This window comes from Propioniciclava sp. LT432 (assembly GCF_059515965.1).
The window spans coordinates 171,205-217,137 of the sequence record NZ_JCAKNE010000001.1 but is presented as its reverse complement, the minus strand read 5'-3'; the positions used below and the strand labels follow the sequence as shown (position 1 = coordinate 217,137).

General features: G+C 67.7%; 49 protein-coding genes, 1 pseudogene and 2 other annotated features (1 of these 52 only partly in view). Of the genes and pseudogenes, 30 read left to right on the top strand and 20 right to left on the bottom strand.

What is annotated here, in order from left to right; genetic code table 11:
- The first annotated feature begins 91 nt into the window (after nt 1–91).
- Nucleotides 92–221: a sequence feature (AL1L pseudoknot), on the top strand.
- The 8 genes from AC5YDV_RS01050 to AC5YDV_RS01015 all read left to right on the top strand — a co-directional run bounded on the left by AC5YDV_RS01050 (nt 129) and on the right by AC5YDV_RS01015 (nt 7,151).
- Nucleotides 129–578 (top strand): IS3 family transposase, encoded by a 450-nt coding sequence (locus tag AC5YDV_RS01050; RefSeq protein WP_496192319.1) that lies wholly within the window; start codon nt 129–131, stop codon nt 576–578. It overlaps the preceding feature by 93 nt.
- A 253-nt stretch (nt 579–831) precedes the next feature.
- Nucleotides 832–1,149, top strand: a complete 318-nt coding sequence (locus AC5YDV_RS01045; protein WP_496181743.1) for an MFS transporter — start codon at nt 832–834, stop codon at nt 1,147–1,149.
- A 29-nt stretch (nt 1,150–1,178) separates the two neighbouring features.
- Nucleotides 1,179–1,895, top strand: coding sequence for an SDR family NAD(P)-dependent oxidoreductase (locus AC5YDV_RS01040; protein ID WP_496181742.1), 717 nt, complete (start codon nt 1,179–1,181; stop codon nt 1,893–1,895).
- A gap of 297 nt (nt 1,896–2,192) precedes the next feature.
- On the top strand, nt 2,193–2,594 hold the full coding sequence (locus AC5YDV_RS01035; RefSeq protein ID WP_496181741.1) for a universal stress protein: 402 nt from the start codon (nt 2,193–2,195) through the stop codon (nt 2,592–2,594).
- Complete coding sequence (locus AC5YDV_RS01030) at nt 2,591–3,343, top strand: SDR family NAD(P)-dependent oxidoreductase (protein WP_496181740.1); 753 nt, start codon at nt 2,591–2,593, stop codon at nt 3,341–3,343. The genes AC5YDV_RS01035 and AC5YDV_RS01030 overlap by 4 nt, the downstream gene beginning before the upstream one ends.
- 26 nt (nt 3,344–3,369) lie before the next feature.
- Nucleotides 3,370–4,305: an IclR family transcriptional regulator gene (locus AC5YDV_RS01025; protein WP_496192318.1), complete on the top strand. Its 936-nt coding sequence runs from the start codon at nt 3,370–3,372 to the stop codon at nt 4,303–4,305.
- Nucleotides 4,306–4,593: 288 nt separating this feature from the next.
- Nucleotides 4,594–6,231 carry a flavin-containing monooxygenase gene (locus AC5YDV_RS01020; RefSeq protein ID WP_496181738.1) on the top strand — a complete coding sequence of 546 codons (1,638 nt, stop codon included), beginning with the start codon at nt 4,594–4,596 and terminating at the stop codon, nt 6,229–6,231.
- Nucleotides 6,232–6,431: 200 nt separating this feature from the next.
- Nucleotides 6,432–7,151, top strand: coding sequence for an alpha/beta hydrolase (locus AC5YDV_RS01015; protein ID WP_496181737.1), 720 nt, complete (start codon nt 6,432–6,434; stop codon nt 7,149–7,151).
- A gap of 4 nt (nt 7,152–7,155) precedes the next feature.
- Here AC5YDV_RS01015 and AC5YDV_RS01010 read toward each other — a convergent pair whose 3' ends face one another.
- The gene (locus AC5YDV_RS01010; protein WP_496181736.1) at nt 7,156–7,959 is read right to left on the bottom strand and encodes an IclR family transcriptional regulator; all 804 of its coding nucleotides are present in this window, start codon (nt 7,957–7,959) and stop codon (nt 7,156–7,158) included.
- 360 nt (nt 7,960–8,319) lie between these two features.
- Between AC5YDV_RS01010 and AC5YDV_RS01005 the strand changes: the two genes are divergently transcribed.
- A complete protein-coding gene (locus AC5YDV_RS01005; protein WP_496181735.1) occupies nt 8,320–9,162 on the top strand; it encodes an ABC transporter substrate-binding protein in 843 nt (280 codons plus the stop codon).
- A gap of 332 nt (nt 9,163–9,494) precedes the next feature.
- On the opposite strand, the gene AC5YDV_RS01000 is transcribed toward AC5YDV_RS01005, so the two are convergent.
- A complete protein-coding gene (locus AC5YDV_RS01000; protein ID WP_496181734.1) occupies nt 9,495–10,883 on the bottom strand; it encodes an IS1380 family transposase in 1,389 nt (462 codons plus the stop codon).
- Nucleotides 10,884–11,020: 137 nt separating this feature from the next.
- Between AC5YDV_RS01000 and AC5YDV_RS00995 the strand changes: the two genes are divergently transcribed.
- Nucleotides 11,021–11,194: an SDR family oxidoreductase gene (locus AC5YDV_RS00995; RefSeq protein WP_496181751.1), complete on the top strand. Its 174-nt coding sequence runs from the start codon at nt 11,021–11,023 to the stop codon at nt 11,192–11,194.
- Nucleotides 11,195–11,315: 121 nt separating this feature from the next.
- Here the strand turns inward: AC5YDV_RS00995 and AC5YDV_RS00990 are convergent, their stop codons facing one another.
- A complete protein-coding gene (locus AC5YDV_RS00990; RefSeq protein ID WP_496181733.1) occupies nt 11,316–12,482 on the bottom strand; it encodes a tyrosine-type recombinase/integrase in 1,167 nt (388 codons plus the stop codon).
- Nucleotides 12,483–12,915: 433 nt separating this feature from the next.
- Here AC5YDV_RS00990 and AC5YDV_RS00985 point away from each other — a divergent pair, with 433 nt between their 5' ends.
- Both AC5YDV_RS00985 and AC5YDV_RS00980 read left to right on the top strand, forming a co-directional pair.
- Nucleotides 12,916–13,716 (top strand): hypothetical protein, encoded by an 801-nt coding sequence (locus AC5YDV_RS00985; protein ID WP_496181732.1) that lies wholly within the window; start codon nt 12,916–12,918, stop codon nt 13,714–13,716.
- Nucleotides 13,717–13,898: 182 nt separating this feature from the next.
- Nucleotides 13,899–15,092 carry a PIN-like domain-containing protein gene (locus AC5YDV_RS00980; RefSeq protein WP_496181731.1) on the top strand — a complete coding sequence of 398 codons (1,194 nt, stop codon included), beginning with the start codon at nt 13,899–13,901 and terminating at the stop codon, nt 15,090–15,092.
- Nucleotides 15,093–15,264: 172 nt separating this feature from the next.
- Here AC5YDV_RS00980 and AC5YDV_RS00975 read toward each other — a convergent pair whose 3' ends face one another.
- From AC5YDV_RS00975 to AC5YDV_RS00955, 5 genes and pseudogenes are all read right to left on the bottom strand, one after another.
- Nucleotides 15,265–16,011 carry a hypothetical protein gene (locus tag AC5YDV_RS00975; protein ID WP_496192317.1) on the bottom strand — a complete coding sequence of 249 codons (747 nt, stop codon included), beginning with the start codon at nt 16,009–16,011 and terminating at the stop codon, nt 15,265–15,267.
- Nucleotides 15,986–16,804 carry a type IV toxin-antitoxin system AbiEi family antitoxin gene (locus AC5YDV_RS00970; RefSeq protein ID WP_496192316.1) on the bottom strand — a complete coding sequence of 273 codons (819 nt, stop codon included), beginning with the start codon at nt 16,802–16,804 and terminating at the stop codon, nt 15,986–15,988. The genes AC5YDV_RS00975 and AC5YDV_RS00970 overlap by 26 nt, the downstream gene beginning before the upstream one ends.
- Before the next feature lie 537 nt (nt 16,805–17,341).
- Nucleotides 17,342–18,664, bottom strand: coding sequence for an IS3 family transposase (locus AC5YDV_RS00965; protein WP_496181728.1), 1,323 nt, complete (start codon nt 18,662–18,664; stop codon nt 17,342–17,344).
- Nucleotides 18,648–18,797, bottom strand: a sequence feature (AL1L pseudoknot). It overlaps the preceding gene by 17 nt.
- 31 nt (nt 18,798–18,828) lie before the next feature.
- Nucleotides 18,829–19,074: pseudogene (locus AC5YDV_RS00960) on the bottom strand (transposase); the annotation flags it as partial.
- 312 nt (nt 19,075–19,386) lie between these two features.
- The gene (locus AC5YDV_RS00955) at nt 19,387–20,004 is read right to left on the bottom strand and encodes an aldehyde dehydrogenase family protein (RefSeq protein WP_496181727.1); all 618 of its coding nucleotides are present in this window, start codon (nt 20,002–20,004) and stop codon (nt 19,387–19,389) included.
- Between AC5YDV_RS00955 and AC5YDV_RS00950 the strand changes: the two genes are divergently transcribed.
- A complete protein-coding gene (locus AC5YDV_RS00950) occupies nt 20,003–22,024 on the top strand; it encodes an FAD-dependent oxidoreductase (protein ID WP_496181726.1) in 2,022 nt (673 codons plus the stop codon). The genes AC5YDV_RS00955 and AC5YDV_RS00950 overlap by 2 nt on opposite strands.
- On the top strand, nt 22,021–22,317 hold the full coding sequence (locus tag AC5YDV_RS00945) for a ferredoxin family protein (RefSeq protein ID WP_496181725.1): 297 nt from the start codon (nt 22,021–22,023) through the stop codon (nt 22,315–22,317). The genes AC5YDV_RS00950 and AC5YDV_RS00945 overlap by 4 nt, the downstream gene beginning before the upstream one ends.
- Here the strand turns inward: AC5YDV_RS00945 and AC5YDV_RS00940 are convergent.
- From AC5YDV_RS00940 to AC5YDV_RS00930, 3 genes are read right to left on the bottom strand one after another with little or no spacing between them, the layout of a single operon-like run.
- Complete coding sequence (locus AC5YDV_RS00940) at nt 22,308–22,514, bottom strand: hypothetical protein (RefSeq protein WP_496181724.1); 207 nt, start codon at nt 22,512–22,514, stop codon at nt 22,308–22,310. The genes AC5YDV_RS00945 and AC5YDV_RS00940 overlap by 10 nt on opposite strands.
- A gap of 38 nt (nt 22,515–22,552) precedes the next feature.
- Nucleotides 22,553–23,827, bottom strand: a complete 1,275-nt coding sequence (locus tag AC5YDV_RS00935) for a GTP pyrophosphokinase (RefSeq protein WP_496181723.1) — start codon at nt 23,825–23,827, stop codon at nt 22,553–22,555.
- A gap of 40 nt (nt 23,828–23,867) precedes the next feature.
- Nucleotides 23,868–24,200 carry a MerR family transcriptional regulator gene (locus AC5YDV_RS00930; RefSeq protein ID WP_496181722.1) on the bottom strand — a complete coding sequence of 111 codons (333 nt, stop codon included), beginning with the start codon at nt 24,198–24,200 and terminating at the stop codon, nt 23,868–23,870.
- Between the two features lie 109 nt (nt 24,201–24,309).
- On the opposite strand from AC5YDV_RS00930, the gene AC5YDV_RS00925 reads away from it, so the two are divergent.
- The 5 genes from AC5YDV_RS00925 (at nt 24,310) to AC5YDV_RS00905 (ending at nt 28,344) form a co-directional block, all read left to right on the top strand.
- Nucleotides 24,310–24,732, top strand: a complete 423-nt coding sequence (locus AC5YDV_RS00925) for a hypothetical protein (protein ID WP_496181721.1) — start codon at nt 24,310–24,312, stop codon at nt 24,730–24,732.
- A gap of 151 nt (nt 24,733–24,883) precedes the next feature.
- Nucleotides 24,884–25,696 carry an AmmeMemoRadiSam system protein B gene (gene amrB, locus AC5YDV_RS00920; protein WP_496181720.1) on the top strand — a complete coding sequence of 271 codons (813 nt, stop codon included), beginning with the start codon at nt 24,884–24,886 and terminating at the stop codon, nt 25,694–25,696.
- Nucleotides 25,693–26,310, top strand: coding sequence for an AmmeMemoRadiSam system protein A (gene amrA, locus AC5YDV_RS00915; RefSeq protein WP_496181719.1), 618 nt, complete (start codon nt 25,693–25,695; stop codon nt 26,308–26,310). Before amrB ends, amrA begins: the two co-directional genes overlap by 4 nt.
- Nucleotides 26,264–27,340 carry an AmmeMemoRadiSam system radical SAM enzyme gene (amrS, locus tag AC5YDV_RS00910; protein WP_496181718.1) on the top strand — a complete coding sequence of 359 codons (1,077 nt, stop codon included), beginning with the start codon at nt 26,264–26,266 and terminating at the stop codon, nt 27,338–27,340. Before amrA ends, amrS begins: the two co-directional genes overlap by 47 nt.
- Nucleotides 27,341–27,477: 137 nt before the next feature.
- Nucleotides 27,478–28,344 carry a glycerophosphodiester phosphodiesterase family protein gene (locus tag AC5YDV_RS00905; RefSeq protein ID WP_496181717.1) on the top strand — a complete coding sequence of 289 codons (867 nt, stop codon included), beginning with the start codon at nt 27,478–27,480 and terminating at the stop codon, nt 28,342–28,344.
- Between the two features lie 1,367 nt (nt 28,345–29,711).
- On the opposite strand, the gene AC5YDV_RS00900 is transcribed toward AC5YDV_RS00905, so the two are convergent.
- Both AC5YDV_RS00900 and AC5YDV_RS00895 read right to left on the bottom strand, forming a co-directional pair.
- Entirely contained in the window at nt 29,712–30,266 is a 555-nt protein-coding gene (locus AC5YDV_RS00900) for a dihydrofolate reductase family protein (protein WP_496181716.1), read from the bottom strand.
- A gap of 21 nt (nt 30,267–30,287) precedes the next feature.
- The gene (locus tag AC5YDV_RS00895) at nt 30,288–31,127 is read right to left on the bottom strand and encodes a 2-oxo acid dehydrogenase subunit E2 (protein WP_496192315.1); all 840 of its coding nucleotides are present in this window, start codon (nt 31,125–31,127) and stop codon (nt 30,288–30,290) included.
- Between the two features lie 126 nt (nt 31,128–31,253).
- On the opposite strand from AC5YDV_RS00895, the gene AC5YDV_RS00890 reads away from it, so the two are divergent.
- On the top strand, nt 31,254–32,171 hold the full coding sequence (locus AC5YDV_RS00890) for a Gfo/Idh/MocA family protein (RefSeq protein ID WP_496181714.1): 918 nt from the start codon (nt 31,254–31,256) through the stop codon (nt 32,169–32,171).
- Between the two features lie 34 nt (nt 32,172–32,205).
- A complete protein-coding gene (locus tag AC5YDV_RS00885; RefSeq protein ID WP_496181713.1) occupies nt 32,206–32,355 on the top strand; it encodes a hypothetical protein in 150 nt (49 codons plus the stop codon).
- A gap of 5 nt (nt 32,356–32,360) precedes the next feature.
- Here the strand turns inward: AC5YDV_RS00885 and AC5YDV_RS00880 are convergent, their stop codons facing one another.
- Nucleotides 32,361–33,188, bottom strand: coding sequence for an aldo/keto reductase (locus AC5YDV_RS00880; RefSeq protein ID WP_496181712.1), 828 nt, complete (start codon nt 33,186–33,188; stop codon nt 32,361–32,363).
- Between the two features lie 214 nt (nt 33,189–33,402).
- Here AC5YDV_RS00880 and AC5YDV_RS00875 point away from each other — a divergent pair, with 214 nt between their 5' ends.
- Complete coding sequence (locus AC5YDV_RS00875) at nt 33,403–33,543, top strand: hypothetical protein (protein WP_496181711.1); 141 nt, start codon at nt 33,403–33,405, stop codon at nt 33,541–33,543.
- A 61-nt stretch (nt 33,544–33,604) separates the two neighbouring features.
- Here the strand turns inward: AC5YDV_RS00875 and AC5YDV_RS00870 are convergent, their stop codons facing one another.
- Both AC5YDV_RS00870 and AC5YDV_RS00865 read right to left on the bottom strand, forming a co-directional pair.
- Nucleotides 33,605–34,069: a GatB/YqeY domain-containing protein gene (locus tag AC5YDV_RS00870; protein WP_496181710.1), complete on the bottom strand. Its 465-nt coding sequence runs from the start codon at nt 34,067–34,069 to the stop codon at nt 33,605–33,607.
- Between the two features lie 60 nt (nt 34,070–34,129).
- Nucleotides 34,130–35,449, bottom strand: coding sequence for an ABC transporter substrate-binding protein (locus AC5YDV_RS00865; protein WP_496181709.1), 1,320 nt, complete (start codon nt 35,447–35,449; stop codon nt 34,130–34,132).
- 114 nt (nt 35,450–35,563) lie between these two features.
- Between AC5YDV_RS00865 and thpR the strand changes: the two genes are divergently transcribed.
- The 4 genes from thpR to metW all read left to right on the top strand — a co-directional run bounded on the left by thpR (nt 35,564) and on the right by metW (nt 39,289).
- Nucleotides 35,564–36,133, top strand: coding sequence for an RNA 2',3'-cyclic phosphodiesterase (thpR, locus tag AC5YDV_RS00860; protein ID WP_496181708.1), 570 nt, complete (start codon nt 35,564–35,566; stop codon nt 36,131–36,133).
- 119 nt (nt 36,134–36,252) lie between these two features.
- A complete protein-coding gene (locus AC5YDV_RS00855; protein ID WP_496181707.1) occupies nt 36,253–37,536 on the top strand; it encodes an O-acetylhomoserine aminocarboxypropyltransferase/cysteine synthase family protein in 1,284 nt (427 codons plus the stop codon).
- Nucleotides 37,533–38,681, top strand: coding sequence for a homoserine O-acetyltransferase MetX (gene metX, locus AC5YDV_RS00850; protein ID WP_496181706.1), 1,149 nt, complete (start codon nt 37,533–37,535; stop codon nt 38,679–38,681). Before AC5YDV_RS00855 ends, metX begins: the two co-directional genes overlap by 4 nt.
- Nucleotides 38,678–39,289, top strand: a complete 612-nt coding sequence (gene metW, locus AC5YDV_RS00845) for a methionine biosynthesis protein MetW (RefSeq protein ID WP_496181705.1) — start codon at nt 38,678–38,680, stop codon at nt 39,287–39,289. The genes metX and metW overlap by 4 nt, the downstream gene beginning before the upstream one ends.
- Here the strand turns inward: metW and AC5YDV_RS00840 are convergent.
- Nucleotides 39,265–40,194 carry a 5'-3' exonuclease gene (locus AC5YDV_RS00840; protein ID WP_496181704.1) on the bottom strand — a complete coding sequence of 310 codons (930 nt, stop codon included), beginning with the start codon at nt 40,192–40,194 and terminating at the stop codon, nt 39,265–39,267. The genes metW and AC5YDV_RS00840 overlap by 25 nt on opposite strands.
- A 19-nt stretch (nt 40,195–40,213) precedes the next feature.
- Between AC5YDV_RS00840 and AC5YDV_RS00835 the strand changes: the two genes are divergently transcribed.
- Nucleotides 40,214–40,660 (top strand): Lrp/AsnC family transcriptional regulator, encoded by a 447-nt coding sequence (locus AC5YDV_RS00835; protein ID WP_496181703.1) that lies wholly within the window; start codon nt 40,214–40,216, stop codon nt 40,658–40,660.
- Nucleotides 40,661–40,782: 122 nt separating this feature from the next.
- Here AC5YDV_RS00835 and AC5YDV_RS00830 read toward each other — a convergent pair whose 3' ends face one another.
- Nucleotides 40,783–42,117 (bottom strand): dipeptidase, encoded by a 1,335-nt coding sequence (locus tag AC5YDV_RS00830; protein ID WP_496181702.1) that lies wholly within the window; start codon nt 42,115–42,117, stop codon nt 40,783–40,785.
- 33 nt (nt 42,118–42,150) lie between these two features.
- On the opposite strand from AC5YDV_RS00830, the gene lnt reads away from it, so the two are divergent.
- The 3 genes from lnt to AC5YDV_RS00815 are packed head-to-tail and all read left to right on the top strand — an operon-like array spanning nt 42,151 to nt 45,160.
- Nucleotides 42,151–43,761: an apolipoprotein N-acyltransferase gene (gene lnt, locus AC5YDV_RS00825; protein WP_496181701.1), complete on the top strand. Its 1,611-nt coding sequence runs from the start codon at nt 42,151–42,153 to the stop codon at nt 43,759–43,761.
- Nucleotides 43,762–43,775: 14 nt separating this feature from the next.
- Nucleotides 43,776–44,642 carry a polyprenol monophosphomannose synthase gene (locus tag AC5YDV_RS00820; RefSeq protein ID WP_496181700.1) on the top strand — a complete coding sequence of 289 codons (867 nt, stop codon included), beginning with the start codon at nt 43,776–43,778 and terminating at the stop codon, nt 44,640–44,642.
- On the top strand, nt 44,639–45,160 hold the full coding sequence (locus AC5YDV_RS00815; protein ID WP_496181699.1) for an FxsA family protein: 522 nt from the start codon (nt 44,639–44,641) through the stop codon (nt 45,158–45,160). Before AC5YDV_RS00820 ends, AC5YDV_RS00815 begins: the two co-directional genes overlap by 4 nt.
- 14 nt (nt 45,161–45,174) lie before the next feature.
- Here AC5YDV_RS00815 and AC5YDV_RS00810 read toward each other — a convergent pair whose 3' ends face one another.
- Both AC5YDV_RS00810 and AC5YDV_RS00805 read right to left on the bottom strand, forming a co-directional pair.
- The gene (locus tag AC5YDV_RS00810) at nt 45,175–45,507 is read right to left on the bottom strand and encodes an RNA polymerase-binding protein RbpA (RefSeq protein ID WP_496181698.1); all 333 of its coding nucleotides are present in this window, start codon (nt 45,505–45,507) and stop codon (nt 45,175–45,177) included.
- A 73-nt stretch (nt 45,508–45,580) separates the two neighbouring features.
- On the bottom strand, nt 45,581–45,933 hold the 3' end of the coding sequence (locus tag AC5YDV_RS00805; RefSeq protein WP_496181697.1) for an MFS transporter. The gene runs 994 nt beyond the window's last position; 353 of the gene's 1,347 nt are visible here — the last part of the coding sequence; its start codon lies beyond the right edge, outside the window; its stop codon occupies nt 45,581–45,583.

Sequence of the window (45,933 nt, the reverse complement as noted above, 5' to 3'; positions counted from 1 at the left end):
CATCAACAGCTCCAGCCACGAGAACGACGACCACATCGTCGACCCCGTCACGAACCGCCATCCACCCGGAGTCGAGATCACCTACATATCAAGCCTTTCTTCGCGCGGGAGCTCGACCCGCGTTTGCCGTGGTAGTCGGGTTCATCGACGACCACCGGGCCCGGTTCGGGGTCGAGCCGATCTATCGCGTGCTGCGTGGGCACGGTGTGCAGGTCGCCCCGTCGGGCTACTACGCGTCCAAGGCCCGCAGACCGTCGAAGCGGGCCTTGTCGGACGCCTACGTGTGGGAACGGATCGAGGCGCTCCAGGACGACAAGACCAAGGGCAACGGGGTCGCCGGCTATCGCAAGATGTGGCACCTGCTCAAGCGGGACGGTGTCGAGGCACCGCGGTGCCAGGTGGCCCGTCTGATGCGGGCCCACGGGAACCGGCCAGTGACTCCGCACGACGGGCATCGTCTTCCTGGACGGGAGAACCCTCGTCCCCGTCCTCAGACAGTGACGCGCAGACACTCCCGCTCATCGCCACCCAGCGACCGCAACCAACGCCACAGTCGGCGAACCCACGCTTGTGCGTGATCCGGTGCCACCCAAGACGAGTCACCCGCGTGGCAGGTCCACGCCTCGGCCACCAATTCCCTGAACCGGGCCAGCCTCGACCGGGAGAGTCGACCCCAGAGCCCACCGATCTCTTTCACGAGCCATCACGCTCAGCCGGATAGCGGCGAGACCCGGAGCCTCCTCCCACGGCCACCGTAGCGACCACCACCCGTCACCAGGAGGCACTCCAAGTCATACAAGCCTCTTTGCCATTGCAAGCAACGCAATTGTCATGGTCGCGATCGTGGGCTTCTTGATGAACTCGATCTTCTACGCCTTGGCGAACGGGACCACGCCGGCATACTTCTCCGAGCTGTTCGGCACCAAGGTGCGCTATAGCGGAACTGCCATCGGGATCCAGGTGGGCATGATCGTCTCTGGATTCTCCCCGAGCATCACCACCAGTTGGGTCGGTAAGGATCCTGGGATGTGGCCGGTCGTCGCCTTGGTTGTGGCGGCACTTGGCGTTGTGGCGTTGGTTACTGCCGCTTCCACCCGTGAAACGGCAAAGACCAGTGTTCGTGACTTGGGCGCCAAGGTGTCGAACTGACGAGCACAACGCTGGATAGCGAACACAGCATGACGACAACACCTTCGCGCACCGCCTTGGTAACGGGGGCGGGCAGCGGTATCGGAGAGGCGACCGCCCGGAAGCTCCTCGCGTCGGGCCACCGGGTGATCATGATCGATCGGGACTGGCGCGCATCCACCACCAGCCACGAACATGCCGTTCAGATCACGGCCGACGTGAGGGAGCCCGGCGACTTGCGGTCCCGTATCCGTGAAGCCGTCTCAGAGCCCCTTCACGTCGTCGTGTGTGCTGCGGGTGTCATGGGGAGGCCGGATGGGCTGGCCACCAGTCCCGACAACTGGAGGGATGTCTACGACGTCAACGTGATCGGCTGCCACAACACCATTGTTGCCCTCGAGGGGCTGATGGCGAATGGAGGTTCGATAGTTCTCACATCGTCCATTGCAGCCGCGCGGGGCCTTGCGGAGCGGCCTCACTACGCCGCTTCCAAGGCCGGCGTGGGCGCCCTGGTAAAGAGCTACGCATCCCTCTTCGCCCCGACGATCCGGGTGAACGGTGTAGCCCCGGGACTGATCGACACCCCCATGACACGGGAGTTCATCCATACGGAGACGGCTCATGCGACCTTGGCCAACACGCCGCTGGGAAGGGTCGGCCGAGCGGACGAGATCGCTGAGGTCATCCACTTCCTTGGTAGCCCTCTGGCGTCGTTCGTAACCGGTCAGGTCATGCATGTCAACGGCGGGGCACTGATGGTGGGCTGATCGCAGCCCTGTGAGTAGTTCTCCCGCGCAAGCGAATCGTTGCGGGGAGATTCGGAACAGTCAGTGGATTTAAATGCGGCAAGGAGCAACAGAAGTGAACTCGGTCACGGCCGTTATCGTCGGAGCAGGTTTTTCCGAGGGCGCATCTACGAGCCTCTCGACGACCGGGGGGCACCATCGTCTGCCTGCAAGATGGGCGAGCTCTGATCGTGGTTGACGTCCGGGCGAGGGCTGCGGCCCTCGTCCGGACCCGCCGGGGATCGCATCTCCGATTCCTATTGTCTGAGAGGAAAGCCAGTGTCCATCGTCGTTGGTTATGTCCCTACTCCTGAGGGGCGGGCGGCCCTGCGCCGCGCCGCGGCTGAGGCCAATCTCCGGAACAGCGACGTGATCGTGGTGAATTCCCACCGAGGCGGCCAGTCCTTCTCCGGGCAGGACGCCATGGCGTTCGAGAAGGAGTTGGCCGCGGTGTCCGAGACCCTGACAAGCAGCGGCGTGGACAGCAGGGTGCGGCTCCTGGTGCGCCGCAATGCCCCGGCCGAGGATTTGGCGTCGGTTGCTCAGGAGTACCAAGCCGACATGGTCGTGGTGGGACTGCGCCGTCAACACCCGGTGTTGAAGGCGCTCAGCGGCTCGGACCTGTTGGAGCTCCTCGCCATCGCACCCTGCCCAGTCCTGGCGGTCGGGACCGAAGGATGACCGGGGGGCAAGTATCCCGTGGCACCGCCCTCGTGACGGGGGCCGGCTCGGGGATCGGTGCCGCGATCGCCAAGCGCCTCGGCCGCGCGGGGTGGGCAGTCGCTGTGGCTGACCTGGACATCGTCCCCGCCGCCAAGGTCGCCGACGAGATCATTCAGGCGGGGTCACATGCCCTGCCGGTTGCCGTCGACGTGGTCGATTCCGCTGGGCTGGAGAAGGCGGTGGCGCACGTCGTGGGTGAGTTCGGCGGGCTGGATGGCCTCGTGCCCAGCGCGGGCATCCCCGAGCGCAAGGGTCCCCTGCATCAGGTCTTGGAAGCGGACTGGCAGAGGGTCATCGACATCGACCTGAGCGGGGTTGCTATGACCATCCGCGCCGCTCTGCCGCACCTGGTGGAGAGCCGGGGAGCCATCGTGAACATTGCATCCATCCTCGGCGAGGTGGGGGCGGCGAACTCACACGCCTACTCCGCCGCGAAGCACGGCGTCGTCGGCCTGACGAAGTCGCTGGCGGTGACCTATGCGCCAGTCGGCGTCCGAGTGAACGCTGTTGCGCCCGCCTACGTGAACACCCCGCTCCTGGCCCAACTGCCGCCGGAGACCCGCACCAGCATGATCTCGCGGACCCCGATCGGCCGGCTGGCCGAGGCGGATGAGGTCGCGAGCGTCATCGAATTTCTGCTGTCGCCCGGGGCCTCGTACGTGACGGGCGCGTGCATCCCGGTCGACGGCGGCTACCTCGCGGTCTGAGGACGAGGAACCTGAGGAGATGAGGCATGGCCAACTCGCCGAGCGGTGACTCCATGGTCGACAGGATCGTGCGCATCCTCGATGCCTTGCAGAGCGCCACGACCTCGCTGACTGTCGCCGAGATCGCCCAAAGAGCCGACCTGCCCTCCGCGACGGCGTATCGCTTGGTGGGCGACTTGGCTGGAGCCCGGCTGTTGGAGCGCACCGACGGGGAGGTCCATATCGGTGTTCGGCTGTGGGAGTTGGCCGAGCGGAGCTCGAAGATGATGCTGATGAGGCAGACGGCCCGCCCGTTCCTTGACGACCTCCGCAAGTTGTCCGGGCAGGACGCAGCACTCGCGGTGCTTGACGGCATGGACGCCTTGTACGTCGACATCGTGCGCGCCCAAAGGACGAGAAACATCGCCATGATCGCGCGCCGCATGCCTGCCTACGCCTGCTCCGCCGGGCTGGCGTTGATCTCCAAGTCGCCCGAAGACGTCCAAGCTGAGTTCCTGGCTGCCGAGAAGCGCAAGTTCACCGCGGAGACGGTGACCGACCAGCTACAACTTCGACGGATGCTCGACCAGATTCGCAGGGAGGGGTACGTCAAGGCCAAGGAGCTGATCATTCAGGGATCCAGCGGATTGGCGGTGCCTGTTGAACAAACGAATGGTCGCATTCTGGCAGCGGGTCACATTGGTGGTTCCCACGAGCGAACTGGAAGATCGCGCGCTCGTTCTGGCAGCGGGTCACATTGGTGGTTCCCACGAGCGAACTGGAAGATCGCGCGCTCGTCCCCTTGTTGCGGTCTGCTGCCGCAGGCCGGGGCGGCGCTCTGGACCACCTCTTCGACGGGCGTCCCGAGCTTCCCGGGGGGCGCTGACCGGGGGTGCGATGACAAGTGCACCCAGGGCTGGTGGTCGACAACACGGAACACAGGGCAGGTCAGGGGCGCGGAGTGTCGGTCCTCAGTCAGGTGAGCGCCGCGCCCCCGACTGCGCGCAGGGTCGCGTGGCGAGGCTGCGCCAACGGCCTCAAGGATCGGTGGGGTAGGTGGTACGCCCCCGCTTGATCGGAGGAAAATGCAGCGAATGGCTCTCCGAAGAGCTGGCTGTGCGCCCGACTACTCCTGAGCGCCATGAGCCCCGTCCCTTGTACTCCGGACGGGGTCGGCGCGACCCGAGTCAAAGGCGCGCCCCTCAGAGCACGTCTCTCGCTGAGTGAGAGGAAGCCGCAAATTCCTCTGCATGTTCATACAGGATCATGTCGTGAGCGAAAGCGAGGACTTTGGGATGAGTGAGACAACTGCGATGCCGCGCGAGGTGGAGGTATTGATTGTCGGGGCCGGTTTCTCTGGCATCAGCCTGCTGTACCACCTGCGGACCCGAGCGATCGAGGCGATGATTTTGGAGGGAGCGGAAAGCGTAGGAGGAACTTGGTATCACAACCGCTACCCGGGGGCCCGCTGTGATATCGAGAGCTTGGACTACTCGTTGTCCCTGTCGGAGGATTTGCAGCAGGAGTGGCGCTGGCCTGAGCGTTACTCGGCGCAGCCAGCAATCCTGGAGTACCTGCGACACGTGGTCGCCCGATATGACTTGCAGTCTTCCATTCAACTGAACTCCACCGTGCGCTCGGCCGCGTTTGACGAGGTCGCGCAACAGTGGCGCGTCGAAGTGGCCGGGGGAGGTCAGTTCCTCAGCAAGTACTTGGTGCTTGCCACCGGCGTGCTGTCCGCGGCCCAAACCCCCTCTATCCACGGGCTGGACACGTTCCATGGCCGACTCCTGCACACGGCGGATTGGCCCAAGGACGGTGTGGATCTCCGCGGGCTCCGCGTCGGAGTGATCGGGACCGGATCCTCGGCGACTCAGCTCATCCCGCTGGTCGCACAAGAAGCCGCCGAACTGACCGTCTTCCAAAGAACCGCCAACTTCGTCATGCCTGCTCGGAACGCCCCTATCAGCGATGCTGAGGACGCGGCTTGGAAGGCTCGATATCCCGAACGCCGAGCCATTGCCCGCGCTTCGTCGAATGGACACAATCAGGACCCGGCCAAGGCGGCCGGTAGAGACCTCACCCCGGAGGAGCGAGAGAGGGAACTCGAGGAGCGGTGGCAGGCGGGCGGGCTGTACATGATGCGAGCATTCACCGACATCCTGACTGACCCCGAGGTCAATGCCCATGCGACGCAGTTCGTAAGCGACAAGATCCGGTCGATCGTGCACGATCCGACGACCGCCGAGATGCTCGTGCCCAAGGATCTGCCCATCGGTACAAAGCGGCTGTGCTCAGGGACCAACTACTACGAAACCTTCAACCGGGAGAACGTGCACCTGGTGGATATCAAGGCCGACCCGATCGTCCAGGTGACACCGACGAGCATCCGGACCAAGGGCCACGAGTTCGAGCTTGACGTGCTCATCATGGCCACCGGCTTCGACGCAATGACCGGGTCGTTCCTGCGTCTCGACGTGACCGGGCGTGGTGGCCAAAGCCTGAGGGCCCACTGGGGACACGGCCCTCAGACGTACGCGGGCGTTGCTACCTCCGGATTCCCGAACATGTTCCTGCTGTCGGGCCCTCAGAGCCCCTCCGTGTTCAGCAACATGGCGACCACGTCCGAGCTTCACGCCGAATGGGTGGCCGACTGCATTACCGAGCTCGAAAGTCGTGGTGCGGCCACCATAGAGGCCACGCCTGAGGCGGAGCAGGACTGGGTGTCGCATGTGACGGAGCTCGCCTCGCGGACTCTGTACGCCGATTCGCGCAACTCGTGGTTCTGGGGCGCGAACACTCCTGGGAAGCCACGCGTCTTCATGCCGTACGTCGGTGGTGTCGCCAACTACATGAGCCGCCTCCACGCGATCGCGTCGAACGACTACGCCGGGTTCGTCGTCCGATGACACAGCCGTCCATGGACCCCGCGCTGGCAAGCTTCTTTGAGGAGGCAGTCGGGCGTGGAAAGCGCCCCACTCACGAGGGGACCGTCTCGCAGGCGCGTCAAGCTCTCGCTGACCGAGCGGCCGCAGCCCCGCCCGGGCGTCAGCTTTCCCACGTCACTGATCCCGTCGCGGAGCATGACGGGCACTGCGTGGATGTCCGCGTGTACGAGCTGGACCCGGAGCCCGACGCCACCATCGTCTATCTGCACGGTGGAGGCTGGGTGCTCGGGAGTGTGCAGGAGTTCGACCGGGTAGCCCGGGAGTTGGCGTTTCAGACAAGAGCGCGGGTGGTCAGCGTTGACTACCGGCTGGCACCGGAGCACCCTTTCCCAGCCGCTCTCGAGGATGCTTGGGCGGCCCTAAATTGGGCCGGCGAAGTCTTTGCGGAGAGCCGGCTCGTTGTGGCCGGGGACTCGGCCGGCGGCAACTTGGCGTCCGTACTTTCGCAGCAGGCGCGTGCTCACGGACCGACAATCTCGGCGCAGATCCTCTTCTACCCGGTCACGGACAGCGACTGGTCGCGGGCTTCTTACAACGAGTTCAGGGACACCAACTACCTCCTCAACAGCCGCGACATGGAGTGGTTCTGGGGCCACTACTTGCCCGACGATGATCGGCGTCGATCTGAGCTGGCCGCGCCGCTGCGTGCCGAAGACCTTGGTGGACTTCCGCCCGCCATTGTGGTCATTGCCCACCATGATCCACTTCGGGACGAGGGATGCGCTTACGTTGACGCGATGAAGCGGGCGGGATCGCACGCTGTTGTCTTGGAGTACCCGCACATGGCGCATGGCTTCATCAGCCTTCTAGGGGTCGTACCCGCCGCCGAAGAGGCATTCCAGGCCGTGGCGCATGAACTTGCGGGGGTGCTTCGCCCGTGATCAATCAGGGGCGCCGCCGGAAGTGAGATCGGAGGGCGGTGACCCGCCAATCGTCCTTGGTTGATGAGGCCTCCTTGAGTGCCCGGGTGATCGCCCGGGAAGCCATCAACAGCGGGGTCTGGCTGGACTTGATCGCCGCGCTGCCAGAGGGCACCAGCACGGTGAGCGCAGCGATGACGTCGCCCGACGGACCCCAGACTGGTGTCGCCACGCCAGCGGTATCATCGTGGATCCAGCCGTCGGCAACCACGATGTTGTCGCGAACCGCCCCGTCCATCAGCCGCTCCAATTCTGCCCGATCAAGAACGGTTCGTGCTGTGACGCGTTCCCGGGGAGCCGAGAGGATCCGCTCCTTCGTCTCGGGGGCCGCGAACGCCCCGAGTACCAGCCCGGGCGAGCAGATGGCCGCGGGTAGCCTGCTGGCGATCCGGGTAATGGTGACCACCGACGGCTTCGCCGACAGTTGGTCCAGGTAAATGACGTCGGTGCCATCCAAAGCGGCCAGCTGGGTGTGCTGGTTGATGATGCTGTGGAGGTCCTGGAGGATTGGGCGCGCAACATCCTTCAAGTTCAAACGGGGAGCTGCACGCTGCCCGAACTCCCACACGCGAAGCCCTACCCGGAACAGCTTGTCCGCGTTTCGCTCCAAGAGGCCTTCAGTCACCATCTCGGACATGATCCGGTGCGCGGTTGGAGCCGGCAGGCCGGTTCGCCGCGCTACCTCAGAAGCCGAGAGTTCCTCATGCTCACTGAAGGCGTCCAGGACCAGTACGACACGCGACACCATGCTCTTTGAAGGATCCGACATGCCATCTCCTTGCCCACCGGAGCTTGGATTGTAGGCCAACACTGACACGCACGGGGATGATGAGGCGCGTCAGGGGACGCATCGCGTGGGCCAAGGCAAGGTCAGGTTGCTTCTCACTCACCGAAAAGGGTTCGCCTCGGGTGGTCATCCAGTTGCGACACTTCCTCCAGTCCCCACGTGGGACGGGATAGGGGAGGAAGCATGAACTACCGACACAGGCGCGGCGCGGTCGCGGTCGTAGGCGTCGTTGCCATGTTGGCAACCGCTTGCTCGAGTGTGGCTGCTCCGGGAAACCCAGCCACCCCAGCGGGTGGCCCAGGGTCCTCTGGTACAGCCGATCGCCAGAGGTGCGACATCAGGGTGGGTGTCCAGCCTTTCGCTGAGCTCGCCGCGTTCTACATCGCGCAGAAGGACGGCATCTTTGAGAAGAATGGAGTGACGGTCACCCCCCACCCCACCTCGACGGGGTCCACCCTCGTCACCACCCTTGTAGCCGGGGAAACCCCGATCATCTACGCCAACTACGTCAGCTTGTTCGTGGCTTCCGACAAGGGCTTGCCCATCAAGATCTTCCGGGAGAACGACCGCCCTGGCGCGCAGGCTCTCTATGTGACAAACAACAGCCCCATTCAGACTGCGCGTGACATGACGGGCAAGACCATCGCGGTCAACGGTTTGGGTAACGTCATGGAGATTACCTCTAGGGCGATTCTGAAGGATGCCGGTATTCAGGGTGATTCGGTCAGGTTCGTTGAAGTGCCCCCGCCGAACATGATTGCGGCCGTGGAGACGGGGCAGGTCGACTCCGCTTGGTTGGTCGAGCCCTTCATTAGCCAAGCGCTCGAGGGTGGGAGGCTGCGCGCGGTGGCGTCGCCGTTCGAGGGGACAACCAAGGGCTTGCCCGTCGCGGGATGGGCGACCAGCGATGCCTATGCGGAGTCCCAACCGCAGTGCATCACCCGGTTCAGCCTGGCGATGGATGAAGCCATGAAGGTGGCCGACGCGGACCAGTCGAAGGTCGCCGAGATCATCCCGACCTACTCACAAATCACCCCGGCCGTTGCGGGCAGACTGACCAAGAGCGGTTGGACGCCCAAGAGCGACTTGAGCGAACTTGAGAGATGGAATCCACTTCTCGTCGAGTACAAGGCGATCGCCAAGCCTGTTGCCCTGCCCGAACTCGTCCTGACGACTGACAAGTAGTTACCGCGGCCAAGGAGCGCCTCCTCCCACCCGCGGAGGCGCTCCCACCCAAGTCGCTTTGCCCGGTTTGGCTCACTACATAGCCGCCACGCACGTCGTGGTTGGGCTCATGAAGTCAGTTGCTTGCGACCACCGACCATCATGGCGTCCGCGCGCTCCTAGCCTCGATGTTTCGCGCCTTGTCCGCGTGGTCGTTGTGGCGGGCTGTGACCGTCGTGCGGGTCTGATTCTGCCGGGTGGGTGTGACAGTTTCCCCGGCTGGCGCGCCGGGTGAACGGGACTTCCACGATCCTGAGTGTTTCGGCTTGTGGCGGGCGGATGGGGGCGTGGGGTCAGGGATCGAGCGTGGCCAGCGCGGTGAGTGCGGTGGCGAGCATCGTGGCCCAAGGGTGGTGGCGGGCGTAGCGGAGCCGGGTCTGGCGGCTGCCGCGGGCCAGGGCGGCGGGGATGGTGTAGAGCCGGTGCCGGAGGCGTCGGGGTTCCCAGCGGCGGGCGTCGTGCCCGTTGAGGGCGAGGAGTTGCAGCCAGGCGGTCAGGTCGCAGGCCAGCGCGACGATCGCGCACCAGAGTTGGTTCTGGGTGAACGAGTAGAGGGGCAGGTTCGTCAGGCCGGTGTCCTTCGCGAGCCGGATCCGGTCCTCGCAACGCGCCCGTCGGCGGTGGCGCAGTTCCAGGTCGGCGAGTTGGCCACCGGTGGTGTTGGTGGCGAACGCGGTGATCCGGTGGCCGTCGACGTCGGTGATCCGCAGTTGGGCGCCCGGATGCGGCCTCTCTTTACGGATGATGACCCGCATCCCTTTCGGCCAGCCCTCCAGGTCGAGCAGTCCGGTGAGTTCGGCCACCCACGCGCCTTTCCGGATGCCGCCGTCAGCGTTGTAGGCGGGCTGCCACAGCTTGGCCGGGATCAGTTCGATCAGTTCGCCGGCGTCGCCGGGCAGGGTCCAGCCGGCGGAGTACTGCACGCGTTGGCTGGTGAGCCAGTTCAGCAGGTCGTGGCTGTACCCGGCACCATCAACCCTGACCAACACGCTCTTCCCGGGCCGGGAAGAGTTCACCCCCGGGAGTTGTTTGAACGCGTCGCGGAGCACGGTGATGTGATCCTTGGCGGTGTTGCTACCCGCGTTCCCGGGCCGCAACCTGATCGCCAAGGGTTCACCGGTGCCGGTGGGTCCGTGGTCGACGAACACGCACAACGGGTGGAACCCGTAACCCTTCTTGAACGTCGGTCGGGCGTTCTCCTTGTCCGAGTGCGCCGTGACGAGGGTGGCGTCCACGTCGATCACCAGCGGATGGCGGACGTCGACCCCATGGGTCGGGGCATGCTCACCGGCCAGCTGCCACACCTGCGCGCGGGCTTCGGCACGGGCGGCATCGATCGCCTTCAACACCTTCGGAGCATCGCCTGCGAGGCTGCTGATCAGCCTGGAGATCGTCGGGTCGGAGGCGACCCGCCCGTACACGGCCGGCTCGGCGCGGAGCACCGCGGCGTCGGCCAAGCAGTCGCCTCCCAGGGCAAGGCTGATCGCCAGGTCGCACACGATCTTGCCCGGGTCGTGGACCGCCAACGGCTTCCGCCAAGGCATCAACGCCCGCGACAAGCCCGCAGCCAGACCACTCACCAGAGCGGTCCGGGTGAGCAGCATGCCCCCGGCGTGTCCGACCACTCGGGTGCCATCAGTGTCATGGTGGGGCTGGGGATACACCATGGCGGTACGCTTCACCTTGAGAGTGCTTCCTTGCTTGGGACTTCTACGACTTCGACACTCGCATTATCCCAAGCCGGAAGCACTTTCGCTGTTCAAAACCCCGGAACTGCAGCCCTCGTCATGAAAGCACGAGGCTAGTGGGGCCGGGGTAGATCAACACCGATATCGGCAGCGGCAGGAGCGAGGAGCGTCGACGTGCCTTGCCTGGCCTCCATGCCCTAGGCCGGCTCGGAGAACCCCAAGAGGTGGCGGACCCGATCGCCTGGCTTTGCCCTGACATGGCCAGTTTCATGAGAGTGGCCTACATCCCCGTCGACGCCGGGTGACACCAACCTCATGAGCCGGAACATCTAGTGGACTCACTGAGGCACAGGAGGGACTCGAATTCGCGGTTGTCGCCGAGCCGCCGCAAGGTCAAGGGCCCTGGGGCCGCATCCTTGGGGTCGGTCAGAATCCGTCCCTCGCCATGGCGGAAAGCTTGGCGGCGAGCGCCTGGTCGCGGTCGGAGGCGGCGTGCTGGTAGCGGAGTGCCGCGCCGACGGTGCTGTGCCCGAGGCGTTGCATGAGCTCGGCGAGGGTGGCGCCGCTCCTGGCCGCCATGGTGGCCCCGGTGTGGCGGAGGTCGTGGAACCGAAGGTCGGGGCGTCCGGCGATGGTGCGGGCGCGTTTGAACACCTTGTAGAGACTCCCGTGATGCATGTGCTTGCCTTCCACATTGGGGAACAGCAGGCCGTCGGGTCCTGGTTGGGCGTGGTGGTCCAGGTGGTGTTCCAGCATGGGGATGACGTGCGGGGGGATGGCGACGTCGCGGACGCCGGCCTCCGACTTCGGGGTGCCGACGACAGGGGTGTGCTGGTTTGGCCAGGTGACGGCGCGACGGACAAGCACGGTCCCTGTGCGGGTGTCCGGGCTGATCACGATGTCCTTGCGTCGCAGTTCCGTGAGTTCCCCGAACCGCAGGGCGCACCAGGCGGCCAGCATGACGAGGGCCTGGTAGCGCTCGGGGAGTGCTTCTGTCAGGGCTGTCAGTTCGGCGATGTTCGCCGGGCGAATCGTCTTGACGCGCTTCGTCGTGCTGGCGCCCCGAAGCCGGCAGGGATTGGCGTCCACCAGTTCGTCGGCTGCGGCAGTCGCAAAGATGGTGCGGAGCAGGGAGTAGAGGTGCGCGCGGGCGGTCTTCTTCGAAGTGTCGAGCGTGGCGTACCAGGCCTTGACGTCTGCGCTGGTGATCGCGCGGAGCTGGGCGTCCGCGAAGTAGTCCTCGAGGATGGTCAGCATCCGGGTGTACTCCGAACGGGTCCGTGGCTTGAGCTCGCGTTCAGCCAACCAGGTGCGCCCGTACTCCCTGAAGGTCAGGGGCCTCGGTACCGGTGGGGGAGTGGGCTTCCAGCGGTGCTCCAGCAACTCGGCGTGCCTCATGTCGAGCCATGCGCCGGCGTCCCCCTTCGTGTCGAAGGTGACTGGGGCGAGATGGCGCTTGCCGTCCTTACCGATGTAGGACGCCTGATGGCGGCCAGAGGGTAGCTCCCGGATCTTCCCGAAGGAGCGCCGAGGGCGCTTTGCCTCCTCGGACTCAGTAGGCTGAGTCGCGGAGCTCACCCTCCCTGTACCCATCTGGTACACCTCCCTGTCAGTCTCTGGGTCCGTGCCCCTCGCGTGCCCTAAGAGTTGGCAACGCGACTCTATCTCAGTCCCTTCGTGACCACATCGGGCACCCGCGCATGTGCATCGCCAGCGCTTGTCAGGTCCATGCATGGGCCTCCATGGATGCCTGTGGCCAGATCACCCAAGGTCTGATTCAAATCCTGTCAGCCCGACCATTGTAATGCCTTGCCAGAGGCAACTTACGGGTCAGTAGGTGGCCTGCGTGGAACATACGTGGAACAAGACTTCGTGGGTATGGCAACACGACGGGGCTTCGCCCCGGTCACGTACTGGCCGCCGACTCCGCTCTGGCCTGCCTCGGGCGGAGTACGGCTGGTGAGTCCGAGCGCCGCCAGCGTGCCGCCACTTCCCGCCCGCAAGAGACCTTCACTAGTCTCGGACCATGCCGTACGAGCCGATCGTTCCCGACGGTCAACACCTTGGGAAATCCCATAGCGTCGATGGAGCTGTCACGGGGCATCTCTTCGAGGACGGCACGAACGACCTCAAGGGCCACGCTGCTTGGCGGTGGGTCGACGAGCCAGATCTGGATTACTCGTCGAGCTACCGATACGAATCACCGCGCGAACTGACGCCCGAGGAACGGGAGCTCGCCGAGAAGCTCGCGGCACTCATTTTGATAGGCATCATCAAGGGGGTGGAGACCGCAGCGCCTCACATCAGGCGTTGGTGGAGCGAGAAGGCTGCGCCGACCTTGCGGTCCACCTGGGAACGAATCACCACCACCGCGTCACGCAAGGCCAGTCGCAAGCTAGGGGATCGATCTCGATCTTCAGCGGTCGAGGAGACCAACTTCATGGTGTTCGACGCTGACGCGGAAGACGTGGTCGCAGAAGCGAAGATCACGATGAGCCGCGCTGAGTGGATGCACCGTTTCCATGCGATGGTTGCGGCCGGCGCGTTCCGAGAAGAGCAACGACGGATCCTCGCAAGCGCGTTTGTCGACGACGAGGACGAACCACTCGGGGGAGTGGCGGGCCCGATCGAGTTGACCTCGCAGCAGTTCGCCGACCATGTCCAGTTGATGCTGGCGGCCAACCCTTCGCTGTTGAACGAGGAGACGTCGGCCGAGCTGGTGCGCGTCTTCACCGAACGCAATGTCGCCTTACGCTTACCGGACACGGGATTCATGGAAGTGACCGGAATTCAGGGCAACAGCTCGGGCAGCGCGAACGCGAGCTGATACATCCGAGAGCTTGCTGGGCGGACACTACTTGAACGCACCGCCAGCTCAGAGATTTCGGGGCGCGCCCGGCGAAGCGTGGCAGTATTTCGCTCATGCCTGACAGAGGACTCACGACCGGCCACGAAGGCGCAATCCCACAGACACGGGATGAAGCGCGCGAAGGACTTACGCGCGGCTTGGTGAGCCTGGACGCCAATGTGCTTCTCAGCTTCTACCGATTCAGTCCGGGTGCCCGTCAGGCGCTGATCTCGGTTCTTGAAGCGCTCGGAGACCGGGTTTTCGTCACACACCAGGCCGCCCGGGAGTTCTGGCGCAACAGGCTCGCAGCGATCGACGCCCGGAATACCGCGACTGAGCAGCTGGGATCTGCGCTGTCCAGGGCTGAGAACCAAGTGCAGGACGCCGTCCGGGTCTGGGCAAAGCAGACTGCTGCGGATGCCGCGGTGGAGCAGCAAATGCTCCGGAGCGTGCGCCAGGCGTTCGAGACGTGCTCAACTACGGCTGACGGAGTCACGAACGAGTCCTCCACGTTCGCCTACGATGCCGGCCAGGACTCAGTGACACTCGCCCTTCAGCCTCTGCTGGCAGCGCGAGTTGGCAACCCGCTTCCTCCGGAGCAACACGAGGATGCCGTGGCGGAGGCTGCCCGAAGGACTCAACTGGGCCTTCCCCCTGGCTTCCGAGATGCGAAGAAGGAGGATGCCGGTGGCGCGGACGGGGCGAGTGGTGACTACTTGGTTTGGCTCCAGTCCATGGTCGAAGCAGAGGCGCGCGGGTTGCCTCTGGTCCTTGTCACGGGTGATGAGAAGGAAGATTGGTGGTGGAAGCACCGCGGCCAACTGCTCGGCCCGAGGAGCGAGCTTGCAGAGGAGTTCCATGAGCGGTGCGGGGCAGCACTCGTGATGCTGCGCCCCCTTCAGTTGATTGAACACGCGGATGTTCTAGCGGTGACCGTGTCAGAGGAAGCCCGGTCGGAGGTCGAGCGCAGCACGATCTCCGACACCCCGACCTGGACCGAGCAAGCAGTGGAGGAGTTGCTCGCGCGACTGCGCTACGAAGGTCGCGAACAGGAGGCGGTGATTCGGCGTGCCGCTCAGAACGGCGGGTCAATCGACCGCGACTCCCTATACGCACTGTGTGGCTACGGCGCGGATCGAATGCTACGGGGCTTCACGCGTCCAACGGCTCGGATCACCGCCGACCTCGCCGCCGAGGGCTACATCGACGATGGTGTGGCGCCGATGCTCACCCCGGTGTACGAGGGAGGGGTACAGGCACTTCGCTTTGAGATCCCACCTGAGGTCGTCACCATTCTCAGCTCCATCGGCATGGCGCGTGAGGAAGCCAGCACTCGCCCGTTCGTAGCCGGTTGAGCATCGCGCTGGCCGAGGCTCGGGTCGCGCAGTTGTGTGGGCGTGTCCTGGTCGGTGCCTCGCTGGAGGCGGTGATCGCCCGAGACGCCCCGACGGAGGGGGTTCTGGTGCAACGCCAGCCTTAGCTGTCGGTCAATGCGGCCCTTGGGTCAACCGCTCGCAGGCCTGCCAGCTAGGCTTCCAGGAGTTCCTTATATCCTCCGCGCCAAGACAGCCGCAATAGCGGTTGGGCCGCGGTCCCCACCCGCTCGAGGCGCTCCGCCCGGCCAGGGCTGAAGCACGCGATACCTCGACTGCCCAGTCGGTAGGCGCCTGCCAGCTCGTGGTCGAAGTCGGTCGCCGCCATCGCGCGTTCGTCGTCCCAGGTTTCGTCGCCGTAGACACCTTCCGAGGATGCGCGAAGCACAGTGAGGAGGTCGTCGGCATCCTTGGTCTGGGCCGGTTGGCGTCCGGCGAATGCGATGAGTTTCAGAACGGCGATGAGTTCGAGGGGAGCGACTGGAAGCAGTTTGCCGGACGGGAGAGTGAGGAGATCCGCGTTGCCGGCAGCCTCAGCGCAGCCGAGAACGCTGAGGCTCGACTCGTGGATAACCACCTCGCCGTCCCGTTCGAGGTCGCCGAAGGGCACGACGTCGACTTGCTGCCCGAGCAGCCTCCGGCGCTGCCAGGCTCGAGTTGGTTCGCCGATGTTCGCCAACATCGCGTCGAAGTCGACGGCGTCTTGGGCGGCGATGGCGATGTCGACGTCGTTGGTCGCGCGGCGGGGGAGAGCGACGCGTCCAAGGATGAGTGCAAAGTCTCGGGCGGCGGCGCCGATGAGAACCCACTGGCCCCGAGCACCAAGGGCATCGACCAAGGCGTCCAGAAGTTCACCTGGTACGGGCAGGTCGCGCTCAGCCAAGGGCGCAAAGGTGCGCATCGTTCCTCCTGAGGTTGGTCGCGATCTCAAGCGAGCGGGAGTCTCCGTCGCGGAGCAGGTCCCCGTAGATCAAGACGCTCGGCACCAAGCCGGGCTGCGACGAGGGCAGGCCGTCTCCCCAGAAGCGCTCGCGCACGTCGACCTGAAACGGGGTGGGGTCGGTCGTGAGGCGCAGCAGGGTCACGGCAGGACCAAGAGCGGCGGCGTAGACAATGCCGTCGGTCGCGCGAACCTGATCGTCCAGGGCTGCAGCCGCGGCTGCTCCGCCGAGGAGGACCACGCCCGGGGCTTCAGCTCGCAGCTTGTCGGACCAACGAGGGTCGGCGGCGTACAGCGCCCGCGGCGAAAGTGGACGCAGGGCCAGCCTTCGATAGGACTCTGCCCACGTATCGAGCAGCCGGCCGGGCTGGTGGAGTTGGCCGTCCAGAAGGAGCCCGGAATCGGTGAGCTGGGCGAGCGTGTTGTGGACGGTGCCGATCGAGGCCCTTGCGGCCGTAGCCAGCACGCGCACAGGGCGGGCCGCCAGGTCGGGGTTGGCCAACAGCGCGAAGGCCACCCGGTGGCTGGCGCGGTTGAGTGCCAAGGCGCCTGGTGCCCGCGTCGCCTGCGCTTCCAGGCTTGCCGACTTGGCGCGCATGTCGGTGCGGCCAGGCTTGTCGGCGTGGGCGAACAGCACTGTGCGCCCGTCCAGCGACACGTGGGTGTTGCCACGCTCGTCCAGGAAGCTGGCGCCCGCGTCCGCGAGGCGGTGCACGGTGGTGTCGTCAAAGCCGCTGCTCACCAGTAACGGCAACCACCCCGGCTCCTCATTGGGCGTCCGCGGATTACGGCCCACAGGGTGAACCTGAACCCGATGCAGCGACGACCCATGGCGTAGGACGAGCCGGCGGCCACTGTAAGGCTGCACTGATAAGGCGGTGACGTCCCTCATTCCCGCGCGCACCAAGCTCTGCTGGACGAGTCGCGCCAACTCTTCGCCCTGAGTGTTCAAAAGACCCATGTGTTCAATATAGCTGAACAGGGCTACATTTTGAACAGCCGCATGCATGGTACTCACCACCGGCGGTAGCGATCCTCGGTTCGCTCGGTCGGGATGGCGGGGAACAACTTGTCCAGATCTTCGATCCGCACGCGGATGAGCTTGTAGCCGAGCTTGACGGCGGGCAGGTCGCCCGAGCTGATGCGGCCGGCGCAGGGTGTAGGTGCTGACGGCGTAGATCCTGGCGGCCTCGCGTAGCGAGATCCACTCGGGATCGGTGCGCTGAGTGTGGGGGACGGCCATGGTGTTTCCTTCCGGTTGGTGCCCGGTACGTGCCGGGCAGTGGGGAGTTCAGATGCCGATGCCGGGGCTTCGGTGAGGGCTCAGGGATGGCGCTTCGTGGCGCCGGGGATTTGTGCGGGCCTGTTGTGGTGGCCAGACGGTCTCCCAGACTTCGTTGAGCCAGGGTTCGAGGCGGTAGCGCAGGGCGTCGGCCTTGTGCTCGTCGGGCAGCGGCCGGCGTGCGGCCTGAAGGAGGTGGTCAACCAGGTCACGGCCTTGCGGGTCGATGGCGGCACATTCGCGGGCGAGCCGGATGGTGGCCGGGTCGTCGATGGTGTCCGGCACGGCTCGGTGGATGCGGTTGAGCCAGGCGAGCACGGGTTCGCATTCGCCGGCGATGAGGTTGTCGAGCTGATGCTGTGCGCGCGCCTCGGCCAGGCGGTACTGGGCTGGCCCGGTGGGCCGCAGGTCGGTGTCGGGGATCCCGTGGGCAGCGCGCCACACTTCGACCCGTGCGATGGTGTCGGGCGCTGGCTTCTCGACGAGAGCTGCCGCCCACCGCGGGGGCGTTTGAGCTGTGGCCACGTCCTGCTGGACGCGTTCGGCCAGTTCGGTGATGAGGGCCACTCTGGCGGCGATGTAGTGGCGCCATTCGGGCGCGGCCAGGACCTTGTCGGGGACGGCCGACAGCCAGGGGAGCGTGCGGTGCTTGTCGTTCTCGGCCCGAAGGCTGACCACGTCGAGGTGAACCGCCCCGGGTTTCGTGGAGGCTCGGTTAGGTGGATCCGACCTCGGTGAGGACCGGGTTCTTACGGTAGTGCTCGACGGGCTGGCTCGCCCAGTGGTTCGTCTCGTACTCGGCCGGCGGGACGAGCCCGATCTCGCCGTGGAGGCGTCGGCGCGCCGGCGGGCCCACAGCCCCATGTCGAGGGCATCCAGAGCCAGATCGGTGCGCAGGCTGGTGGACACCTGCCAGCCCACGACCATCCGGCTGAACACGTCCAGGACGAACGCCACGTAGGCCCACCCGGTGTGCGTCCGGACGTAGGTCAGGTCAGCCACCCACAACTGGTTCGGGGCGCCGGCGACGAACGCGCGACCCACCAGGTCTTCTGGCCGCTGGGTCTGGGTCGGGTCGCTGATGGTGGTCTTGCGGGTCTTCTCCCGTGGGATGCCGCGTAGGCCGTCGGCCTTCATCAGCCGCTCGACGGTGCACCGGGCCACCTTGGTGCCCGTTCGGTTGAGCTCGGCATGGATCTTGCGGGCACCGTAGACGCCGAGGTTGGCCCGATGTGCGGCCCGGATCTGGCCGACGAGTTCGGCATCGCGGATCGCGGGCCGACGGCGGACGATCCCGGGCGGCGTAGTAGGTGCTCGGGGCGATCTGCACACCAGCTGCCTTCAGCACCGTGCAGATCGGCTCGACCTCGAACCGGTCGCGGTACTGGTCGATGTAGTCGACCAGCACCGCGACGGGCACCGCTACCTGATCTTGCGGTCGAGCTCCGCGGCCGCGAAAAAGCCGCGGACGTCTTCATGATCTCGTTGGCCCGACGCAGCTCGCGGACCTCGCGCTCGAGCTCGGCCAGCCGAGCCGCGTCATCGGTCGTCGTCCCGGGCCGCACTCCGCCGTCGACCTCGGCCTGACGCACCCAGTTCCGCAACGCCTCCGGGTGCACCCCCAACTGATCAGCGACCCGCTTGATCGCCCCACGCGACGACTCAGGATCCCTCCGCGCATCCAACGCCATCCTCGTCGCCCGCTGCTGCAACTCAACGCTGTACTTCTTCGGTGCTCCCATGACTCTCATCTTCCTTCACAGGTTTGAGAGCCTCCATCAGACCCGGGGCGGTTCAAAGTGCCCGCAGAATGCGGCGGTCGTGCGCCGTGACGCCCGGTGAGGACGGCGGCCGCCCTACGTGACCTCGCCAGCATCACTCTCGATCGGGGCCGCGATCCCGCTGCGGCTCGGCGATCGCGAAGACAGCCACCGTGGCGACCCGGGCCATGGGCGATGGCCTGCGTCTCAGGTGCAGTTGGGCCTCGTCTGATCGAACTGGATCGCCTCAAGTTGTGCAATAGCCGGGTGTAGACCCACAGGAGTCGTCCGATGTCACGGACCGATGCCGACGTAGACCGTTTCGAGGTACTCCTCAATGCCCTGGTGCGACCCTTCGCGGCCGAGACCTGACTGCTTCACGCCGCCGAATGGGGCGGCCGCGTCTGAGATCACCCCGGCGTTGAGGCCGACCATGCCGTATTGGAGCCGGTCCACCAACCGCAGCCCGCGTCCGACGTCTCGAGTGAAGACATAGGACGCCAGCCCGTACTGGGAGTCGTTGGCGAGGGCGACAGCCTCGTCCTCCGTCGTGAAGGTGCGCACCGAGATCACCGGGCCGAAGATCTCTTCGGTATGGATGGCGGCGGTCTCGCCGGCAGCGCTGAGGACGGTGGGTGGGTAGAAGTATCCGCGCCCTCCGGGAACGGTTCCCCCCGTGTGGACGATGGCGCCCTTTCCGACCGCGTCGTCCACGAGTTCGTGCACCTTCGTCCGGGCCTTGTCGTCAATGAGCGGTCCCAGGGTCGTGCCCGGCTCTGTGCCGTGCCCCACAACGAGCCTGGCCGCACGCTCGGCCAAACCGGTGACAAAGGCGTCTGCGATCGATGCTTCGACGAAGAATCGGTTGGCGGCTGTGCAGGCCTCACCGTTGTTGCGGAACTTCGCTTGCATGGCGGTGGTCGAACAGGTCTTCGGTCCGGGCGTCGAACTCGACGTCGAGCCCGCCACACGGGTCAGGTTCGCCTCGGTCTTCCGGCAGGGTTACTCCAGCCGGGTGCTCTACCTCGGCGTCCTCATCCTGTGCCAGGTCGTGCCGATGTACGCGATGTACATCTTCGGGCCCGTCATCATGGCGGCGTTCGGGCTGGCTGAGGGTAGCCTGGCCGTGCTGGGGGAGGCGCTCGTCAGCCTGTTCTTCCTGATCGGTACGGTGCCGGCGATGTTCTGGCTGAACTCGCTGGGGCGGCGTCCGTTGCTCATCGGGTCGTTGGCCCTGATGACCGTCGGCCGGCTCATCCCCGGAGTGTGGCCGGGCGCGCCCGTGGCCGTCATCGTGACGGCCTTCGCCATCTACGCCTTCTTCTCGGGCGGGCCCGGCATCCTGCAGTGGCTCTACCCGAACGAGATGTTCCCCACCGAGGTGCGGGCAACGGCGGTGGGCGTCGCCATCGCGATCAACCGGATCGGTGTGGTGATCTCCACCTACGGCCTGCCCCTCATGCTCGATGAGTTCGGCATCGGTCCGACGATGTTGGTGGGTGCTGGACTGCTCGCCATCGGCTTGGTGCTCTCCGTGTTCATGGCCCCGGAACCCGTGGGCTCACCCTGGGCGAGGCGAGCTCGCTGCGTTCAGGTCAGATCGGTGCTCGCGGGGCCTTGGCCACCGCCCAGAGAAAGGAATGAAGTGGCTGATTTCGATGCCATCGTCGTCGGGTCTGGCTGTGCCGGCCCCGCCGCCGCCTACGAACTGGCCAAGGCCGGACGAAGCGTCCTCGTCATCGAGCGCGGCAACGCGTGTGGGGCGAAGAACGTCTCAGGCGGACGCCTCTACACCCACGCCCTCCGGGCCATCTGGCCTGACTTCGCGGCCTCGGCGCCCCTGGAGCGTCGGATCACCCGCGAGCGGGTGACCATGCTCGCCCCGGACGCCGCCACCACCCTGGACTTCAGCGACACACTCATGGCGGACGAACGCTACGAGTCGTACTCCGTGCTGAGGGGACGCCTCGACCCGTGGCTCGCCGCACAGGCGGAGGAGGCCGGAGCGGAGTACATCAACGGCATCGCGGTCGAGGCGCTGCTGAAGGAGGGTGGGCGTGTCACCGGCGTCCGCGCCGGCGACGACGAGATCACCGCCGACGTGGTGCTGCTGTGCGACGGGGTCAACTCCTTGCTGGTCCCGGACGCCGTGGGCGCGCCCCGCCCCGCGGCCAACCAGCTGGCCGTCGGCATCAAGCAGGTCATCGCGCTGCCCGAGAAGGTGGTCTCCGACCGTTCGCTGTCCGCCGACGGCGAGGGCATGGCGTGGCTGTTCGTCGGCGACGCGACCCAGGGTCAGGTGGGCGGCGGATTCCTCTACACGAACCGCGACTCCATCTCGGTGGGCCTCGTGGCGACGATCTCCGACCTGACGGCGTCCGAGGTGTCGCTGCCGAGGATGCTGGAGGACTTCAAAGCGCACCCCAGCGTGGCGCCGATCCTCGTCGGCGGCCAGGTCGTGGAGCACTCGGGCCACATGGTCGCCGAGGGCGGTTACGATGCGATGCCGCCGCTGGTGGGGGACGGTGTCCTGCTGGCGGGGGAGTCGGCCCTGATGTGCGTGAACGCGGGCTACACCGTCCGGGGCATGGACCTGGCGCTCACGGCCGGGCAGCAGGCCGGACGCAGCGCCGCCGAGGCGCTCGAGGCCGGGGACACCTCGGCGGTCGGGCTCTCCGGCTACCGTCGCGCGCTCGAGGACAGCTTCGTCCTGAAGGACCTGAAGACGTTGCGGAGGTTCCCGCACTTCATGGAGAGCACACCGCGGCTCTTCGGGACGTACCCGAGCGCGGCCCGCGACCTGATGCGCGGCCTCTTCCTCGTGGACGGGACGCCGATGCAGCCGATGCTCAAGTCGATGATGCCGCTGGTCAAGAAGATGGGCGTCCGAAATCTGGTCAAGGATCTCAGCAAGGGAGTGAGGGCACTGTGAGCAGCACCATTCCGGCCACGGCGAACGTCGATGCCTACCTGGCCGCCAACAAGTACGAGGTCGACGAGAGCCACCCGCACGTCGTCCTGGTCGACCAGCCTGATCGGGAGACCTTCCTCAAGCTGGCCCGGGTCTGCCCCGCGGGCCTGTACAAGGTCGGTGACGGCGGTGAGCTGATGTTCGACCACGCGGGGTGCCTCGAGTGCGGTACGTGCCGTTTCGCGGGCCCCGAAGCACTCGCCGCTTGGGAATACCCCCAGCCGAGCATGGGGGTCGAGTACCGCTACGGGTGAGCTGCGGGGCGACTCGCCAACGCAGGTCTCAGAGCCAGCGTCGCGAGCGCGCGGTAGTCGTCGTACGCGGGGCCGAAGCGCGCGGAGAGGGCGCGTTCCTCCGGCGCGATCTGGAAGCGTTCGAGCCAAGCGACGTAGCCGGGCAGCCACTGCAAGCCCGGGGACAGGTGTTCGGGCGTCGGCCGGCGACGTTGCACCCTCCGATGCTACGCAGACGCGAGGGCCTTCGCCTCCATCACGCCTGCAGCTCTCGCGCTTGAGTATTGAGGTCCCGTACCCCGGACAGGCGTTCGAGGAGAGATCGGATGTTGCCCGTCGCCTCACTCAAAGCGTCCGCGGGTGGGGTTTCGCGCCCGTGGACCACCGCGTTCCGGAGGCGCCACATGCGTTCAAGGTCACGCAGGTCCTGTTCCTCAAGCATGTCAGAATCGGTCAGCACCTCGGTCGAGGGCGGGTAGGGACCAGAAGCCGTGGGCGGGAGAATGCCCTGCAGGATCGTCTCCAGCCTGATCCACTCGGAGAGGAAGGTGGCAGCGACCTCGGTTTCATGCTGCTCGCCGGAACTCTCGGTGAGTCGATTCCGGCCCCTCCGGATCGTCGCGAACTCCTCGTACCGGCTGCCGTCTTGGGCGAGGATGGCGTTGATGACCTGCTCTGCCAACGGGCGACGGTCGAGATCGCTGTGCAGCCGTCTGAGGTAGGGCGCGACTCCGTCCGGGGTCCCCAGTCCCAGGCGGATGAGGAGCTCGAACAACAGGTCGACGCGGCCCAAGCCCTTTTCGGGGACGGTGCTCAGGTGGTGCTCGTCCTCGGCGCACTGGATGAGGTGGGCCGCCAGGTCGTAGTGCGAACGGAAGGGTCGGTGCAGCTCGCCGACCCGTTGGCGTCCGGCTTCCTGGAGCTGCTCGAGCGCGATCTCACCCGCGATGACGAGTCCGTTCAGTTGGTCGAGCAGGGCCAATTCTCGATCGGAGAGACCTCCTTGAGTCGGCTTGTAGGCCAAGTCGTGCTCGACCTCGGCCCACCCGTGCATCAGAACCGAGGCCACCTGGATCTCGATGTCGGCCCTCGCCGTGGGATCGGGGTCATGCCCGGGCTTCCGGGGCAGTCGAACCCGATAGTGCGTGGCGGTGTAGCCGGAGAACTTCTTCTGGCTGGACGGTCCTGCCCGGTTCGGGAACTCCCGTGCCGGCTCGATCTCCTCGAAGGTGTTCTTGATGATGGCGCCCACCAAGTCGCGGTCGCCGGGGAAGTACAGCGCCACCCGGACGCCCGCCAGGTCGACGATGTCCCGGTACATGTCGTCGACCGAGGTGTAGGCCTTCTCGGGGGCGCGCTTCCTCAGCTTCTCCTCGAGGCGCCCCGGCTGCTTGGCGCGGTGCGTGACGATCGCCCGAACGCCGGCTTCGGCCAGGCTGGCCTCCAACCGATTGGCTGCTTGGCCGGCCACCTCGGCGTAGAGGTCGTACTCCTGCGTGTAGCGCTCAACACACTGGCGGATCAAGTTCATGGACAGTCCATCCTCGAGAGCCGATCGGCCACCGGTGGCCTCATTCGGGAAGCCCGGCCAACTCGTTGATCCGGGCCTCCAACTCGTCGATCCGGTGCTGGAGGCCCTGGTTGGTGGCCCGAAGCGCCAGCACCTGTTCAACGCCGGCGAGGTTCAGGCCGGCGGCCAGAAGGGAGGCGATCTCCGTGGCGCGGTTCAGGTCGCGCGGACTGTAGCGGCGGGTTCCTCCCGACGTGCGGTGAGGGGTGAGCAGTCCGCGTTGCTCGTAGACGCGCAGCATCTGGGGTGTCACCTCGGTGACCTCTGCGGCCGCCGAGATCGAGAACTGTGCGCGGTCGCCCTCCACGTTCGTTCGCCCTCGTGAATCGTCCATGTGCTCCTCCCTCCGCCTCTTGACAGTGTTGCATGGACGGAGTGAATCTAAAACGGTCGATGCAGATTCTGGATCGACGGGCTGTGGCCGATCGATGAAGGAGGATTGCGTGTACCCAGCCAAGGACGCACACGAGCTTGCGCTCCTGCTCCGAACCAGCCGAGAACTCGACATCGTGGGCGACGTGACCGCCACCGTCGACAGCCCCTCCGAGTTGCTCGCCTGGGCACTCGTCCTGTCCCATCCCGACGTGGTCGCCTGGCGAGCGAAGGATTCGGGCCACCGTTACCTGCACGTCACCGCGGACCGCAACCGCGCCCCCGTGCGCGGACGTGTCACGGCCGTCCTGGATGGTGAGCACCACCGGGCCTACTGGACGGCCATGGGCCTGGACGACCTGCCGGCCGGCGGGCGCCGGAACTTGGCGGTGGGCGACCTGTCGGCGGCGTGGGACCTGATGCCGATCGTGCCTCGCGCCACGGGACAGACGGCTCCTCCCGAGCCGCCGCTCGCCGCGAACGGGGACACCTGAGCCGACCCACGAGGAAGCCGCGTCCCTCCCAGCCGCACGGTCCCAGCCGGTGCGTCGTAAGCTTGGGGACCGCCAGGGTGACCGCGGCCTGTGGGCCCGCAGACTGATCGGTCTCCGCGAGCGATGACGCGCGGAACAGGAGGCTGAGGCGATGTCCATCACCCGTCCCGCTGCGGTCGCCGGGCTGTTCTACCCCCGCAACCCCGCGACGCTCGCGGCCCAGGTCGATGCCCTGCTCGCGGAGGCGAGCTCCTCCCTGGAGGCGGTGGTGGGGCTGCCGACGGGTCCGCCCAAGGCGCTGATGCTGCCCCATGCCGGGTACGTGTACTCCGGCTCCACGGCGGCTCTGGGCTACGCGCTGCTGTCACGGGACAGCGCCGCCATCGAGCGTGTCGTCCTGCTCGGCCCTGCCCATCGCGTCGCCGTGCGCGGGCTCGCCATCGACCGGGCCGACGCCTTCGCGACTCCGTTGGGACTGGTTCGTGTCGACCGGGCCGCCGCAGCCGGCCTCCCGTCCGTGGTCGAGGCTCCTCAGGTGCACGCGCAGGAGCACTCGCTCGAGGTGCACCTCCCGTTCGTTCAGCGGGCACTGGGTGACGTGGCGGACGTCCCGTTGGCGGTCGGCAGTGCTTCACCGGAGGAGGTCGGCGGGGTCCTCGAGGCGTTGTGGGACGGGCCCGGCACCGTCGTGATCGTGTCCTCCGACCTGTCGCACTACCTGCCCTACGACGAAGCCCGGGCCATGGACGAGGACACCGTCGCCGCGGTGCTCGCCCTGGCCGGGCCGGTCCACCACCGGCGCGCCTGCGGGGCTGCCGCCCTGAACGGACTGCTCGCGGTGGCGCGCACGCACGGGTTGACCCCCCGCTTGCTCGGCATGTGCAACTCAGGGGACACCGCCGGCGACCGCGGCCGGGTCGTGGGTTACGCGGCCATCGGGTTCTGGGCGGGGGAGCAGCCATGACGCTGCCGGAGGACGCCGGAGGCGTCCTGACCGCGCTGGCCCGAACCGCCATCGCCGAAGCGCTCGGCCTGGCCGCCCGACCGATGGCGGCGAACGCCGCGTGGCTGGACGAACCTCGCGCCACGTTCGTCACGCTGACCGTGCGTGGACGGCTTCGCGGATGCATCGGGAGCATCGAGGCACACCGCCCCCTCCGCGAGGACGTGGTGGCGAACGCCCGTGCGGCGGCGCTCCGTGACCGACGCTTCCCGCGGCTGACTGCCGACGAACTGGACGCCGTGCGCATCGAGGTGTCGGTGCTGACGCCGCCAACACCTCTCCCGGTTTCCTCGCGGGCGGACGCCATGGCCCGACTCCGTCCGGGGGTCGACGGCGTGGTCGTCAGCCGGAGGGGGGAGGGGGCGACGTTCCTGCCCCAGGTGTGGGAGCAACTCCCGGACGCCGATGACTTCCTGTCACACCTGTGGCGCAAGGCGGGCCTTCCGCCGCAATTCTGGGACGACGAGGTGCGATTGTCTGTGTACAACGTCACGTCCTGGACGGAGAATGGTGTCGAGAGGCACGACGATGACCACGACATCCCATCCGGCCCGCTGGTGGCACCAGACCCCTGACGGCCGTCTCCAGTGTGACCTGTGCCCGCGCGAGTGCCGGCTGAAGGACGGCCAGCGGGGGTTCTGCTTCGTCCGCATGCGTGAGGGGGAGCAGGTGGTGCTCGACACCTACGGCCGATCCTCGGGCTTCTGCATCGACCCCATCGAGAAGAAGCCGCTCAACCACTTCCTCCCCGGCACGGCGGTGCTGTCCTTCGGCACCGCCGGGTGCAACTTGGGCTGCAAGTTCTGCCAGAACTGGGACATCTCGAAGTCCCGCGAGCAGGACAGGCTGCTCGACCAGGCCGGGCCCGAGACGATCGCGCGGACGGCGTCCCAACTCGGCTGCGACTCGGTGGCCTTCACCTACAACGACCCGGTGATCTTCGCCGAGTACGCCATCGACGTCGCTGAGGCCTGCCGGGCGCGCGGCGTCCGCACGGTGGCGGTGACCGCCGGCTACATCAACGACCCCGCCCGGCGCGAGTTCTTCGCGGCCATGGACGCAGCCAACGTGGACCTGAAGGGGTTCACCGAGGAGTTCTACCAGAAGGTCACCGGCGCCCATCTCCGCACGGTGCAGGACACGCTCGTCCACCTGCGCACCCAAACCGATGTGTGGTTCGAGATCACCACACTCCTGATCCCCGGGCACAACGACGACGAGGAGCAGGTGCGCGCGATGGCGCGCTGGGTCGTCGCCGAGTTGGGGCCGGACGTCCCGCACCACTTCACGGCGTTCCATCCCGACTGGAGGATGGCCGACGTGCCCCCCACCCCGGCCGCGACCCTCACCCGGGCCAGGGAGATCGCCATGGGGGAGGGCGAGCGGTTCGTCTACACCGGCAACGTCCATGACAGCGCCGGTGGAACGACGACCTGCCCCGGTTGTGGCCTCGACCTCATCGTCCGTGACTGGTACCGGATCGAGGAGTACCGGCTCTCGCCCGAGGGCGCGTGCCCACGGTGCCTCACCGTCCTGCCCGGCGTCTTCGCGGCATCGCCGGGCTCGTTCGGTCCCCACAGGATCCCCGTCCGCCTCGCGCGCTGAAGGGACCCGCCCCGCGACCAGCAAGCGCTTGTGCGGCAAGCAGGCGGGCGCCCCACCACCGTGGTGTTTGCTGATTGGGCAGCGCCAATGGCCCCCGGAGAGGAGAATTGATCCACCACATGGGGGCAGGAGTTGCCATGGCGAGCAGCAGTGGTCCACGGTCGACGCGCAGCGGTCGTGGCGTCCGGGTCTTGGTCTTGTCGATCGTGGTGTTGGCGGTGGTGGTCGCGGGCGGAGGTCTTTACGCCACGCGCGGCTTGCCGGGACGCCCAGCGCCGACGTGGCTGGGCAGCGGGCCGATCGCCCACCGCGGCGATTGGACGGACGGGCCCGAGCGGCCCGAGAACTCGTTGGCCGCCTTCCAGTCGGCGCTCGACCTCGGCTTGGCGATCGAGTTGGACGTCCAACTCACGTCGGACGGGGTGGTGGTCGTCCTCCATGACGACGACCTGGGCCGTATGACCGGCGAACCCGGCCTGGTCATCGACCTCCCTGCTGCCGACGTGACCCGGCGGCATCTGCTGGGTGGTGACCAGCGGGTGCCCACGCTGGAGGAGGTCCTCGCTCTGGTCGACGGCGCTGTGCCGCTCCTGATCGAGCTGAAGGACCAGCCGGTGGCGGGACCGCTCGAAGAGGCGGTGGCCGCGTCGCTCTCGTCCTATCGGGGCGAGGTTGCCGTCCAGTCCTTCAACCCGTTCCTGCTCCAGAGGATGGCTGCCCTGGCCCCTCAGGTGGCACGAGGCCAGCTGACCGGGGACTTCGAAGGAGAGGACCTCGCGTGGTACGAGGTGTTCCTCCTGCGGAACCTCCTGATGAATTGGGCGAGCCGACCCGACTTCGTGGCCGTTGAACTCGGCCTGGTGCCGTCCCCGGTCGTGACCGTTCAACACTGGTGGGGACGGCCCGTCCTGTGCTGGACGGCGGAGGACGCCGAGGACGCCAGGACGGCGGCCGCCCGGTGTGACGGCGTCATCGGGAACCCCGGCTCGCGCTCCAGCGGATAGCCAGAGAGCGGAGCCGTCATGGGAACCAAGGGCCGCACGTGGCTGGCCGTCCTGCTCGGGGCGTTCATGGTGGTGCTCGGCGTGCTCGGTGGGCTGCGGGCGGGTGCGCAGGAGGAGGTCCGGCTGTACTTCTTCTGGGGCGACGGCTGCCCCCACTGCGCAGCAGCCAAGCCGTATCTCGAGGGCCTCGAGGAGACCCGTCCCGGCCTGGTGGTGGTGCAGAAGGAGGTCTGGTACGACGAGGCCAATCGCCAGGAACTCGTCGGGATGGCCGAGCGGCACGGGTTCCAGCCGACAGCCGTACCGACCTTCCTCCTCGGTGAGGAGCACTGGATCGGGTTCAACGACGGGATCGCCGCGGAGATCGACCGGGCCGTCGGACGTTGCCTGGCGGCCGGGTGTCCGGACGCCGGCACCTGGGTCGCCGGTGCGGCACCCCCGGGAACTTCGGCGGACACGGTCACGTTCCCCGCCACGCCGGTCGACGCCCCGGTGCCGTCGGCCTCGGACACGATCGAGGTCCCGTGGGTGGGCACGGTCGACCTCGCGACGCTCTCGCTGCCGGTCACCACCCTGCTGATAGCGGCCGTCGACGGGTTCAACCCGTGCTCGTTGTGGGTGCTGGGCGTCCTGATCGCACTGAGCCTGCGCAGCGGCTCGCGCCGGGTGACCCTGATCGTCGGTCTCGTCTTCATCACGGTCACGGCCCTGGTCTACGGGCTGTTCATCACTGGCATCTTCAGCGTGGTCAGCATCGCGACCATGTCGCCCTGGCTCCGCGTTCTGGTGGCGGCCATCGCCGTCGCGTTCGCCCTGGTCAACATCAAGGACTACTTCTGGTTCAAGAAGGGGATCTCCCTCTCCATCCCCGAGGGCGCCAAGCCCGGGATCTACCGGCGCATGCGGGGGGTCCTCGCCAACACCGACAACCTGCCGGCCCTCGTCACCGGCACGGTCGTCCTGGCAGCGGGGGTGTCGATCGTGGAACTCGCGTGCACGGCCGGTTTCCCCCTCGTGTGGACGTCCATCCTGGCCGAGCACCAGACCACGGGCGTGCAGTTCCTGGCCCTCCTCGCGCTCTATCTGCTCGTGTACCAACTGGACGAGTTGATCATCTTCGGCACGGCGCTGCTCACCCTCCGGGCCACCAAACTGCAGGAGGGCGGCGGGCGTGTCCTCAAGCTCGCCGGCGGCATGCTCATGCTGGCCCTCGCCGTCGCCATGCTCGTGGACCCGACGTGGATGTCGGGGCTCGCCTCGTCGCTGCTCGTCGTGCTGGTGGCGTTCGTCGCCACGGCGCTCGTGCTCGTTGTGCACAAGGTGGTCTGGCCGTCAGCGCGGGCGCACGCCGATGGACGCCACCCCACTCAGTCGCGCACGACGTCGAAGCTGGCACAGACGAAGTCACCGTTGCGAGCGGTGCCGGTGAGGCGCAGGTCGAGCCGGCGCGGGAGCAACGGAGCGCCGCCGCCCAGCGTCACCGGCGCATAGCTCACGATGACGTCGTCGAGCAGCCCATGGTCGGCGAACTGACCGATCAGGTCACCGCCGCCGACCAGCCAGATGTCGCGTTCCGCAGCCGCTTCCACCATGGCCGCGTGGACCTCGGGGACCGGATTTTGGGTGAACCGCACGTCCGCCCCGCGGGGCGGAGCCGGGAGCGATCGGTGCCTGAAGACCCAGCAGGGGATGTCGTACGCCCAGGGCTCGCCCGTCGCGGCGTTGTGGTCCATCACCCACTGGTAGGTCGAGGCGCCCATGGTGAGGGCGCCGATCTCGCGGATGAAGGGCTCGTAACCGAAGGGCCCCTCGGGGTCGATCTGCTGGGCGAACAACCAGTCCAGCGAGTGGTCCTGGGTGGCGAGGTAACCGTCCAAGCTGCTGGCGGTGTAGTAGCGGGTGCGTGGAGCGGTGGCGTCCATGCCTCCATGGTGGCCCGGGACTCACGCCGGGTCCATGATCTCCTCGACGGTGAGGTCCGGGACCTCGAGCAGGTGGGGCTGCTCGAGGAGGCGGCGGAACATGAGGAGCGACCGGGCCAGGTAGTGCCCGTCGCTGATGCGCTCGTCGAGGGAGAACCCCAGGGTGACGCATCGGCGTGCCACGACCGTCCCGGTCGCGTCGACCACCGGAGTGGGCCTCGCCTGGCCGAACGTGATGAACAGGCTCGCGCTCCCGTGCCGGTAGAGGTGGTGCAGCGGCGCGTCCAGCCCGATGGATCCGATGTGCGCGATGTAGACGCTGGTGTACAGCGGGATGGCGTCGATCAGGGCGCGCGGCAGCGCGTTGTGGTGGTCGAGTTGTGCGAGCAGCCAGGCCAGCAGGCGCAACGCGGGACGGGGCCAACGGCTCACCGCATCGATGAGTTGTTCGTCGGCAGGGTGGGCGCCGTCGCGAGCGGCACAGATGGACGGCCGGGCGATGTCGCGGACCTGTTCGACCGTCTCGCCGCCGGTGAACTGCATCCGCACCTCGGCCAGTTCGCCGGCATCGTCCATCTGTCGCTTCACGGCCAGGGTGACGGCGATGCCGCGGTGGTCGTACGTCCGCTGGCCGACGATGAACCGATTCGCCTCCGGGCGCAGCCGCAGGATCCGGGCCAGGGCGGTGATGTAGGCGTGCAGGGCCGTGACGCTGTCCTCCGCCGGACGCCCGGCGTTGCGGGAGGCCAGCCAGGCCTCCAACGCCTCGACGTCGAACTGGTCCCGGTAGAGGACGGTCGACTCCGTCCGGGTCGGCATCATGTAGGGCATCACCCGGCGCAACCCCGACAGCGCGGTCACGCGGCTGCCATCCGATCGGCTCCCGAACATGGCTCTCCAGTCTGTGAGGACCCTTGGGTCGATCATGGCCGCGTGCTTGCTCGATTCGCCGGAGGCGCGAGCACGGTATCTGGAAGGATTCGATCCATGACGGGTTGGGGGATCATCGGTGTCGGCGACGTGACCGAGGTGAAGTCGGCGCCGAGCGTGTTCCGTGCGCCCGACTCGGACGTGGTGCAGGTGATGCGGCGAGACGCGGCGCGGGCGCAGGACTTCGCCGCACGGCACGGCGTGGGTCGGTGGACGACGGACGCCCGTGCGGTCATCGACGATCCCGAGGTCACCGCCGTCTACGTGGCGACGCCGACGGCCCTGCACGCCGAGTACGCCATCGCGGCGGCCCGTGCAGGCAAGCACGTCCTGGTCGAGAAGCCCATGGCCATGTCCGCGGACGAGTGCCGCCGCATGATCGAGGCGGCGGACGCCCACGGCGTCCGGCTCTGGGTGGCCTACTACCGGCGCGCCCTCCCGCGTTTCGCCCGGGTCCGCGAGCTGTTGGCCGAGGTGGGGCAGCCCTTGACCGTCCACACCACCTGGCGCAAGCCGACCACCGTCGACGGGTGGCGCTGGGATCCGGCCCTCAACCGTGGCGGCGAGTTCTACGAGACGGCCTGCCACTCCGTCGACATCCTGCACTGGCTGTTCGGGCCGTCGTCGGACGCCGCGGGCTCCACTGCCGCGGACGCCCATGCGGTGGCAGCCACGTGGCGCTTCGGCGACGTCCTCGCGACCGGGTCGTGGGCGTTCGGTTCCCTCGACGCCCACGACGAGACCACCGTGGTCGGCACCCGGGGCGTCCTGAGCTTCGCGACCTTCGCGGCGACCCCGATCCGGTTGGTCACCAGCGAGGGCACCAGGTCCTTCGAGGTGGCTGATCCCGTTCACGTGCACGGCCCGCTGGTGGCCACGATCCTCGACGAACTACGTGGCGCGGGGGAGTGCCCCAGCACGGGACGCACCGCTGTTCGGACCGCGGAACTGATGGACGCGATCCTCGCCGGATGACCCCCGCGGCTCCACCGGCGTGGAACGATGGACCATGGTTTTCGGCATCGTGTTGACACTGGCCTGTGTGGCCGGCGTCATCCTGGGCGTGGTGAGGAGGAGCAGGGCACTGGTGATCGGCTCCGCGGTCCTGCTCGTCCTGGTGATCGCCGTGTGGATCTACTTCTACCAGAACCCCTACTGATCGGGTCAGTGGCCGAACGTGTCCGAATCCGCCAGCGTGTAGGAGTCCCGGGACAGCCCCGACAGACGACTGATCGCGTCCTCATCCAGGCGGACGCCCAACGCCGCGAAGTTCTGGGCCAGGCGATCCGGATTCGCGGACTTGGGGATCGGGACCAACCCCTGTTGCAGGTGCCACGCCAGGACTGCCTGCCCGGGCGTGACGCCGTGGGCCGCGGCAACCTCGGCCACCACCGGGTGCTCCATCAGGCCGTTGCCGGCGGCCAGCGGGGCCCACGCCTCGGTGGTGATCCCGTTGCGCGCGTGGAACGCACGCTCCTCGGTCCGCTCCGTGAAGGGATTGCACTGGATCTGGTTGACGTCGGGCGCAACACCCGTGGCGTCGATGAGGCGCTGCAGGTGCGCCGGCTTGAAGTTGGACGTCCCGATGGCGCGGACGAGGCCCGACTCGCGCGCTTGGATCAAACCCTCCCAGGCCCGGACGTAGAGGTCCTGGTCGGGGTTGGGCCAGTGGATGAGGACGAGGTCGGCATGGTCGAGCCCGAGCCGACCCAGGTTCTCGCGAACGCCGGCCACAGCATCCGCGTGCCAGCGCCGGTTGAACTTCGTCGTGACGAAGACCTCCTCGCGCGGCAGCCCGGACTCACGCACGGCCCGGCCCACCCCGGCCTCGTTGCCGTAGTTCTCGGCGGTGTCGACCAGGCGGTAGCCGATCTCGAAGGCGGAGTGGCACATCGTGGCCACCTCATCGTTGTCCAGCGGCCAGGTGCCGACCCCGATGGCGGGTAGCGCGACGCCGCCGGCCAGGGGAATCTTCGGAGCGGTGTTGATCATGGGGGCCATCCTGCCCCCGCGCGCAACACTCTGGGCCGGAGGCTGGCCTTCCGATTAATAGTCAGGTAAACTAGACAGATCAGGGACGCGGAACGGACCGCAGCCCCTCGATCGCTCGCCGGCGCAACCCCGCGCTGCGAGACATGACGAACAACAATCCGTGCCGCAGGCTGCCTCCCGCGCCGTGGCCGGACGATGTGAGGAGAAGACGAAGATGAACATTCACACCGCACGATGGTCCCTGTCCCCGGCGCACCTGTCCTGCGGCCACACGATGGCCGTACGCGAGGGGGAGGCGTCCGCCTACTGCTCCTGGTGCGCCCGGAGCGTGGACGTCCTGGCCCTGGGCGCCTGACGCCCCGAACCGACTCCGCCGCCCCGACTGGTCATCCAGTTTGGGGCGGCGTTCTCGTTCCTCACGCCAGGGCGGCCTTGACCTTCGCTGCCACGGTGGACCCCTCCGCCCGTCCGGCCACCCGGCCATTGACGGCCTTGATGATGGCGCCCATCTGGCGCATCGTCGGCCTCTCCCCAGCGGACGCCTCGGCGGCGGCGACCTCCTCCGCAACGACCGCGTCCAGTTCCTCGTCCGAGAGCATCGCAGGCAAGTAACGGCCCAGGAACTCGGCCTCCGCGAGCTCCTTGGCCGCGAGCTCGGGACGGTTGCCATCGGTGTAGGCCTGCGCCGAGTCCTTGCGCGCGCGAACCTCGCGCTGCAGGACCGCGACCTCCTCGGACTCCGACAGCTCCCGCGCCTCCTTGCCGGCCACCTTCTCGTTCTTCAGGGCGCCGATCGCCATGCGCAAGGTCGTCACCAGCTCGGAGTCGCGGGCCTTCATGGCGGCGACCATGTCCGTGTGCAGTGTCTGCTCGAGGGTCATCGGTAGTCCTTTCGTCGATCTGCCATCTTTCCACGGCTGGAGCCAGGGGGATGGACCGGCTCAGCGATGCTGGGCGGCAGCGGTTTCGAGAGCCGCGAGGAGCGCTTGTCGGTCCCGGGTCGACTCGAAGGTGCTGAGCGCTGTCATCAGGTCCTCCTGCCACGCCTTCGGCGCGGCGGCACCGTGGGCGATCGAACTCGCGAGCTTGTCCTCACGGAAGGAGCGCATCGCCGACCGTTGGTAGGGCGGGAACTCGTGGTCGGGGATGTCGAACCGCGCAGGAATGGAGCCCTTGGTGAGGTTGAACTCCTTCTGCGCCTTGGGAGACCCGACCAGGATCAGCCAGTCCTTGGCGCCATCAGGGTTCTTGGCGTCGGTCGGGAGCGCGAAGGAGTCCGCCAGGAACAGGAAGCTTCCGTCCGTACCAGGAGTGGGCCAGTGGTGGAAGTCCTCGTCCTCCTCCAGGTCCCTCTCGGCGAATCGTCCGATGGCCCAGTCGCCCATGACGGCGTACGCCGCCTGGCCGTCGATGACCCGATCGATGACCTGGGGCCAGTCGGAGGCACCCTCGGACTCCGCGAACGACATGAGCTGGGCGTACTTGTCCACCGCGGAGACGACCTCGGCGCCGCCCCAGTCCCCGTCGGCGAAGAGCGCGTTGTACGCTTCGGCACCGAGTTCCGAGAGGAGCACGCTCTCGAACAGGTGGAGGTGCGTCCACGGGGCCGTCCCCAGTGCGAGCGGCGCCTCGATTCCGGAGTCCCTCAGCTTCTGCATGTCGGCGAGCCAGGCGTCGAGATCGGCCGGGGCGTCCTTGCCCAGACCCGCCCTCTCCAGGAGGGCGGCGTTCGACCACACCACGTTCGACCGGTAGACATTCGACGGGACCGAGTAGATGTTCTCGTCGGCCGTCAGCAGTTCCAACAGGGTCCGCGGGAACACGGAGGCGCCGCCCAGGCGACCGATCACGTCGTTCACGGGCTGGACCTGGCCGGCGATGATGAGGTCCAGCATCTCGGCGCCTGCCCGCGTCTGGAAGGAGTCCGGGGGGTTCCCGCTCCGCAGGTCGGCCTCCAGTTGGGCCTGGGGATCCGAGCCCGCGCCGACCGCGGCAGTCAGGTTCACGAGGCGGTCATTGGGGAACTGCTTCCTGAAGAGCCATTCGAAGTCACCCATGGCCAACTGGTCCGTCCCGTCGGTCCACCACGTGTACACGCGGACGTCGCCGCCCGCCCCACGGGGGTCGGGGGTCGCCGAGGCGGACGCGGTCGCCGGGGGCACGTCCGGGGTCGGCACGCTGGTCACCGGCACCCGTCCCGAGCATCCCGCCAATGCCAGCAACCCGGCCAGGCCGACTGCCATGGCTGTCGTGAACCGCATCCAAACCTCCTCGATCGGGTGGGGTGTGACCGACGCCCCACCGGTGCCCCGCGTGTCAACAATAGGGCCCGGTGCAGGAGGCGTGCGCCGAGCCCTCACCGGTACGGTGGCTCCATGGGAGCCCGCATGTTCACCGCGATCCTGCCCCCGACCACCCTCGTCGAGGAACTCGACCACTTCCTCGAGCCACGGCGTATGGCAGAGGTGCGCCTGCGCTGGACCCGGCCCGAAAGCTGGCACCTGACCACGGCCTTCATGGGGGACGTCCCCGACCGTGCGCTCGACGAGTTGGCGGAGAACCTCGCCGAAGCAGCGGCCCGGACGCCGGCGTTCCGGCTCCGGCTGGGCGGTGGGGGAGCCTTCCCGTGGCCCCTCGAGACCAAGGTGTTGTGGCTCGGGGTACCCGAGGGGGCGAACGACCTCACCGCCCTGGCCGAGCGATGCCGCAACGCGGCTACACGGTCGGGCGTCCGGGCTGACGGGGCACGCTTCATCCCGCACCTGACACTCGCCCGTGCCAACCGCCCGATCGACACGACCAGGCTCGTGCGAGTGCTCGACACGTGGGAGGCCGACGCGTGGGACGCCACCGAGCTGGTGCTCATCCATTCCCACCTGCACGACCCGGGCAACCGGTACGAGGTGGTGGGACGCTGGAGCCTGGGTTCGAGCACCGAGATGTGACAATCGATCCTCCCCCCGCAGGAACTAAGGTGAGGCAACGCAGCGCTGCCACGAAGGCAGCGCCGACCCGTAAGGCAGCGCCGACCCGCAAGGCAGCGCCGACCAGTGAGGAGACGCCCATGAGTGATCGCCGCATCGAGACCCTCGCCGTCCACGCCGGACAGGAGCAGGCCGACTCCGCCACCAACGCTCGCGCCGTCCCGATCTACCAGACGACCAGCTACGTCTTCGACGACACCCAGCACGCCGCCGACCTGTTCGCGCTGCGCAAGTCGGGCAACATCTACACCCGCATCATGAACCCGACCCAGAACGTCCTCGAGGAGCGGATCACCGCCCTGGAGGGTGGCTTGGCGTCCCTCGCCACGGCGTCCGGTGCCGCCGCGATCACCTACGCGGTGCTGACGCTCGCCGGCGCGGGCGACAACATCGTCGCAAGCTCCAAGCTCTACGGCGGTACCTACGCGCTGTTCGCCCACACGCTGCCGCAGTTCGGGGTCGAGACCCGGTTCGTGGATCCCGACGACCCGTCCGCCCTCGCCGGCGTCGTCGACGACCGGACCAAGCTCGTGTTCGGCGAGAGCCTCGGGAACCCCGCCCTCAACGTCATGGACATCGAGGCGTGGTCCGAGGCCGCCCATGCGCAGGGGCTGCCGCTCATCATCGACAACACCGCCGCGACGCCGTACCTGTGCCGCGTTTTCGACCACGGCGCCGACATCGCCGTCCACGCCACCACGAAGTACCTGACCGGCAACGGCACCTCGATGGGCGGCGTCATCGTCGACTCCGGACGGTTCGACTGGGCCGCGCACGCGGACCGTTTCCCGAACCTCACCTCGCCGGACGGCGCCTACCACGGCGTGGTCTGGACCGAGGCCGCCGGGCCGGCCGCCTTCATCATCCGCGCGCGCACGGTGCTGCTCCGCAACACCGGTGCCGCGATCTCGCCGTTCAACGCGTTCCAGACGCTGTTGGGCATGGAGACCCTGCACCTGCGCATGGAGCGCCACAGCGAGAACGCGCTCAAGGTCGCCCAGTTCCTCGCGGCCGACGACCGCGTCGCCTGGGTGCGCTACCCGGGTCTGGAGTCGGATCCCTACCACGAGACGGCCGAGCGGATCCTGGACGGCCGTGGCTTCGGTGGTCTGGTCTCCTTCGGCCTGAAGACGGGCCGCGAGGGCGGTTCGCGGTTCATCGAGTCGCTGGAGCTCTTCAGCCACCTGGCCAACATCGGAGATGCCAAGAGCCTCGCGATCCACAACGCGACCACGACGCACAGCCAGCTCACCGAGTCCGAGTTGGTGGACGCCGGGGTGGCGCCGGAGGGCGTCCGCCTCTCGATCGGCATCGAGAACGTCGACGACATCATCGCTGACCTCGACAAGGCGCTGTCTGCGTGAGCCCATCGCCTGCTGGACAGCCCGGATCGGTCAGCGTCGTCGAGACGTCGACCGTCCGGTTGTTCACCGACGCCGACCCCCTGGAATTGGCCAGCGGGGCCACGCTCGGGCCGGTCGACGTCGCCTTCGAAACCTACGGCGCGCTCAACGCCGACCGCAGCAACGCCGTGTTCATCTGCCACGCCCTGACAGGGGACGCGCACGCGGCCGGGTTCCATGAGGGCGCCACGCGTCCCGGCTGGTGGGACAACCTGATCGGCCCCGGCAAGCCCCTTGACACCGACCGCTTCTTCGTCATCTCCGCGAACCTCATCGGCGGGTGCCAGGGCACCACCGGACCGTCCAGCACCAATCCGGAGACGGGGCAGGCGTACGGTCTGGACTTCCCGCTCCTCGAGGTCGCCGACTTCGTCAGCGTGCACCGGGCGCTCATCGCGCACCTCGGCATAGACCGCCTGCTCGCCGTCCTCGGCGGTTCACTGGGCGGGATGCAGGCGCTGCACTGGTCGCTCGCCTTCCCCGAGGAGCTGGAGCACGCGGTGGTGGTGGCGTCCTCGAGCCGCCTGACCGCACAGAACATCGCCTTCTCCGCCGTGGCCCGCCGGGCGATCATGGCCGACCGCCAGTTCCGCAACGGCCAGTACGCCGCCGAGGGAACCATGCCGGCCGTCGGGCTGTCGATCGCCCGGATGATGGCGCACATCACCTACCTGTCCGAGGACGCGTTCACCGAGAAGTTCGGTCGCAATCCCCAGTTCGAGACCTCGCGACGGGGCTTCGGCATCGACTTCGCGGTGGAGAGCTACCTCGACCACCAGGGCACCACGTTCCTCGAGAGGTTCGACGCGTTGAGCTACCTCTACCTCACTCGCGTGATGGACTACTTCGACCCCTTCGCCAACCCGGACGCCTTCGACGCGGTGCGGGAGAACCCGGTGAAGTACCTCGTCCTGTCGTTCGACACCGACTGGCGCTTCTCGACCGAGCACTCGCTTCGGATCGTCCGGCACTTGGAGTCCAACCGGCTACCCGTCACGTTCCGCGAACTGAAGTCCGCCTACGGCCACGACTCCTTCCTGCTCGCCGACCCGGCCTACCACGCCACCCTGCGGGCCTACTTCGACCGGGCGCTGGAGGACGCATGATCAAAGCGGACGGCCTCCGCCTCGACCTGGAGCTCATCGCCGACCAGGTCAGGCCGGGTTCCCGGGTGCTCGACATCGGGTGTGGCTCCGGAACCCTGCTGGCCCACCTGATGACCACGAAGGGCTGCACGGCCACCGGGATCGAGATCGACCCGGACCAGGTGCTGGGCGCGATCCGTCGCGGCGTCCCGGTGCTGGAGCGCGACGTGGACGAGGCGTTGGTGGACATCGCAGACGGCAGCTACGACATCGTCGTCCTGTCCCGGACCCTGCAGACGATGCTGCGGCCCGAGTTCGTCCTTTCCCAGATGGGACGCGTCGCCGAGCGGATGATCGTCTCGGTGCCGAACTTCGGCTACCTGCCCAACCGGCTCCGCCTCCTGGGTGGACGCATGCCCGTCAGCAAGGAACTGCCGTACGAGTGGTACGACACCCCCAACCTCCGCTTCACCACCCTGACCGACCTCGAGGTCCTCTTCCGCAAGCTGGACCTGGTGGTCGAGCGTCGCTACACGTACTCACAGACGGGTCGGCGACTCCGGATGTACGGACGGTTGCCGAACCTCCTGGCCGGAGCGGCCGTCTACGTGCTGCGTCCGGCGCCCTGAGCCATCGCCGCCAGGATACGGTCGGCGCTGCCGCCGAGGTTGAGCTCCTCGGCGAGGGCGGCGAAGAGGTCGGGGTGCTTAGGCGCGCTGGGCAGGCTGAGGTCCACCTCCGGGAGCGGGAGCGTGCGCACGGCCGTCACGACCTCGCGGGCCGGACCGAGGTAGTCCATCGACGCCGCGAGTGAGCGCTGGACGCCGGGGGAGAGGTTCGCTGCCGCGGCGACGATTCCATCGAGGTCGCCGTACTTGCCGATGAGCGTCGCGGCGGTCTTCTCGCCGATGCCCTTCACGCCGGGGAGTCCGTCGGACGGGTCGCCGCGCAGGACCGCGAAGTCGACATAGCCGGCGCCCGCGATGCCGTACCTCGCCCGCAACCACGCGTCGTCGATGCGCTCGTGCTTGGCCACGCCTCGCCCCACGTACAGCACCCCGATGCCGCGCGCGTCGTCGACGAGTTGGAACAGGTCCCGGTCACCGGTGACCACATCGACGGGCCAGGCGGATCGCGTGGCGAGCGTCGCGATGACGTCGTCCGCCTCGTGGTCGGGGGCGCCGACGACGGGGAGGCCCAGGGCCTCGAGGGTCGCACGGATCCAGGGGACCTGCCGGGTCAGCTCCGGGGCGACCTCCTCGATCCAGCCTCCGTTGGGGTCGGCCCGCGCGACCCGGTGCGCCTTGTACGTCGGGACGAGGTCGACCCGCCAGGAGGGGCGCCAGGCGTCGTCCCAGCAGCAGGCGACATGGGTGGGGGAGTAATCGGTGATGAACTTCGCCAGGAAGTCGAGGAGGCCCTTCACGGCGTTGACCTGCTCACCGGACTTCGCTCGCATCGAGTCCGGCAGACCGAAGAAAGCCCGGAAGTACAGCGATGCAGAATCAAAAAGGAGCGTGCGGCGGGCTTCCATGGGTCACCAGTGTGTCAGCATGGTCGCCATGGAGGCCCTCGACATCCAGATTCTCGGTTTGCTGGCCAGGGACGGACGCATGTCCTACACCGACATCGGCAAGGCCACGGGGTTGTCGACGTCCGCTGCGCAGCAGCGCGTCCGCCGCTTGGAGCAGCGCGGGGTCATCAGCGGCTACAAGGCCGTGATCGACCCGACCGCTCTCGGCAAGCTGCTGACGGCCTTCATCTCGGTGACGACGTCCGACCCGCTCGAGGACGCCGAACTGCCCGCCCGCTTGGCGGAACTCCCCGAGGTCACGTCGTGCTATTCGGTGGCCGGCCGGGCGTCGTACGTGGTCATCACCCAGGTCGAGACGCCCGCCGAACTCGAGCGGGTGCTGAGCGAGATCCGCACGCGCGGCCATGCCAACACGGAGACGCAACTGGTGCTGAGCGTTCCGTTCGCTGAGCGCCCCCTGGTCTGAGACGTAGCGCCATCGGGACCACATCCGGTCCATCGACTCACCCGGCTCGAGTTCATCGCCCCTTGTCACAGGCTTCGGGGGGTCAGCGACGCCGGGGTCGTGTGGTCCAGGTGGCGCAACGGTCAGTTCGACTCGCCCAAGCGACGCAGCAGGTCGGCCTCGGCGATGCACGCCTTGGTGAAGTCGGCCAGGTCGAAGGACTCGTCGATGCCGTGCATGCGCGAATCGGGGTCGACGACGCCCGTGACCAACACGGCCGCCGACGGGAAGGCCTTCTGGAACGCACCCACCAGCGGGATCGAGCCGCCCTGGCCCACCTCGACGACCGGGGTGCCGAACGCCTCGGAGTAGGCGAGACGAGCCGCCTCGGCGACGTCTCCGGACAGCGTGACCAGCGAACCGTCGGCCGCCTCCGTGTGGCCGAAGCTCACCCGCGCCCCGTCGGGGGCGTGGTCCAGCAGGTGCTGCTTGAGCGCCGCGAGGGCGGAAGGCGCGTCCTGGCTCGGGGCCAGGCGCATGCTCACCTTCGCGCGTGCGGTGGGGGCGAGCGTGTTCGAGGCATCGGCGACGCGGGTGCAGTCGATGGCGAGCACGGTCACGGACGGGCGGCCCCACATGCGGTCGGCCGCCGGTCCCGTCCCCGTGAAGCGGACGCCCTCGAGCAGGCCCGTCTCCTCGCGCAGTCGGTCCTCGGGGTACTCCAGCGCGAACGGCTCCTCGCTGACGAGTCCCTCGATCGCGACGTTGCCGTCCGCGTCGTGCAGGGTGGCCAGCAGGCGCACCAGCGTGGTCAGGGCATCGGGGGCGACGCCGCCGTACTGGCCCGAGTGCAGGGCGTGGTCCAGGGTGTCGACCTGGACGACGATGTCGGCAAGCCCGCGCAGCGCGGTGGTGAACGCGGGCGTCCCGACCTCCCAGTTGGCCGAGTCGCAGATCACGTAGACGTCGGCGGCCAGCAGTTCGGCGTGGCGTTCCATGATGGTGGCGAGCGACGGGGAGCCGACCTCCTCCTCGCCCTCGATGAACAGCGTGACGCCGACCGGTGGCTTCCCGTCGAAGGCACGGAGAGCGGCCAGGTGGACGGCGACGCCGGCCTTGTCGTCGACCACCCCGCGGCCGTACAGGCGGCCATCGCGCTCGGTGACGGTGTAGGGGTCGGACGTCCACAGGGACCGGTCGCCGGTGGGCTGCACGTCGTGGTGGGCGTAGAGGCACACGGTGGGGGCGCCCTCGGGGGCGGGGAAGCGCGCGATGACCGCGGGCCGGCCGCCCTCGGCGACGATGCGAACATCGGGGCAGCCCAGGTCGCGGGCGTGTTGGGCGACTGCCTCGGCCGTGCGGTGCACGTCCGCCTGGTGGTCCGGCAAGGAACTCACCGAGGGGATCGCCACCAGGCGGGAGAGGTCCTCCAGGACAGCGGGGATCAGGGCATGGACGCGGTCACGCAGGTCAGTCATGGCCGAAACCCTACGCCCGGGTAGGCTGCCCGGGTGACATCGCAGGCACTCGAGGCGCCCTCCGACCGGCGACACCGGACGAGTGTGGCCGGCCCCCACCCGTGGTGGGTCCTCGCCCCGGTCGCCGGAATCGGCGGGCTGTTGGCGTCCGCGTCGTTCATGCCGTTCAACGCGTGGCCCCTGGCCTTCGTCGCCGTCGCGTCGCTCGCGTGGGCCACCTCCCGCACCGGCGGTGTCCGGGCGGGGCTGGTGGTCGGTTGGACGTTCGGCCTGACCTTCATGTTCACCTCCCTGATCTGGCAGACCTCGATCATGGTTCTGTCGTACGCGGGCCTGTCGCTCGTGATGAGCCTGTTCTACGCCGCGCTCGGCGGCGCCCTGCACCTGACCGGACGCCACCGTCTCGCCCCTTGGTGGGGGGCCGGCGCGTGGACCCTGATGGAGTGGGTGTCCTCGGTCTTCCCCTTCGACGGCTTCGCGTGGATGCGCCTGGGGTACACCCAACTCGATTCCTGGCTCGCCGGCTTCTACCCGTTGACCGGGGCGGCGTCCGTGACGTTCCTGGTCGCTCTGCTCGGTCACCTGCTCGCGCACGTCCTCAACCGGCCGACCATCGGCCGCGCCGTCCTGCTCCTCGGCACGGCCGTCGCCACCGTGGCCATCGGGCTGGCCGGTGCCGCCTGGGTGCCGTCGGCCTCGAGCGAGGGGAGCGTCGACGTCGGCTGGGTGCAGTCCGGAGCGCCCGGCGGTGGTGTCTACGGGCTCGGCCCCGCGCGCACGGTGACGTTCAACTCCCAGGAGCAGACGGCCGTGCTCATGGACGAGATCGCGGCGGGCACGGTGCCGCAACCCGACTTCGTCGTCTGGCCCGAGAACTCCACCGACATGGATCCCCGCCAGGACGCCCCCACCCGCCGCGCCGTCGAGGGCGCCGTGCGGGATGCGGGCCTGCCGATCCTCGTCGGTTCGATCTACACCGACGACTCCCGCGAGGAGCGCCAGACGGTCGCGGTGTGGTGGGACGAGGCGTCCGGCCCGGACCTCGTCTACGCCAAGCGCAACCTCGTGCCCTTCGGCGAGTGGATCCCGTTCCGGGACTTCTTCCTCCCGCTCGTGCCGCAGTTGGAGTACGTGGGGTACCAGTCCGTGCCGGGCACCATGCCGGGGTCGTTCGAGGCGACGTTGCCCGACGGCCGCACCATCACGATCGGCGTGGCCATCTGCTACGAGGTCATCTACCCCGAGACCGTGTTCGAGGCCGCCCGCGGCGCCCAACTGATGATCGTCCAGTCGAGCAACGCGATGTACCAGGGCACCATCCAGATCGACCAGCAGTTCGCCGCGACGCGCGTCCGGGCCGCCGAGACGCGTCGCGAGATCCTGGTCGTGACGACGTCCGGGATCTCGGGGCTGATCGGGCAGCGTGGCGAGGTCCTCGATCGGGTGCCGGACTCGGTCTCCGCGTCCGGCGTCCACACCATGCCCCTCCGGACGACCACCACGCCCGCCATGACCACGTCCCGCTGGGTGGAGTACGTCCTGGCCGCTCAGGGACTGATCGGGGTCACCCTCTGCCTCGTCGCCCGGACACGGCTTCGCCGGAGTGGGACACTGGAGGGTGTGCCGGACGCAGCCGGCCAGTGAGGAGCTTGAACCCCATGCCGCAGTACGCCGATCTCGGGTCGATCCTGGTCATCATCCCGACCTACAACGAGATCGACAATGTCGACATGATCACCGGTCGGCTTCGCGCGTCGGTACCCGAGGCCCACATCCTCGTCGTGGACGACAACTCGCCCGATGGCACCGGACGCCGCGCCGACGAGCTGGCCGCGTCAGACGGCCACATCCACGTCCTGCACCGCGTCGGTAAGGAGGGCCTCGGCGCCGCCTACAAGGCCGGCTTCGCCTGGGGACTCGAGCGGGACTACGACGTCATCGTCGAATTCGACGCGGACGGTTCCCACCAGCCCGAGCAGCTCCCGAGCGTGCTCGCAGCGCTGCACGGTGCCGACATGGTCAAGGGCTCCCGCTGGGTGCCCGGCGGTTCGGTGGTCAACTGGCCCCTGCACCGTGAACTGCTGAGTCGCGGTGGTTCGATCTACACCCGGCTCATGCTCGGCCTGCCCGTCAGGGACATCACCGGCGGCCTCAACGCGTTCAGGGCCAACACGCTCCGCGCGATTCTCGACGACCCGATCGACGGTCAGGGCTACGGCATCCAGCGCGACCTGACTTGGAACGCGCACAAGCGAGGATTCCGCATCAAGGAGGTCCCGATCGAGTTCATCGAGCGGACCGCGGGGGAGTCGAAGATGAGTGGCGATGTCGTCAAGGAAGCGATGATTCGCACCACCGAACTCGGCCTGAAGCATCGTGGCGCCCAATTGAAGGACGTCCTTGACCGAGGGTTCGGAGGCGCCGACCGCCTGGGCCGGGTCGCGGGCCGCTTCGTCGGGGCGGTGTCCCGGGCGGCGGGAGAAGCCGTCCGTCACGTCCGCAAGGGCGGCGGGAGCAGTCGATGAGCAAGGCTGTCTGGGTCATGATCGGCCTCGGCCTGCTGGCCGTCGCCGAGATCGGCCTGCTGGCGTGGGTCGCCGGCCAGATCGGCGTGGGATGGACGTTGCTGATCCTGCTCGCCCTGGCCGCCGTCGGAGGCTACCTGCTGCGGCGCGAGGGCAGCCGTGCCTGGTCGTCCCTGCGTGAGGCGCAGGCCGACCCGGACGCGATGGGCCGCACGATCTCGGACGCGGCCCTCGTCCTCGTGGGTGGCCTGCTGCTCATGCTCCCGGGATTCGTGACCGACGTCCTGGGCATCATTTGCCTGGTGCCGCTGACGCGTCCGATGGCGCGGAAGGGCGTCCAAGCCGTCCTCAACGCGGCGACGCGGCGCTACCGCGACCGGGCCGACCTGATCGAGACGAAACTGCGTCCCGACACCGTCGTCCCGGGTGAGGCGGTGGACCGGGAGGACCCGGGCAGCGAGAAGCGCCGAACACGCCCCGATGACCCCACGGTGATCCGTGGGGAGATCGAGGAGTAACCGGCGCTCCTGCCTCAGTGTTCCTTGCGGATCTCCTCGAGCCGCTCGGCCAAGATGTCCTCCAGCTCCTCGATGGAGCGGCGCTCGCGCAGCATGTCCCAGTGGGTGCGCGCGGGCTTGACCTCCTTGGGTTCCGGCGCGACACCGTCCGAGCGACGAGCCATCTGGCCGCACTTCGGGCACTCCCACTCGGTGGGGAGTTCGGCCTCGGCGGCGAACGGAATGGAGAAGTGGTGCCCATTGGGGCAGTCGAAACCGGTCTCCTGGCGCGGGGCCAGTTCGACTCCTGCAGGATCAGCGAGGCTCTTCGAGCCCAGGCCCTGACCCCTGAGTGCCTTGTCTGCCATGGCGTCCTCCCTTCGTCCACTCCAACGCTACCGGGCCCGGCCGTTGTTCCCGAAGGGGTCGGCGTGGGGAATCTCAGCCGACGTCGTGGCCGTGCTCCTTGACCGGGATCAGCACCAGCAGGCCCGCCAGCAGGATCAGCACGATGCCGAGGATGCCCCAGTAGGCGGTGTTCTCCTCACCGGTGAAGGTGGCGCCCAGCGTCACGGCGAGACCGAAGGCAGCGGGGGAGAGGAACGAGATCGCCCGTCCGGTGGTGGCGTACAACCCGAAGATCTCGCCCGCCTTGCCCTCGGGGATGAGCCGCGCCAGGAACGAGCGCGACGCCGACTGGGCGGGTCCGACGAAGGCCGTCATGCCCATGCCCAGGGTCCAGAACACGATTTGCCCCCGGTCGTGGAGGAAGAAGATGCCCAGGCCGAGCGCGA

Bases quoted from the DNA above. Each gene is read 5' to 3' on its own strand.
- AC5YDV_RS01045 (WP_496181743.1), top strand. From the start codon at position 832: ATGGTCGCGATCGTGGGCTTCTTGATGAACTCGATCTTCTACGCCTTG.
- AC5YDV_RS01040 (WP_496181742.1), top strand. From the start codon at position 1,179: ATGACGACAACACCTTCGCGCACCGCCTTGGTAACGGGGGCGGGCAGC.
- AC5YDV_RS01030 (WP_496181740.1), top strand. From the start codon at position 2,591: ATGACCGGGGGGCAAGTATCCCGTGGCACCGCCCTCGTGACGGGGGCC.
- AC5YDV_RS01025 (WP_496192318.1), top strand. From the start codon at position 3,370: ATGGCCAACTCGCCGAGCGGTGACTCCATGGTCGACAGGATCGTGCGC.
- AC5YDV_RS01010 (WP_496181736.1), bottom strand. From the start codon at position 7,959: ATGTCGGATCCTTCAAAGAGCATGGTGTCGCGTGTCGTACTGGTCCTG.
- AC5YDV_RS00990 (WP_496181733.1), bottom strand. From the start codon at position 12,482: ATGGGTACAGGGAGGGTGAGCTCCGCGACTCAGCCTACTGAGTCCGAG.
- AC5YDV_RS00985 (WP_496181732.1), top strand. From the start codon at position 12,916: ATGCCGTACGAGCCGATCGTTCCCGACGGTCAACACCTTGGGAAATCC.
- AC5YDV_RS00975 (WP_496192317.1), bottom strand. From the start codon at position 16,011: ATGCGCACCTTTGCGCCCTTGGCTGAGCGCGACCTGCCCGTACCAGGT.
- AC5YDV_RS00950 (WP_496181726.1), top strand. From the start codon at position 20,003: ATGGCGGTGGTCGAACAGGTCTTCGGTCCGGGCGTCGAACTCGACGTC.
- AC5YDV_RS00955 (WP_496181727.1), bottom strand. From the start codon at position 20,004: ATGCAAGCGAAGTTCCGCAACAACGGTGAGGCCTGCACAGCCGCCAAC.
- AC5YDV_RS00935 (WP_496181723.1), bottom strand. From the start codon at position 23,827: ATGAACTTGATCCGCCAGTGTGTTGAGCGCTACACGCAGGAGTACGAC.
- AC5YDV_RS00930 (WP_496181722.1), bottom strand. From the start codon at position 24,200: ATGGACGATTCACGAGGGCGAACGAACGTGGAGGGCGACCGCGCACAG.
- amrB (WP_496181720.1), top strand. From the start codon at position 24,884: ATGTCCATCACCCGTCCCGCTGCGGTCGCCGGGCTGTTCTACCCCCGC.
- amrA (WP_496181719.1), top strand. From the start codon at position 25,693: ATGACGCTGCCGGAGGACGCCGGAGGCGTCCTGACCGCGCTGGCCCGA.
- amrS (WP_496181718.1), top strand. From the start codon at position 26,264: ATGACCACGACATCCCATCCGGCCCGCTGGTGGCACCAGACCCCTGAC.
- AC5YDV_RS00905 (WP_496181717.1), top strand. From the start codon at position 27,478: ATGGCGAGCAGCAGTGGTCCACGGTCGACGCGCAGCGGTCGTGGCGTC.
- AC5YDV_RS00900 (WP_496181716.1), bottom strand. From the start codon at position 30,266: ATGGACGCCACCGCTCCACGCACCCGCTACTACACCGCCAGCAGCTTG.
- AC5YDV_RS00890 (WP_496181714.1), top strand. From the start codon at position 31,254: ATGACGGGTTGGGGGATCATCGGTGTCGGCGACGTGACCGAGGTGAAG.
- AC5YDV_RS00885 (WP_496181713.1), top strand. From the start codon at position 32,206: ATGGTTTTCGGCATCGTGTTGACACTGGCCTGTGTGGCCGGCGTCATC.
- AC5YDV_RS00880 (WP_496181712.1), bottom strand. From the start codon at position 33,188: ATGATCAACACCGCTCCGAAGATTCCCCTGGCCGGCGGCGTCGCGCTA.
- AC5YDV_RS00875 (WP_496181711.1), top strand. From the start codon at position 33,403: ATGAACATTCACACCGCACGATGGTCCCTGTCCCCGGCGCACCTGTCC.
- AC5YDV_RS00870 (WP_496181710.1), bottom strand. From the start codon at position 34,069: ATGACCCTCGAGCAGACACTGCACACGGACATGGTCGCCGCCATGAAG.
- AC5YDV_RS00865 (WP_496181709.1), bottom strand. From the start codon at position 35,449: ATGCGGTTCACGACAGCCATGGCAGTCGGCCTGGCCGGGTTGCTGGCA.
- thpR (WP_496181708.1), top strand. From the start codon at position 35,564: ATGGGAGCCCGCATGTTCACCGCGATCCTGCCCCCGACCACCCTCGTC.
- AC5YDV_RS00855 (WP_496181707.1), top strand. From the start codon at position 36,253: ATGAGTGATCGCCGCATCGAGACCCTCGCCGTCCACGCCGGACAGGAG.
- metW (WP_496181705.1), top strand. From the start codon at position 38,678: ATGATCAAAGCGGACGGCCTCCGCCTCGACCTGGAGCTCATCGCCGAC.
- AC5YDV_RS00840 (WP_496181704.1), bottom strand. From the start codon at position 40,194: ATGGAAGCCCGCCGCACGCTCCTTTTTGATTCTGCATCGCTGTACTTC.
- AC5YDV_RS00835 (WP_496181703.1), top strand. From the start codon at position 40,214: ATGGTCGCCATGGAGGCCCTCGACATCCAGATTCTCGGTTTGCTGGCC.
- AC5YDV_RS00830 (WP_496181702.1), bottom strand. From the start codon at position 42,117: ATGACTGACCTGCGTGACCGCGTCCATGCCCTGATCCCCGCTGTCCTG.
- AC5YDV_RS00820 (WP_496181700.1), top strand. From the start codon at position 43,776: ATGCCGCAGTACGCCGATCTCGGGTCGATCCTGGTCATCATCCCGACC.
- AC5YDV_RS00815 (WP_496181699.1), top strand. From the start codon at position 44,639: ATGAGCAAGGCTGTCTGGGTCATGATCGGCCTCGGCCTGCTGGCCGTC.
- AC5YDV_RS00810 (WP_496181698.1), bottom strand. From the start codon at position 45,507: ATGGCAGACAAGGCACTCAGGGGTCAGGGCCTGGGCTCGAAGAGCCTC.